This is a genomic window from Mucilaginibacter sp. P4_D1, from assembly GCF_056401935.1.
The window spans coordinates 115,343-173,013 of the sequence record NZ_JBFUIJ010000009.1; the positions used below are offsets into that span (position 1 = coordinate 115,343).

The 57,671-nt window shown below is 43.7% G+C and carries 48 protein-coding genes (1 of these 48 cut by a window edge); 27 read left to right on the top strand and 21 right to left on the bottom strand.

Going from position 1 to position 57,671, the window contains the following annotated elements:
* The 3 genes from AC1DV1_RS10970 to AC1DV1_RS10980 form a co-directional block, all read right to left on the bottom strand.
* Positions 1–644 carry the 5' portion of a ligand-binding sensor domain-containing protein gene (locus AC1DV1_RS10970; protein ID WP_477358684.1) on the bottom strand. It extends 2,251 nt beyond the left edge of the window, so only the first 644 of its 2,895 coding nucleotides appear in the window; its start codon is at positions 642–644; its stop codon lies off the left edge, out of view.
* Positions 645–748: 104 nt separating this feature from the next.
* Positions 749–1,708 (bottom strand): oxygen-dependent tRNA uridine(34) hydroxylase TrhO, encoded by a 960-nt coding sequence (gene trhO, locus AC1DV1_RS10975; RefSeq protein ID WP_477358686.1) that lies wholly within the window; start codon positions 1,706–1,708, stop codon positions 749–751.
* A gap of 163 nt (positions 1,709–1,871) precedes the next feature.
* Positions 1,872–4,352 (bottom strand): DUF5686 family protein, encoded by a 2,481-nt coding sequence (locus AC1DV1_RS10980; protein ID WP_477358688.1) that lies wholly within the window; start codon positions 4,350–4,352, stop codon positions 1,872–1,874.
* Positions 4,353–4,485: 133 nt separating this feature from the next.
* Between AC1DV1_RS10980 and kbl the strand changes: the two genes are divergently transcribed.
* Genes kbl through AC1DV1_RS11010 form a run of 6 tightly spaced genes read left to right on the top strand, consistent with a single transcriptional unit; the run spans position 4,486 to position 8,438 of the window.
* Complete coding sequence (gene kbl, locus AC1DV1_RS10985) at positions 4,486–5,676, top strand: glycine C-acetyltransferase (protein ID WP_477358690.1); 1,191 nt, start codon at positions 4,486–4,488, stop codon at positions 5,674–5,676.
* A gap of 42 nt (positions 5,677–5,718) precedes the next feature.
* Positions 5,719–6,003: a DUF6364 family protein gene (locus AC1DV1_RS10990; protein ID WP_477358692.1), complete on the top strand. Its 285-nt coding sequence runs from the start codon at positions 5,719–5,721 to the stop codon at positions 6,001–6,003.
* A complete protein-coding gene (locus AC1DV1_RS10995; RefSeq protein ID WP_477358694.1) occupies positions 5,993–6,409 on the top strand; it encodes a type II toxin-antitoxin system VapC family toxin in 417 nt (138 codons plus the stop codon). Before AC1DV1_RS10990 ends, AC1DV1_RS10995 begins: the two co-directional genes overlap by 11 nt.
* Positions 6,409–7,443, top strand: a complete 1,035-nt coding sequence (gene pheS / locus AC1DV1_RS11000; protein ID WP_477358696.1) for a phenylalanine--tRNA ligase subunit alpha — start codon at positions 6,409–6,411, stop codon at positions 7,441–7,443. Before AC1DV1_RS10995 ends, pheS begins: the two co-directional genes overlap by 1 nt.
* Positions 7,440–7,853, top strand: coding sequence for a Rieske (2Fe-2S) protein (locus tag AC1DV1_RS11005; protein ID WP_477358699.1), 414 nt, complete (start codon positions 7,440–7,442; stop codon positions 7,851–7,853). Before pheS ends, AC1DV1_RS11005 begins: the two co-directional genes overlap by 4 nt.
* Positions 7,854–7,856: 3 nt before the next feature.
* Entirely contained in the window at positions 7,857–8,438 is a 582-nt protein-coding gene (locus AC1DV1_RS11010; RefSeq protein ID WP_090652075.1) for a TetR/AcrR family transcriptional regulator, read from the top strand.
* A gap of 6 nt (positions 8,439–8,444) precedes the next feature.
* On the opposite strand, the gene AC1DV1_RS11015 is transcribed toward AC1DV1_RS11010, so the two are convergent.
* Positions 8,445–8,831: a hypothetical protein gene (locus tag AC1DV1_RS11015; RefSeq protein ID WP_477358701.1), complete on the bottom strand. Its 387-nt coding sequence runs from the start codon at positions 8,829–8,831 to the stop codon at positions 8,445–8,447.
* 160 nt (positions 8,832–8,991) lie between these two features.
* Between AC1DV1_RS11015 and creD the strand changes: the two genes are divergently transcribed.
* The 7 genes from creD to AC1DV1_RS11050 all read left to right on the top strand — a co-directional run bounded on the left by creD (position 8,992) and on the right by AC1DV1_RS11050 (position 16,895).
* On the top strand, positions 8,992–10,374 hold the full coding sequence (gene creD / locus AC1DV1_RS11020; protein ID WP_477358703.1) for a cell envelope integrity protein CreD: 1,383 nt from the start codon (positions 8,992–8,994) through the stop codon (positions 10,372–10,374).
* A 254-nt stretch (positions 10,375–10,628) separates the two neighbouring features.
* Positions 10,629–12,104 (top strand): DUF5687 family protein, encoded by a 1,476-nt coding sequence (locus tag AC1DV1_RS11025; RefSeq protein ID WP_477358705.1) that lies wholly within the window; start codon positions 10,629–10,631, stop codon positions 12,102–12,104.
* Positions 12,105–12,106: 2 nt separating this feature from the next.
* Positions 12,107–12,835, top strand: a complete 729-nt coding sequence (locus AC1DV1_RS11030; protein WP_477358707.1) for an ABC transporter ATP-binding protein — start codon at positions 12,107–12,109, stop codon at positions 12,833–12,835.
* Between the two features lie 23 nt (positions 12,836–12,858).
* The gene (locus AC1DV1_RS11035) at positions 12,859–13,443 is read left to right on the top strand and encodes a Crp/Fnr family transcriptional regulator (protein WP_477358709.1); all 585 of its coding nucleotides are present in this window, start codon (positions 12,859–12,861) and stop codon (positions 13,441–13,443) included.
* Between the two features lie 151 nt (positions 13,444–13,594).
* The gene (locus AC1DV1_RS11040; protein WP_477358712.1) at positions 13,595–14,311 is read left to right on the top strand and encodes a pirin family protein; all 717 of its coding nucleotides are present in this window, start codon (positions 13,595–13,597) and stop codon (positions 14,309–14,311) included.
* Between the two features lie 141 nt (positions 14,312–14,452).
* Positions 14,453–14,752: a hypothetical protein gene (locus AC1DV1_RS11045; protein ID WP_477358715.1), complete on the top strand. Its 300-nt coding sequence runs from the start codon at positions 14,453–14,455 to the stop codon at positions 14,750–14,752.
* A 292-nt stretch (positions 14,753–15,044) separates the two neighbouring features.
* The gene (locus tag AC1DV1_RS11050; RefSeq protein WP_477358718.1) at positions 15,045–16,895 is read left to right on the top strand and encodes a DNA topoisomerase 3; all 1,851 of its coding nucleotides are present in this window, start codon (positions 15,045–15,047) and stop codon (positions 16,893–16,895) included.
* A 519-nt stretch (positions 16,896–17,414) separates the two neighbouring features.
* Here AC1DV1_RS11050 and AC1DV1_RS11055 read toward each other — a convergent pair.
* Positions 17,415–18,284: a LysR family transcriptional regulator gene (locus AC1DV1_RS11055; RefSeq protein ID WP_477358722.1), complete on the bottom strand. Its 870-nt coding sequence runs from the start codon at positions 18,282–18,284 to the stop codon at positions 17,415–17,417.
* 134 nt (positions 18,285–18,418) lie between these two features.
* Here AC1DV1_RS11055 and AC1DV1_RS11060 point away from each other — a divergent pair, with 134 nt between their 5' ends.
* Both AC1DV1_RS11060 and AC1DV1_RS11065 read left to right on the top strand, forming a co-directional pair.
* Complete coding sequence (locus AC1DV1_RS11060; RefSeq protein WP_477358725.1) at positions 18,419–19,786, top strand: MATE family efflux transporter; 1,368 nt, start codon at positions 18,419–18,421, stop codon at positions 19,784–19,786.
* Positions 19,787–19,796: 10 nt separating this feature from the next.
* Positions 19,797–20,342 carry a GNAT family N-acetyltransferase gene (locus AC1DV1_RS11065; protein ID WP_477358730.1) on the top strand — a complete coding sequence of 182 codons (546 nt, stop codon included), beginning with the start codon at positions 19,797–19,799 and terminating at the stop codon, positions 20,340–20,342.
* Positions 20,343–20,644: 302 nt separating this feature from the next.
* Here AC1DV1_RS11065 and AC1DV1_RS11070 read toward each other — a convergent pair whose 3' ends face one another.
* Genes AC1DV1_RS11070 through AC1DV1_RS11090 form a run of 5 tightly spaced genes read right to left on the bottom strand, consistent with a single transcriptional unit; the run spans position 20,645 to position 25,564 of the window.
* The gene (locus AC1DV1_RS11070) at positions 20,645–21,667 is read right to left on the bottom strand and encodes an asparaginase (protein ID WP_477358733.1); all 1,023 of its coding nucleotides are present in this window, start codon (positions 21,665–21,667) and stop codon (positions 20,645–20,647) included.
* Positions 21,668–21,703: 36 nt separating this feature from the next.
* Positions 21,704–22,471, bottom strand: a complete 768-nt coding sequence (locus AC1DV1_RS11075; protein WP_477358736.1) for a TatD family hydrolase — start codon at positions 22,469–22,471, stop codon at positions 21,704–21,706.
* Positions 22,472–22,519: 48 nt separating this feature from the next.
* Complete coding sequence (locus tag AC1DV1_RS11080; RefSeq protein WP_477358739.1) at positions 22,520–23,500, bottom strand: FKBP-type peptidyl-prolyl cis-trans isomerase; 981 nt, start codon at positions 23,498–23,500, stop codon at positions 22,520–22,522.
* A gap of 56 nt (positions 23,501–23,556) precedes the next feature.
* Positions 23,557–24,552, bottom strand: a complete 996-nt coding sequence (locus AC1DV1_RS11085; protein ID WP_477358743.1) for an FKBP-type peptidyl-prolyl cis-trans isomerase — start codon at positions 24,550–24,552, stop codon at positions 23,557–23,559.
* Position 24,553: 1 nt separating this feature from the next.
* Complete coding sequence (locus AC1DV1_RS11090; RefSeq protein ID WP_477358746.1) at positions 24,554–25,564, bottom strand: DHH family phosphoesterase; 1,011 nt, start codon at positions 25,562–25,564, stop codon at positions 24,554–24,556.
* Between the two features lie 202 nt (positions 25,565–25,766).
* Here AC1DV1_RS11090 and AC1DV1_RS11095 point away from each other — a divergent pair, with 202 nt between their 5' ends.
* Positions 25,767–26,186 (top strand): nucleoside-diphosphate kinase, encoded by a 420-nt coding sequence (locus AC1DV1_RS11095; RefSeq protein ID WP_477358749.1) that lies wholly within the window; start codon positions 25,767–25,769, stop codon positions 26,184–26,186.
* A gap of 453 nt (positions 26,187–26,639) precedes the next feature.
* Here AC1DV1_RS11095 and AC1DV1_RS11100 read toward each other — a convergent pair whose 3' ends face one another.
* Complete coding sequence (locus tag AC1DV1_RS11100) at positions 26,640–26,930, bottom strand: DciA family protein (RefSeq protein WP_477358752.1); 291 nt, start codon at positions 26,928–26,930, stop codon at positions 26,640–26,642.
* Positions 26,923–28,023, bottom strand: a complete 1,101-nt coding sequence (recF, locus tag AC1DV1_RS11105) for a DNA replication/repair protein RecF (RefSeq protein ID WP_477358756.1) — start codon at positions 28,021–28,023, stop codon at positions 26,923–26,925. Before recF ends, AC1DV1_RS11100 begins: the two co-directional genes overlap by 8 nt.
* A 238-nt stretch (positions 28,024–28,261) precedes the next feature.
* Between recF and AC1DV1_RS11110 the strand changes: the two genes are divergently transcribed.
* Together AC1DV1_RS11110 and AC1DV1_RS11115 are read left to right on the top strand one after the other, a co-directional pair.
* Positions 28,262–29,074, top strand: coding sequence for a DUF3108 domain-containing protein (locus AC1DV1_RS11110; RefSeq protein ID WP_477358759.1), 813 nt, complete (start codon positions 28,262–28,264; stop codon positions 29,072–29,074).
* Positions 29,075–29,178: 104 nt separating this feature from the next.
* A complete protein-coding gene (locus tag AC1DV1_RS11115; protein WP_477358761.1) occupies positions 29,179–29,709 on the top strand; it encodes a hypothetical protein in 531 nt (176 codons plus the stop codon).
* Between the two features lie 16 nt (positions 29,710–29,725).
* Here AC1DV1_RS11115 and AC1DV1_RS11120 read toward each other — a convergent pair whose 3' ends face one another.
* Both AC1DV1_RS11120 and AC1DV1_RS11125 read right to left on the bottom strand, forming a co-directional pair.
* Positions 29,726–30,193, bottom strand: a complete 468-nt coding sequence (locus AC1DV1_RS11120) for an SMI1/KNR4 family protein (RefSeq protein WP_477358764.1) — start codon at positions 30,191–30,193, stop codon at positions 29,726–29,728.
* A 75-nt stretch (positions 30,194–30,268) separates the two neighbouring features.
* Positions 30,269–31,753 carry an aldehyde dehydrogenase (NADP(+)) gene (locus tag AC1DV1_RS11125; RefSeq protein WP_477358767.1) on the bottom strand — a complete coding sequence of 495 codons (1,485 nt, stop codon included), beginning with the start codon at positions 31,751–31,753 and terminating at the stop codon, positions 30,269–30,271.
* 438 nt (positions 31,754–32,191) lie between these two features.
* Between AC1DV1_RS11125 and AC1DV1_RS11130 the strand changes: the two genes are divergently transcribed.
* From AC1DV1_RS11130 to AC1DV1_RS11145, 4 genes are all read left to right on the top strand, one after another.
* A complete protein-coding gene (locus AC1DV1_RS11130; protein WP_477358771.1) occupies positions 32,192–32,524 on the top strand; it encodes a hypothetical protein in 333 nt (110 codons plus the stop codon).
* 360 nt (positions 32,525–32,884) lie between these two features.
* Positions 32,885–33,226: a winged helix-turn-helix domain-containing protein gene (locus AC1DV1_RS11135; RefSeq protein WP_477358774.1), complete on the top strand. Its 342-nt coding sequence runs from the start codon at positions 32,885–32,887 to the stop codon at positions 33,224–33,226.
* 90 nt (positions 33,227–33,316) lie between these two features.
* Positions 33,317–35,905 (top strand): TonB-dependent receptor, encoded by a 2,589-nt coding sequence (locus tag AC1DV1_RS11140; protein ID WP_477358777.1) that lies wholly within the window; start codon positions 33,317–33,319, stop codon positions 35,903–35,905.
* A 140-nt stretch (positions 35,906–36,045) separates the two neighbouring features.
* Positions 36,046–37,287 carry a YdcF family protein gene (locus AC1DV1_RS11145; RefSeq protein ID WP_477358780.1) on the top strand — a complete coding sequence of 414 codons (1,242 nt, stop codon included), beginning with the start codon at positions 36,046–36,048 and terminating at the stop codon, positions 37,285–37,287.
* A 70-nt stretch (positions 37,288–37,357) separates the two neighbouring features.
* On the opposite strand, the gene AC1DV1_RS11150 is transcribed toward AC1DV1_RS11145, so the two are convergent.
* Both AC1DV1_RS11150 and AC1DV1_RS11155 read right to left on the bottom strand, forming a co-directional pair.
* Positions 37,358–38,590 carry a DEAD/DEAH box helicase gene (locus tag AC1DV1_RS11150; RefSeq protein ID WP_477358784.1) on the bottom strand — a complete coding sequence of 411 codons (1,233 nt, stop codon included), beginning with the start codon at positions 38,588–38,590 and terminating at the stop codon, positions 37,358–37,360.
* Between the two features lie 116 nt (positions 38,591–38,706).
* Positions 38,707–40,926 (bottom strand): hypothetical protein, encoded by a 2,220-nt coding sequence (locus tag AC1DV1_RS11155; RefSeq protein ID WP_477358788.1) that lies wholly within the window; start codon positions 40,924–40,926, stop codon positions 38,707–38,709.
* A 142-nt stretch (positions 40,927–41,068) separates the two neighbouring features.
* Between AC1DV1_RS11155 and AC1DV1_RS11160 the strand changes: the two genes are divergently transcribed.
* A complete protein-coding gene (locus AC1DV1_RS11160; protein WP_477358791.1) occupies positions 41,069–42,136 on the top strand; it encodes a glycoside hydrolase family 130 protein in 1,068 nt (355 codons plus the stop codon).
* 84 nt (positions 42,137–42,220) lie between these two features.
* Here the strand turns inward: AC1DV1_RS11160 and AC1DV1_RS11165 are convergent, their stop codons facing one another.
* The gene (locus AC1DV1_RS11165) at positions 42,221–42,649 is read right to left on the bottom strand and encodes a CBS domain-containing protein (RefSeq protein ID WP_090640676.1); all 429 of its coding nucleotides are present in this window, start codon (positions 42,647–42,649) and stop codon (positions 42,221–42,223) included.
* Between the two features lie 481 nt (positions 42,650–43,130).
* Between AC1DV1_RS11165 and AC1DV1_RS11170 the strand changes: the two genes are divergently transcribed.
* From AC1DV1_RS11170 to AC1DV1_RS11185, 4 genes are all read left to right on the top strand, one after another.
* Positions 43,131–44,183, top strand: a complete 1,053-nt coding sequence (locus AC1DV1_RS11170; protein ID WP_477358794.1) for a hypothetical protein — start codon at positions 43,131–43,133, stop codon at positions 44,181–44,183.
* A 225-nt stretch (positions 44,184–44,408) separates the two neighbouring features.
* A complete protein-coding gene (locus AC1DV1_RS11175) occupies positions 44,409–45,071 on the top strand; it encodes a 3-keto-disaccharide hydrolase (RefSeq protein ID WP_477358797.1) in 663 nt (220 codons plus the stop codon).
* A gap of 125 nt (positions 45,072–45,196) precedes the next feature.
* Positions 45,197–46,933 carry a GMC oxidoreductase gene (locus AC1DV1_RS11180; protein ID WP_477358800.1) on the top strand — a complete coding sequence of 579 codons (1,737 nt, stop codon included), beginning with the start codon at positions 45,197–45,199 and terminating at the stop codon, positions 46,931–46,933.
* Positions 46,934–46,955: 22 nt separating this feature from the next.
* Positions 46,956–47,594 carry a gluconate 2-dehydrogenase subunit 3 family protein gene (locus tag AC1DV1_RS11185; protein WP_147055444.1) on the top strand — a complete coding sequence of 213 codons (639 nt, stop codon included), beginning with the start codon at positions 46,956–46,958 and terminating at the stop codon, positions 47,592–47,594.
* Between the two features lie 125 nt (positions 47,595–47,719).
* Here the strand turns inward: AC1DV1_RS11185 and AC1DV1_RS11190 are convergent, their stop codons facing one another.
* The 4 genes from AC1DV1_RS11190 to AC1DV1_RS11205 form a co-directional block, all read right to left on the bottom strand.
* Positions 47,720–50,107: an ABC transporter permease gene (locus AC1DV1_RS11190; protein WP_477358803.1), complete on the bottom strand. Its 2,388-nt coding sequence runs from the start codon at positions 50,105–50,107 to the stop codon at positions 47,720–47,722.
* Between the two features lie 94 nt (positions 50,108–50,201).
* On the bottom strand, positions 50,202–52,595 hold the full coding sequence (locus tag AC1DV1_RS11195) for an ABC transporter permease (protein ID WP_477358806.1): 2,394 nt from the start codon (positions 52,593–52,595) through the stop codon (positions 50,202–50,204).
* 100 nt (positions 52,596–52,695) lie between these two features.
* On the bottom strand, positions 52,696–55,056 hold the full coding sequence (locus AC1DV1_RS11200; RefSeq protein WP_477358809.1) for an ABC transporter permease: 2,361 nt from the start codon (positions 55,054–55,056) through the stop codon (positions 52,696–52,698).
* Positions 55,057–55,166: 110 nt separating this feature from the next.
* On the bottom strand, positions 55,167–57,539 hold the full coding sequence (locus AC1DV1_RS11205; protein WP_477358813.1) for an ABC transporter permease: 2,373 nt from the start codon (positions 57,537–57,539) through the stop codon (positions 55,167–55,169).
* Positions 57,540–57,671: the final 132 nt, after the last annotated feature.

Below are 57,671 nucleotides of genomic sequence, written 5' to 3' on the forward strand. Positions count from 1 at the left end.
GGCAGCATGGATAACACTCCGCTTGGCCCCAGTATATTGCTGCCGGGAACAAAAACCAGCTTATTATCCTTAAGCTCAAATAACCCAACCGAAACCTGTTCGATAAAAAAGCGATTACCTGCTTTAAACATAAACAGGTAAGGGCTGGGCGTTTTTATGACATTGATTTTCCCTTTGGAATAAATGTATATCGACCCGAAAGACTGGAAAATGATTCGCTGGCCATCAACATATATCTTCCATATCTCTTCATTAATCGGCTTATACTTTGCGGGAACCAGGTTTATCAGTGAGTTGTATTTTAAAACCCCCTTGTTATCATCGGCCCAGTAACCAAATTCGCCATAGGCCCCCACATAAATTTTGCCTTTGCCATCGGCTGATACCGAGCGAACGATTAAGCCGTTGGGCATGTGATGCTGCTGCCAGTATTTGCCATCAAAGGCAAGCAAACCCTGCGCATTGCCAAAATACATGATGCCATGCTCATCGCGTGTAATGCTCCAGTTTTGATTGCCCGACTGGTACATGGCCTTGGTGTAATTTTGCACATAAGGCACACCTACGCTTTTGATATCCACCGCGCGCGCATTTAGGGGAGGAGTACAAAACAACAGGAAAATAATCAGTAACGATTTACGCATGGGTTATGAAATGGCATCAGCCTGCAAAGCAAACCAATTTTACGAAATTAAGGTTTGAGTTGCAGAAATAAAAAAGCCTACCAGGTTGGGTAGGCTTTTTATTATTAATCTGCCAGTTGCAGGTTATTCCTTTTATTGGTATTTACCGGTTGCGGTACTTTTACATAGTAGCCGGTGCCATCATAAACCCTTTTGCGGGGGTGACTTTGACAGGCTTCACTACAGCAACCTTCCAGGTTGGTGCCACATTCATCGCATTGGGTAAAATGTTCATTGCACTCGGGGTTGGCACAGTTGATCATTTTAGGGGTGGTTATACCACAATTGCGGCAGGTTGATATCACTACCGGGTTCACGCTGTTTACATCAACAGAAAGGCGGTTGTCAAATACATAACATTTGCCTTCAAAATCCTGGCCGCCGGCTTCTTTACCGTATTTAATGATACCGCCATGTAGCTGGTAAACTTCGGGGAAGCCTTCGTGCAGCAACAGTGCCGACGCTTTTTCGCATTTAATGCCACCAGTGCAATAGGTCAGGATCTTTTTATCTTTGTATTTGGCCAGTTCGTTAATCATGGCCGGGAAATCCCTGAAGTTTTCGATATCAAGTGTTACCGCGTTTTTGAATTTGCCTAACGAATGTTCGTAGTTTGACCGTACATCCAAAACAACCACGTCATCGCGGTCTTTCATCGCCATAAATTCTTTGGGCTCCAGGTGCTTGCCTGTTTGTTGTTGAGGGTTAATAAGGTTGGGGTCGCGCAGGCCCGAGTAAACAATCTCGGCTTTGTAGCGGCAGTGCATTTTTACAAATGAGGGCTCGGTAACTTCATCAACCTTAAAATCGATATCGGCAAAGCGCTTATCGGCATGTACAGTATCCATATAGGTTTTACAAGCTTCGGCAGTGCCTGATACGGTGCCGTTAAGCCCTTCCTCTGCTACAATAATGCGGCCGGTTAAACCTAAGCTTTTGCAAAATTTTAAATGATCGGCAGCAAATTGCTCCGCATCGGCTATTGTTGAATAACAATAGTACAGTAGTGTATTATATATTGCCATAATCCATTGATACTGCTGTAAACAGTGTTAAATGAGGTGCAAAGATAAGGTTTTAAGGCGAAAGGTAAAAGGATAAAGGCGAAAGGTTTGCAGTCCCACTAGCCATCGTTCTGGTTTTTCAAAACCTTTTACCTTTCGCCTTTGCCCTTTTACCTCAACAAACCTACCTTATCCCATAAAAGATCCTGAAGCCCTGGATGTATTTTTGGTTGCCCATGTAGGATACGCCATAGTCAACCCTGAAAATCAGGCGCTGTACGCCAACGTAAAATTCTGTGTAATCGCGGTTGGCTTTTGTGGTAAGGTAATTTGCGCCAATAACTTCTTCAAGCTTTGCCTTACGCAATAGCGGAATTTTGTTGAAGATCGAACCGGCAAAATTATGTTGAAAATGAGCTTCGAGAAAAGCGCCATTGGTACTGTAAGTATAAAAAGGCAAAAAGTGGAAACTACCCACATAGGTAGGATCGAAGGTGGTACCCTGGTTACCTAAAAAATGATTGTAATCCATATAGTACAGGTTTTTATCGTTAAAGAAACCGCCGGCAGTTAATTTAAACGATGAAAAACCGGTTAAGCCAATCCTGATTTTGTTTTGTGATACATCAACAGATGTAAAATCGTAATTTACATCAGAGCCTAACAGGCTATTAATCCCTTTCCTGTAGTTTAGGGTTAAGGTTGGATATTTTGACGGCAGGTTAAATTTGCCGGTAGGCCGGGTTACGTATTCCTGGTCGAAGGTAAAGGTAGCTGATGTTGTAAATGTTAATGCCTGATTTTCGGGGAATAAAAGGGAATGGTCATCTGCAGGGGTACCCGGTGGTGCCAATGGGTTGTTTGATGTAAACTCCCGGTTTTTAACATCTTTGATATGTGAGTAGGAAGTATTGTAAAGCTGACTTCTGCTTGCATACGACAAGCTGCCCGATAGTAATACGCCATTGGTTACTTCGCGCTGGTACCCAAATAAACCATAATGGGTGCGGTAATATTTTACATAGTTATTCTCGCTCAGTAGGGTACTTAAGGTATTAAAATATAATGATCGGGTACCTACGTTATTCAAATCCAGCACGTCGCTGCCAAAACCCGTAAAAAACTTGGCATTGTGGAAAGGATCATTTTTATAGTCGGAATAAATATTGGCGCTAAATATCTTATTTGAAAAGCCGTAGCGTAAAGCAGGCGTAATGCTGAAGGCGTGAAAATCATCAATTTTTTTGCTGTACCTTATTTTAGCATTGATGCCAAAACCGTCAACAGTGTTGTAGTAAAACGTTTGTATAAACGGCGATACCCACAATGAATCCTTATTGTCGCGACTGGAGGCGTAATAGCCAAATATCAAATAACCGGGGTAGTTAATGTGGTTTTTGGTGTGTTGTAATGTATCCAGGTAGGCTTTAGTTTGTTTATAGGCGGCTATGCTATCTTTTTTCTGGTAATCGCGGGCTTCTTTTGGCGTTAGCGGCACAGGGCGTACCGACGTCCAGTAATCTGCATTTTTAGCGTTTGAAACGGTATCAACTTTTAGCACTTCGCCGGTAAAAAAACGCTCAGGAAAGCTGGGATTAATTTTATAGTTATTATAAATAGCTTCGTAATAGCCCCCAAACTTAAAACCAAGTACCTTGCCTTTAAAATTGTATTGAACCGCCGCTGGCATCCAAACACTATCGGTTATGGCTACGTATTGTTGGGTGATATTTAATGTATCTATCAGGTTAAGGCTATTCAAGCCTTTTTCCAAGTATAAATCGGCGCTGTACAATCGCCATTCGCCATCAACTATATAAATATCCCCCTGAAAATACTGGCCATGGGCACGGCGTGGGATAACCTGTATCTTATCTATTATCCGGCCATTTTCGTTGGATACACCGAGGAGCTTATACCTATAAAAAGTTAGTGCATTGGATGCCAGTGGCGATACAAAACCACGGGTGCTTAAGCCATTGATGTTGAATACGTTTTTATAAAAATTCACCTGAAGATCGGATGCCTTGTTGTAGCTAAAAGCAGTGTTGATACCTGATATCCGGTTGGCAATGGTAACTTCCCTGATTTTATCAGGCGATTGAAAATTATAATCAGATAGTGATTCCTGCTGGTAAAGAATCCCCCGACCCATCGAGTCAAGGTCGAGCGCGCGGATTACCTCTTTTGATAATAGCGCCTTTGGTGCGCTTAATAATTTTTGTACGCCTTTTATATAAACTGCGCAGGAATATGACGTAGCTTCATCCAAATAATACTTTCGTTTTTTGATCACCTGTTTCATGATGGTATCGGCAGCATCGTGGTTTTTGCGATACATGGCTGCAACCCTTTCGGTACCAAATATTTCGTCGTCAAGTTGTACGTTAAGGGTTTGGTCGGCGTTTGATATGGTAACCTTTACAACCTTTTCGTCATAACCCACAAAGCGGTAAGTTAAATTGTAGTCGCCCGGTGCAAGCTTAAATTGGTACAGTCCGTTTTCATTGGCGGTAGTGCCGTAAGTAGAATTTCGGATGTATACGGATGTAAATGGAATTGCTTCGTTTTTCTGGTTGGTTATTTTTCCTGATAACAGGTATTGTTGCGCCGAGGCGTTAACGGTACATAATACCGTAAAAATAAATAGTAAGTGTTTTTTCATCGTTATTCAACATGTAAATACAGCCAACCGATGAAATGTTTTGTTTTGCCCTTAATAATTAATAAAAAGCATGTTTGAGCCCTGCCAAATGCCCGGTATTGCTTAATTTTGCTGCCTTTAACCATCAACTACTATGTATAATACATTACAGCCGGTTTTGCAGCAGGAACTGGAAGCCATTGAAAATGCAGGTTTATTTAAAAAAGAGCGCATCATTACATCGGCGCAAGGTGCGGATATTACCGTACAGGGCGGGCAGGAAGTAATAAACTTTTGTGCTAATAATTATCTTGGTTTATCTGGCAACGCTAAAGTTATCCAGGCGGCTAAAGATGCAATGGATACACATGGTTATGGTTTATCGTCTGTCCGTTTTATTTGCGGCACGCAGGATATTCATAAAGAACTTGAAAAAAAAATAGCAGAATTTTTAGGCACCGAAGACACCATACTTTATGCCGCCGCTTTTGATGCTAACGGTGGCGTGTTTGAGCCATTGTTTGATGCACAGGATGCCATTATATCCGATGAGCTGAACCACGCTTCCATCATTGATGGTGTGCGTTTGTGCAAAGCCCAGCGCCAGCGTTACAAACATGATGACATGGCCGACCTTGAAGAAAAGCTGAAAGCCACCGAAAGCTGCCGTCACCGTATTATTGTTACTGATGGTGCTTTTAGCATGGATGGTACAATTGCACAGCTGGACAAAATTTGCGCCCTGGCCGAACAATATAATGCTTTGGTAATGATTGACGAGAGCCATTGCAGTGGCTTTATGGGGAAAACAGGCCGTGGTACGCATGAGCACCACAATGTAATGGGCAAAATTGATATTATTACCGGCACCTTAGGTAAAGCTTTGGGTGGGGCATCCGGCGGTTTTACATCGGGCCGTAAAGAGATTATTGATATGTTGCGCCAGCGTTCGCGCCCATACCTGTTTTCAAATACATTGGCACCTGCTATTACCGGCGCTTCAATAGCGGTTTTGGATATGTTGAGCGAAACTACCCAACTGCGCGACAAGCTTGAGAACAATACCCAGTACTTTCGCCAAAAAATGACCGAAGCTGGTTTCGACATTAAACCCGGTGTACACCCAATTGTACCAGTTATGCTTTATGAAGCTAAGTTGGCGCAGGAGTTTGCCGCCAAAATGCTGGAAGAGGGCATTTATGTAATAGGTTTTTATTACCCCGTGGTTCCGCAAGGCAAGGCTCGTATCAGGGTGCAAATCTCGGCCGCTCATGATATGCACCATTTGGATAAGGCTATCGCGGCGTTTACCAAGGTGGGTAAGGAATTGGGAGTGATTAAATAATACGTGCGGATTTTTTATATTTGTACGTATAAATGACTTGTTATGGAAAGTACAAAGCTAACCTTGAGTGTTAAATCAGATTCTGTGCCCCGCATGAAAGAATATGCGAAACGCAAGCATACAAGTGTTTCTAAGTTGGTGCAGGAGTATTTTGATAAAATAGAGGAACAGGAAAAAAAGGAAGACCCTCTAATAGAAAAATACAAAAACACAGAAATCCCTGAATGGATTCAAAGTTTAACGGGTATTTTAAAAGGGAAATATCCCGAGAACATGGATTACAAGGATATGAAGTACGAATATTTTAAAGAAAAATATGATCTATAAACGCCTATTCTTAGATAGTGATGTTTTATTGGATATGTTTTTAAAAAGGGAGTCGTTTTTCTTTTACACTCAAATTTTGTTAATTGAGAGTGAAAAAAGAAAACTCGAATTAAAAACCTCGTCGTTGATAATTGCAAACATAAGTTATATATTAAGAAAGCAGATAGGCATATCTACAACTAAAGAAAACATAAAGAAATTAGCCGAATCAATCGATATATTGCCATTTGAAAAAGATGCTATAGATTTTGCTTTAGCAAGTAACATTGTCGATTTCGAAGACACGATTCAATGTTTTATTGCTAAGAAGAGTAACTGTGATTTAATTATCACCCGTAATATAAAAGACTATAAGAACGCCTTGATCCCTGTGTTAACAGCAGAACAATTTTTAAGAACACTATAATGCAAAATAAAATAGACCAATACGCCGCCGAAATAAAGGCCTTTGCTTCTGCCAAGGCTGATGAACTGGAAGCGTTCCGCATAAAATTTTTAGGTACCAAGGGAATTATCAAAGATCTTTTTGAAGAATTTAAAACCGTTGGCCCCGAAGAAAAACGCACTTTTGGTAAAGTACTTAACGAGTTTAAACAGTTAGCCGAGGCAAAATATAACGAGTTAAAAGAAACTCACAACTCACAACTCACAACTCACAACTCAGATATCGATTTAACGTTGCCTGGCGACGGCTTTACTGTTGGGTCACGTCATCCGCTATCCTTGGTGCGAAACGAGATCATTGATATTTTTAAACGCCTTGGATTCGTAGTTGCCGAGGGCCCGGAGATTGAAGACGACTGGCATAACTTTTCGGCATTAAATTTTCCCGAAGAACACCCGGCCCGTGACATGCAGGACACGTTTTTTATTAAAAAGAACAGTGGTAAGGATGATATCGCATTGCGTACGCATACCTCATCGGTACAGGTGAGGATGATGGAGCACGGCAAGCCGCCGTTCCGCGCTATAATGCCGGGCCGCGTTTACCGTAACGAAGCAATATCTGCGCGTGCCCATTGCTTTTTTCACCAGGTAGAGGGGTTATATGTTGATGAAAACGTATCATTTGCCGATTTAAAGCAAACACTTTATCACTTTGTGCAAGAGCTTTATGGCGAGGGTACCCAGGTAAGGTTCAGGCCATCGTACTTCCCGTTTACCGAACCATCTGCCGAAATGGATATATCCTGTACCATTTGTAAAGGTTCAGGCTGTAATATGTGTAAATACAGTGGCTGGGTCGAGATTTTGGGCTGCGGTATGGTTGACCCTAACGTTTTGGAAAATTGCGGTATCGATAGTAAGAAATTTACCGGTTTTGCGTTTGGTATGGGTATGGAACGAATTGCCAACCTCAAATATGTTATCCGCGATCTACGTTTATTTTCTGAAAATGACGCGCGCTTTCTAAAACAGTTCACTACAGAGATGCTATGAGGAAATTGCTGGCGATAGTGCTTATTGGCTTGTGCTGTTTTTCATGTGGCAAAGCAACAGACAATATACCCAGTGTACCCGTGAACTTTTCGGCACCCATAAATGATCCGCGCCTGGCGCCGCTTACCAGTGGCGGCGGCGTAGTTTTTATAAGCGGCTATGGCGTTGCCGGTTTAATTATTTACCGTACCGGATCTGGCCAATATGTAGCTTATGACCGGTGCAGCAGCTATCAGCCCGAAAAAAAATGCGCGGTTACTTTGGATGCTTCGGGCTTTTCGGTAACCGATCCCTGCAGTGGTTCCAAGTTTTCTTTAGCCGATGGTACGCCTGTAAAAGCGCCGGCCACCAAATCATTAAGGGCATATAGTGTGAGTGTCTATAATTTTCAGATATTTGTATCCAATTGATACATGGAAGCCGATAAAATTAAAGACAGTATAAAGCGGGCAGCGCAAGATTTATTCCGCAAATTCGGTTACCATAAAACCAGCGTTAACGAAATAGCCAAAAAAGCAAGAATCGCAAAAGCCACTATCTACAAGTATTTTGATAGTAAAGAGGCGGTATTGCATATTTTGCTGATGGACTATATTAAAGCCAGCGTTGATGACCTGGTGCAGAGCAACACACCCGATATGGACGAAGAGGCCCACCTCAACAACCTTATCATGAAAACCTGCCGCCTGTCATACACCGTTTGCAACGAATTTATAGGCTGGGATTTTATCCGCGAATCAACCAACTCCCAGGACTTTTTAAAAAATCTGAGTAACGAGCTGGAAGAAATGCTAATGGCATCATTTATTCAACTGCCCGGAATCCGCAAACACGAAACCTATCACCAACGTTTACGCTTCCTGATCAAATGCAGCAAAAGCATCGTGTTCAGTTTTGCGTTTACCTCGGTAAGCGATTCGGATGTGCGCAAAAACTTTGTTTCTTTTCAAAAGGAGATATTGCCTTATTTGGTAAAGGCAGCGATTACGGTGTAGGTTAAGCTATTTAAAATTTAACTTTATCGGTCCGCTTTCTTCAACTTCCCAGATGGTTGAGTCATCAATGTTGATCGAATTTAAATTTAAAAAGCTATCTGCTTGCTGTAAGTAATCTTCGTCGTTGTCGCCAAGGCGGGGTATCGATATGATCTGTGGATCAATGTTAATTCTGCGGATCCGATCTGTCAGCAATATCAACGTAGCTTCCGAATAGGATGATGATGCATCCTTAGCCAATTCGCCATTTCCCTCAAATAGGAGATAGTCTGTCAGTAATATCGAAAAAAACTGCTTATCATGTTTATCATAATAAAATACTTCCGAGAATTTTACCGGTGATTGCTGCAGACCGGTTATGAGCCAATTATATATTTGTTCCTGGGTGGTCATCGCTTAAAGATACGGACTTAAAAATAAGTGAAGGATTTTAATAATAAACTTTGAAATGCAAAGTTCTTTTGTTTTATTTGTTGTGGGAAAAGCGGGCTGTGGAAACGGCCTCTATTTTTAATCGAAAACTTTGAAATGCAAAGTACTTTATCGAAATAACATGATACAACAAGAACCAAAAACACGCGGAATAATGGACTGGCTCAAGGAGTCGGTTACAGTTAAATTACTTTTTATCGGGGTGCTGATTATTGTATTGCTCATCCCCTCATCGCTGATTAATAACCTGATTAGTGAGCGCGCACAACGACAGGACGAAATGATAAATGATGTATCAGACAAATGGTCGGGCGAGCAGCTGGTAACGGGGCCGGTGTTGGTTATTCCCTACAGAAAACATATCCAAAAAACGGATACAGCTAACAAGGTAACCACGCAGGACGCTATGGAAAATCTTTATATCCTACCCGATAATTTGAATATTAAAGCAGGCCTTAATACACAGATATTGCACAGGGGCATTTTTGATGTAGCGGTTTATAATTCACTTGTTAAAGTATCCGGAAACTTTTCAAAGGCCAGCTTGGCCGGAGTTTCTTTAACCGCCGATCAGCTTGTGTTGGATAAAGCACGCTTGGTTTTTAGCATCACCGATTTAAAAGGGTTAAAAAACAACCCCATTGTTAAAGCTGGCGGCCAAACCCTGGCTGCCGAGCCTGTATTTAACAACGCCGTGTTGCCAGGCGAGGGCTTGCAGGCAGCCATAAATCTATCTGGAATAAAAGATGGTGAATTTACCTTTGATTATAGTCTTGATATGAAGGGAAGCCAGGAATTGAGCTTTTTGCACCTGGGCAAAACTACCGACGTACAAGCCAGCGGCAGTTGGGCCAGCCCAAGTTTTGATGGCCGCTACCTTCCCGACGAACGTACAGTGGATACCGGAGGTTTTAAATCGCATTGGAAAATGTTGTATTATAACCGACCCTTCCCGCAGCAATGGGTTGATGATACCAGGCTGCTAAGCAATGAGAAAAAACAAGCCGACGCTACATTCGGAATTAAACTTCGTTTACCCATTGATCAGTATCAAAAAACAACCCGCACCAGCAAGTATGCCATTTTAATTGTGCTGCTCACTTTTATCTCCCTGTTTTTAACAGAGGTTATCCGCAAGCAAAGCATTCATATTTTCAATTACGTTTTGATAGCCGCGGCCATGATCATTTACTACCTGCTACTGCTGTCCTTCTCTGAGCAAGTTGGTTTTAACTTTGCGTACCTTGTGGCCTCTGTTGCCATCATTGGCCTCGTAGCAACATTCATAGCCTCCATATTAAAAAACAGGATGGCGGCAGCGTTATTTGCTTTTATCCTATCGGTGTTTTACACCTTTATTTTCGTGATCATCCAGCTGGAAGACCTGGCGTTAATGGTAGGCAGTATAGCTTTGTTCATTATTGTAGGTGTGCTGATGTATTTTTCGCGGAAGATTAACTGGGATAAGCAGGAATCAATAAAAGTTGATGCGGCCAATAGCTAAATATTCTATTTTATAAAAACCTAAACTTTATTTTTATATACCATATACCGTTTTGGTATATGGTATAATATTATTATGTTTGCATAGTAAATTTAAATGTTATGAGCCGTGAACTAACAGATTTTTCAAAACAGGTAGAAGAGCAGTTCGATATTGAGTTTAATCCATTAACAGATATTATAAGCTATTTAATGGGTTTATTTCTTTAATGTTGCTACTTTTAAGTCTTGATTCTAAATCTTGACTCTATTTCTATGGTTACATCCTTTATCGGTCATGAATTAAAAGCCTTCTGGCGATCAAAAAATACAGGAAAAAGTATTGCCATCCGGGTGGTAATGGGCTTACTAATCCTTTACCTGTTTTTGAATGTGCTTGTGGTAGGCATATTTTTAGATAAAATGCTGGAGGGCATGTTCCCGGATGAGGATCTTGTGAAAGCCTTTTGCGGCATTATTCTTATTTACTTCCTGTTTGATTTGCTCATGCGGCTACAGTTGCAGGAGTTACCTACCTTGCGGGTGCAGCCCTATTTGCACCTGCCGGTAAAAAGGAACGCGCTGGTGCGCTACCTGGCCTTAACCGCGGCGTTGTCAATTTTTAATTTATGGCCTTTTGTACTGTTTTTGCCCTTTATATTCAAAGTGGTAGGTCCTGATTCGGGTGCATTGGTAAGCTTTGCCTTTGTTGTTGCTATTGCAGGGCTTACTGTATTTAACAATTACCTGGCGCTTTATATCAAGCGGAAATCAAACCTTAACGGCTGGGTGTTTTTGATTGCCGCTACCGTGTTAATATTGATTATTACCTGCGATTTCAGGTGGCATCTGTTCTCTACCAGGGATATCTCTTACGCCTTCTTCGGTCACCTGATTACCATGCCGGTACTGGCTTTGCTGCCATTTGTGCTGGCTGTGGTTATGTATTATTTAAACTTCTACTATCTTAAACAAAACCTTTACCTGGAAGAGCTTACCGCTCATAAAAAGGTATCATACAAAAGCAGCACCGATATACCGCTCCTTTCGCGCTTTGGGCAGGTTGGCGATTTGGTTGCCAACGAAATTAAGCTCATCCTGCGTAACAAACGGCCGCGGTCGGCCCTCATCATGGGGTTGTTTTTTATGTTTTACGGTTTGATTTTTTACACCAACAAACATTATGGGGAAAGTTGGTACCTGTTTGTTGGTATGTTTATGACGGGTATTTTTATCATTAATTATGGCCAGTTTATGTTTAGCTGGCAGGCATCGCATTTTGATGGTATACTGGTGAGCAAAATTAGCTTTACCGATTTTTTAAAAGCCAAGTATTTGCTTTTTACCCTGGTGTCAACCGTAGCCTTTTTTCTCACTACGCCATACGTTTACTTCGGGTGGACTATACTGCTGGTGCATTTTGTGATGTATTTGTGGAACATTGGGGTTAACACAACTATCGTGTTGTTTTTTGCTAACCGTAATGCCAAACGCATTGATCTGTCAAAAGGGGCGTCGTTTAACTGGGAGGGGGTGGGGGCCACCCAGATGCTGCTATCATTCCCGCTTATTTTAACACCATATATTATTTACATGCCTTTCGCGCTGTTTAAGCATGCCAATGTTGGCCTGGTTGTATTAGGTACTACAGGAGCGATATTCATTTTGACCCGTAACTTCTGGATCAAAAAACTTGGAGAGGATTTTGAACAAAAAAGATATACCATAGCCGAAGGCTTCAGAAATAAATAACAATGATTGAAATAAAAAGTCTGAAAAAGATATATAATGGCGTAACGGTAGTTGATGTACCGCACTTAATAATTAACAAAGGCGAAAGCGTTGGCCTGGTGGGCAATAACGGCGCTGGCAAAACAACCCTGTTCCGGATGATACTTGATCTTATCCGGCCCGAAACAGGCGAAGTATCATCCAACGGTGAAGTTGTGGCCGGGCATGAAAACTGGAAAAACTACACCGCATCATACCTTGACGAAGGTTTCCTGATAGATTACCTTACCCCCGAAGAGTATCTGTACTTTATAGGCGGCTTGCACCAGCAAAGTAAAGCCACCGTTGATGAAACCCTGGTAAAGCTATCTGATTTTTTTAACGGCGAGATCCTGAAAAAAGGCAAATACATCCGCGATTTATCCAAAGGCAACCAATGCAAGGTAGGTGTTGCATCCTGTGTGCTGCAAAAACCAGAATTGCTGATGCTTGATGAGCCCTTTGCCAACATTGATCCCAGTACTCAGTTCAGGCTAAAAAACATGCTGAAGGAGTTGAATAAGAACAATAATGTAACCAACTTCGTATCCAGCCATGACCTTAACCACATCACCGATGTGTGCGACCGTATCCTGCTGATGGAAAAGGGCGTGATCATCAAAGACATCGCCACCAATTCATCAACCCTTAAAGAATTGGAAAATTATTTTGGTGTAGGCCAGGAAGCAGAGGAACAGACTAAGGATATTTAGAGGGCCTTTTTTTACCTTTGCGCATGTCATTTACCCTTATACTAAACAACATCGCTAAACATATTCATTTAACCACGGATGAGCAGACCATTTTTACCGGTATGCTGCGGCCGCAAACCATAAAGCGCAAGCAATTTTGGTTGAGCGATGGCGATATATGCAAACACTCGGCCTTTGTAACCAGCGGGTGCCTGCGTGGCTTTACAGTTGATAAAAATGGCATTGAGCATGTGCTGAGCTTTGCCCCGGTAGATTGGTGGATGGCCGATATGTATAGCCTGATAAGCCAGAAACCCGGGATGCTAAACGTAGAGGCGTTGGAAGATACCGAGGTGCTGTTGCTGAGTAAAACTAACCAGGAAGCATTATATAAACAGATACCCAAGTTTGAGCACTTTTTCCGGGTATTGGTCGAGAATTCGCTGGTTGCAAGTCAGCAGCGGCTTATAGACGGCTTAAGCCTAACGGCGGAAGATCGCTACAACAATTTTTGCAAACGATATCCCACACTGATCTATACCCTGCCCCAAAAGCAAATAGCCTCATACATCGGCGTTACGCCGGAGTTTTTTAGCAGGATGAGGAAAAAGGTTGTACGTCATACGTAATACGTTTTACGTATAAGGCTTTACAAGTTATACGTATCACTTAAAACGTACCACGTATAACCTAATCCAGATGCAAATTCTTGACCTACATCAACTTCCCCTTGCCAATCCCGCTGTACCTTTACATCAACAAAACAGAGGAAACAACATCATGGCACAAACCATTTTACATAAAGCCGAAACACGTGGGCACGCCAACCACGGCTGGCTGAATAGTTACCATTCTTTCAGCTTTGGCAGTTATTACAACCCCGAAAGAATGAACTTTGGCGCACTACGCGTTTTAAACGACGATACTGTTGATGCGGGTATGGGCTTTGGCAAACATCCGCATGATAACATGGAGATCATCAGCATACCATTGGAAGGCAACCTGGAGCACGAAGACAGCATGAATAACGTGGCCGTTATCAAAAATGGCGACATCCAGGCTATGAGCGCCGGAACCGGTATTTACCATAGCGAGTATAACCAGGATCCAAACAAACGGGTAAAATTCCTGCAGATCTGGATTTATCCTAACCAGCGTAACGTGGAGCCCCGGTATGACCAGCTTACCCTGAACCTTGATGATCGCCACAATAAACTGCAACAGGTACTATCACCCAACCCGGATGATGCCGGCGTATGGATTCACCAGGACGCATGGTTCAATTTGGGTAAATTTGATGCAGGCGTAAGTACTGATTATACTATCCACAAACCCGGCAACGGCGTATACGCATTTGTATTAAGCGGAGAAGTGCAGATTGACGGCCAGGCCGTTGGCTCCCGTGATGCATTGGGCATTTGGGATACCGAAGCTTTTACCATCAACGCAAGTACCGATGCGGAATTTTTACTGATGGAAGTGCCGATGAGCTTTTGATGTTTTGAGGATCGGGTTGCGAGGGGCGTGGTTCGGGTGAAAATAAATTTCAACTTCGAGCCTCGCATCCCAACACCCTAACCACGCAACACGAACCAAAATGGAAACGCCTGAACCAAGCAACACGCAACACGAACCAAAATGGAAACAATACAAATTTTAGTCATCGGCCGTCACCCCGAAATATTGGCAACTGTAGTACGGCTGGTAAACAATAATCCGGCCTGGAATGCCACCGGCTGCCAAACCGACGATGAGGCTATCCAGGCTTTTGATGCGCAGGGTTTTACCCTGGTGCTTCTTGGTGGCGGCATCCCACCCGAATCAGAAAACCGGCTTAGCCAATACTTTCGTAATTGTAACCCTGATATCCGCATAGTACAGCACTACGGCGGCGGCAGCGGCTTACTTGCTGCAGAGATATACGAGGCGCTTGGTTAGTTCACTGGTTCACTTGTTTATTAGTTCATTGGTCTGGCAGGGGCTGGTTCATTGGTCTTTTCCGGTGGAGGCTTGATTTATAACGGCTTAGGATTAGTTCGCCCCTTCGTTGGTAATTAGTTTGCTTCGGGGGGCGCTTTAGTTTATATATTTGTTCCCCGGTTCTAAATTTATTTGTTGGCCGCCTCGTTCATAGTACTATTTGCAAACAAAGCAAGCTGTGTTATATGGAAGCGATGAGTATCAAACTATTCACCAATAAACTAATGAACCAGTGAACTAATGAACCAACATGAAAGTTATTATAGCCGAAAAGCCATCCGTTGCCCGCGAAATTGCCAAAGTATTTGGCGCTACCACCAAAAAAGACGGCTATATGGAGGGTAAGGGTTATACTTTTACCTGGGCATTTGGCCATTTGTTACAACTGGCAGCGCCGCAGGAATATGGCTATTACGGCTGGAGCGTTCAAAACCTGCCCATGCTGCCGCCCAAGTTTAAGCTCTCTATCCGTAAGGTAAAATCAAAGGATGGGATGATTGACGACCCATCTGTTAAAAAGCAACTGGATATTATCAAAAGCCTGTTTGATGAAGCTACCGAAATTATTGTAGCTACGGATGCAGGGCGCGAGGGTGAGCTCATCTTTCGCTATATCTATTACTATCTTAAATGCAAAAAACCTTTTAAAAGGCTCTGGATCTCGTCGCAAACGGATGAGGCTATTAAAGAAGGCTTCCGTAACCTGAAGCCGGGCAGCGATTACGATACGCTGTTCAATTCGGCGCATTGCCGCTCGCAGTCGGATTGGTTGGTGGGGATGAATGCCACGCAGGCCTTAACCCTCTCGTCGGGCAATAGGGGGGTGCTGTCGTTAGGCAGGGTGCAAACGCCTACACTTGCCATGATTTGCTCGCGCTACCTGGATAATAAAAACTTTGTACCACAACTTTATTACCAGGTAAGTATACAGCCCGATAAGGACGGACAGGTGTTCAAAGCCATCTCGGTAAATAACTTTAAAACTAAAGAGGAAGCGCAGGTTATTTTCGATAAGGTTGAAGATGTGGCATCGGGCTTTCCGCAGGGCGCCCATATTATTAATGTAGAGGCCAAGCCCCGTAAAGAACCACCACCCTTACTGCACGACCTGAGCAGCCTGCAGCAGGAAGCCAACAAACGCAAGGGCTTCACTGCCGACCAAACCCTTACCATACTGCAAAACCTGTACGAGGGCAAGCTGGTAACCTATCCGCGTACCGGCAGCCGTTATATTGGCGATGATGTATTTGCAGGCGTACCGGATTTAATTGAAAAACTAAAGGAGCACCCCGACTTTGGTAAACAGGCCACCCTATTATCTGGGGCTAAGCTGAGCAAGCGTAGTGTAAACGCCAAAAAGGTAACCGATCACCATGCCATATTAACCACCGGCGAGCCTCCTTACCAGTTAACACCCGATAAACAGGCTGTTTACGATATGGTTGCCGGCCGCATGCTGGAAGCTTTTCACCAGGATTGTATTAAGGAGATCACCAGGATCACTATCGAATCGGGTTCGTTGTTTATGGCCAGCGGTACCGTTATACAGACCCCTGGCTGGCGCGCCGTGTTTAACGATACCGACGACGAAAAGAAGGACGAGGAAAACCCAACCCTGCCCAAAGTACAACAGGGCGAAACGCTGCCTATTACAGATAAGGCTTTGTTAGAGAAACAAACCAAACCCAAATCCCTGTATAATGAAGCCAGCCTGCTTAAAGCTCTGGAAACGGCCGGAAAAGAGATTGACGACGAAGAGTTGCGTTACGCCATGAAGGATAGTGGCCTGGGCACCCCGGCTACCCGTGCCTCCATTATCGAAACATTATTAAAACGTAATTACATCCTGCGCGAAAAAAAGAACCTGGTACCCACTCCAACCGGGCTGGCGGTATACCAGGTGGTAAAAAATCAGCAAATAGCCCAGGCCGAACTGACAGGTAACTGGGAAAAACGCCTGGAAGAAATCCGTACCGGTGCATCTGTTGCCGATTTTCAGGAAGAGATTAAAACCTATACCCGCGCCATTACCCAGGAGTTATTGCGGGAAGGTAAGGCATTGAAGATTGAGCAGGTGGCAGTGGCAGCCTCATTAAGTTAGAAGGCTGGGTTTGATTAAAAATCCGAATAATGATTTGCGAACTTTCTGTTGGGCCAAGGCAAACGCATCTAATTGGGTTAACATAACTTAACACATTTCAGATAAAAAATTTATAAATATTTGATAATCAATATTTTATATTTTATCATGGTTAACACCGAACTGATAGTTGTTGGCCATGAATTTCGGCGGGTATCCTTCGTACCTACCCATGACATGTTTTCTTTTCGARRTGCGCYGGCCTGTCACCCTGAGCCTGTCGAAGGGGCGCGCGGAGAGGACTTTGCCCGCTATGCTTCGACAGGCTCAGCATGACAACGCTCTTTAGTATGTCATTTCCCCCTTCAGAATTTCGCGAAATTTTATAACTCAGGACGATAGGGAAATTGGATATGTCATACTGAGTTGTAAAATCCGGAAACTATGAAGTGAAAAATGACAAAAGAAAATGTTGATAGTACATGCTAATGGCCGGCAACAGCATAATGTTTTTTTTTAATTTGAACCTCATTCTCCTTCCTAAGCTAACCCCTCAACCATTCTTAAAATATTTTTCAATATAGGGCTGTGGTCATCCGTTCGCCAGTGTACAAACAGGTTGCTTTCAAAAGGAAGTTCAATAAAACGGATGCCCTGGTAGCCTTGATTGGCATAAGAGTAAGGCATTATGCTGATGCCAAATTGCCTGGTGATAAGCGAAATGATGGTTGACCCAAAATCGGATGTATAGGAAGACTCGGGCGATATGCCGTAGTGTTCAAACACCTGGTTGGTAAGCTGGCTGTAGCTGCTGCTGCTGTTGGAACGGGGCATAATAAACTTTTGCGTTTGTAACGATTCGGCGGTAATATCGGCCAGTTCCCTGAACGCATGATCCTGGGGCAATACCAGGGCCAGGTGATCTGTTTGTACTTTCATCGTGCTGATATTATCCAGCCGGTTTATATCGCGGCTGAATTTGAGGTCGATTTTGTATTTGGTTAAAAATTCCTGTTCGTCTTCATAGGCCAGCTGTATCATTTCAATCTTCAGTTCGGGATAACGGATGGAGATATCAAGTATCAGCTGCGGCAGGGTAGAAAACGAAATAGAATCAGGGTGCGCTATCCTGATGGACCCGGTTTCGCCGAGTTCGATTTTTTTGGCAAACTGGTGGATAAAATTAAACTCATCTACAATACCGGCCCATTTGGTTTTCAGGAATTCGCCGGCGGGGGTTAGCTTAACACTGCGCTTGGTACGCTCAAATAACTGCACATTTAACTCATCCTCCAACGATTTAATTTGCCTGCTTAATGCCGATTGGGTAATGTTTTGTTTGGCCGATGTATTCCAAAAATGAAGCTCATAGGCAAGGGCCAAAAAGTTTTTTATCTGCTGTAAATCCATAATTATTAATGCGTAAAAATCATTAATTAATCTAAAATAAGCATTTTTTAGCATTTATACATCAGTTACTTTTACAGCAAATAAAAATCCGCTTGATCTTTTTTAAAAAATATAAAACCCATTACAGCGCTACTATGCGTTTGGCTTACCCAGTAATGATATCGCAGGTGGGGCATCCGTTGGTGGGCTTTTCGGCATCCATTATATTGGGCCACTTTGCCGGTACAGTACCGCTTGCAGCGCTGGCTATTGCCAATGGGTTTTTCAACCTGATGCTTATTATTGCAATCGGCATATCCTATGGTATAACCCCGCTGGTTGCACGCGAAAACGGGGCAGGTAACTACCGGGAATGTGGCCGGCTATTGTCGCACAGCGTTATAGTTAATATCCTGACGGGGCTAATGCTGTTAATTATCACCTGGCTTGGCGGGCAATACTTAATAGCGCATATTGGTTTAGATACGGCTGTGGTGGCGCAGGCCAAACCTTTGTTGGTGTTGTTAGGATTATCTATTATCCCTTTGATGTTGTTTTTATCATTTAAGCAGTTTGCCGAAGGTTTGGGTTTTACCAGGCTGGCTATGCAGGTAAGCATTTGGGGTAATGTTATCAATATTGTAGTTGGTGTTATATTGGTAAAAGGCTTGTTTGGGATGCCGGCCATGGGCGCCAAAAGCATAGGTTACAGCGCCATTATCGATAGGGGGCTGATGGCTGTTGTTATGGCTACATTTGTGCTTAAAAAACAGCGGTTCAACAAATTTCTGCAAGGCTGCCACCCTTTTCAGTTTAATGCAGGGCGGTTCAAAAAAATAATGGGTACCAGCGTTCCCATTGTGTTGCAAAACATTTTCGAGATAAGCGCATTCAGCGCGGCGGTTTTTATAGTAGGTATAATTGGGGCCAGGCAGCTGGCAGCATACCAGATAGCCATGAACTATCTATCGTTTATCTATTACGCGGTTAACGGTATTGGCACTGCGGCGGCCATTCAAACAGGTTACTTTTTGGGGCAGGCAAAGTTTCATTTACTGCGGGCATCGGCATTGGCAAGCTATCACCTCACCGTGGTATTCCACCTGGTTACCGGGGTGCTGTTGTTGGTGCTAAAGGGCGTTTTGCCTAAAGTTATCTCGGTTGATCCGCAGGTGGTGAGTATGGTGGGCAACCTGTTTGTTATAGCTGCCGGATTAGAGGTTTTCGACGGCCTGCAGGTGGTGAGCCTGGGCATATTACGGGGCCTGGGCGATTTAAAATACCCGGTATTAATTAACCTGGCTGCTTACTGGGGCGTTGCCCTGCCGATGGCTTTTTTACTGGGCCTGCATACCCCTATGGGCTTAACAGGCGTTTGGCTTGGGCTTTATAGTGGTCTGCTGGTAGCATCGGCACTGCTTTATCTGCGTTTCAGGTACCTGACTAACACGAAATGTGTTGCTAATAACTTACCGGCAGCGCAAGAGAATTTATTTAACAATGTAGTACAATTTGAATCTTAATAATATCATCATGACCGATACAATGACCATGAACAGTGCCGGCATCCGGTTTATTAAAGTGGATATGCAAAACATCCAGGCTTTAAAAGCAATTGGCATCGAAACCTTTAACGAGGCCTTCGCGCATTTGAATACGCCAGAAAATATGGAGGATTACCTAACCGCAGCCTTTGCCGATGAGAAACTGGCAGGTGAGGTTAATAACCCTCATTCGGAATTTTACATGGCACAGGTTGATGGTATTATAGTTGGTTACGTAAAAGTTAACCACGGGCCAGCACAAACCGACGTAAAGGATGATAATGCTTTAGAAGTAGAAAGGATTTATGTGCTGAAAGCTTTTCACGGCAAAAAGGTGGGCCAGTTACTTTTTGATAAGGCATTTGAGATTGCCGTGCAGATGAAGAAAACCTATATATGGCTTGGTGTTTGGGAGCATAACGCCAAAGCGCTGGCTTTTTATAAAAAGAATGGTTTTGAGGTGTTTGGTTCGCATCCTTTTTGGCTGGGCGATGATTTGCAAACTGATTTGATGATGAAACGGTATTTGGATTGATGTGCAGGCTGCAAAATAGATGTTTTTGAGTCGGTATGAGCCGATAAGAGCCGATTGTGAGCCGAAAGTCACAAGTCCAGATCAAAACTATTTTCATTTCGACGAATCAGGGGGGCACCGAGCGACTGCGTGAGGAGAAATCTTCGACGCGCGCAGTCCAACATGCTTATCTGAATGCGGGGCGTACAAGATTTCTCTTTCGCCCTCCCGCTCACGGCTCCCCAGCTCTATCGAAATGACATTTTTTTATAAAATAAGCCATCAAGCCGATACCCGCACAAGAAATTGCACATGGGTTGCAGTTACGATACCGTTATCTCGCCCCTTAAATCCGTTTCCATATAATGTTTTACCAGGGCCGGGTCGTCAAACTTGCCCAGCAGGTACATCATTTTGGTTACTGCCGATTCAAAGGTCATATCGTAACCGTTGGCTACACCCATGTCCTTAAGTTGCTTACTGGTTTCGTAACGGCCAAGTTCAACGGTGCCTACTTTACATTGCGAAATATCTACAATCACTTTGCCATCTTTAATGGCTTTTTCCAACAGGCTGATAAACCATGCGTCGGTTGTGGTATTGCCTGCCCCAAAAGTTTCCATTACAACGCCGCGTACATCAGCATTTAAAATGGCCTCAACCACTTTTGTACCTATGCCCGGGTAAAGTTTTAACACGCCTACGTCGCTTATAAGGTTGTTGTGGATGATGAGCTCCTCGTCATCCTGCGGGTGCCTGATATCGTTTACGCTGAATTTAAGGTGTACGCCACTCTCGGCCAGGATAGGGTAGTTTGGCGAGCGGAAGGCTTCGAACTTTGATGAATTATATTTAAACGCACGATTCCCCCGGAATAGTTTGTAATCAAAGTAGATACATACCTCGGGTACACGGGCGCGGTCGTTTTTCTTGGCCTTGGCAATTTCTATAGCCGTCATCAGGTTTTCCTTGGCATCAGTACGAATAGCGCTGATAGGCAATTGCGAGCCGGTAAAAATAACGGGTTTGCCCAAATTTTCGAGCATAAAACTTAATGCTGAGGCGGTATAAGCCATGGTATCTGAGCCGTGAAGGATCACAAAACCATCATTGTCATGATAATTGGATTCGATGAGGCCGGCCAGATCGCTCCAGATGGCCGGGTTCATGTTTGATGAATCGATGATCTCGTCAAAAGAGTGTACTTTGATCCGGCAGTTCAGTTTCTCCAACTCGGGCACATTATCCATTATTTGCTCAAAGTTGATAGGCTTGAGCACCTTAGTAACAGGATCGCTCATCATCCCTATGGTACCGCCGGTGTAAATGATCAGTATCTGGCTCATTAATTAGGTTTTATGCTGTATAAATCATTTCAATTACTATATACCAAATATTAGCCTGGAGTTTTCGGTTGTAACACGAGCAACCTCCTCCACACTGGTTTGGTGCAGGTCCGCCACTTTTTGGGCAATATAAATCAAGTACGAGCTTTCATTAGGTTTACCCCGGAACGGAACGGGCGTAAGGTACGGAGAATCTGTTTCTAAAACTATATGGTTTAAATCAATTTCGGCCACAACTTTGTCAAGTCCCGAATTTTTATAGGTAACCACGCCGCCTATACCCAGGTAAAAGCCCAGATCAATCACCTGTTGGGCCTGCTCTACTGTGCCACCAAAACAATGAAATATGCCGCGTAGCTTGTCGTCATTTTCCTGCTGTAATACCTCATAAACCTCGTTATAAGCATCGCGGCAATGAATTACGATGGGCAGATCAAGACTTTTTGCCCAGTTAATCTGCTGTTTGAAGGCTTTAACCTGTTCGGTTAAAAAAGTTTTGTCCCAATACAGGTCGATGCCAATTTCGCCTATAGCGTAAATTGGATGTTGCCCTTGCGCCGCTTTAATGCTTGTCAGTTCCTGCTCCCAATCTGCCTTTACCGAGCATGGGTGAAGGCCCAGCATAGGGTAACATAAGCTGGGATACGCCCGTACCAGGTCATAAACCAGGGGCACCGATGCTGCATCTACATTAGGCAAAAACAGGCGGCTGATATCATTGTCGATACAACGCTGCACAAGGGCAGCGCGTTTACCGGGAATGGTTTCGTAGTATAAATGGGTATGGGTGTCTGTTAATACCATGTTGCAAAAGTAAAAAGCCTCCCCGGTTTATCAGGAAGGCTTTCAAGCTTAATTTTTCTTTTTAGCTACAGTTGTTTTTTTCTTTACCGTGTGCTTAACGCCTGGCTTGGCAGCAACGGGTACATGTTTGCCTGGCTTTACCTTTACAATTTCAAGGTCGAACACCAGCGTTGCATAGGGCGGAATAGCGCCGTTACCCATACCCTGCTCGCCATAACCCAATTTTGATGGGATAATGAATTTGGCTTTTGATCCCTCGTGCAATAAAGCAAGGCCTTCTTCCCAGCCAGGTATTACGCCATGTGCGCCTAATACTACCGGGATAGGCTCATAGGGGCGGCCGGGCTGCTCAACACCCGCTGCTTTGGCGTTGGCCTGTACGCTGGTGTCAAACACCTGTCCGTTTAATAAATAGCCGGTATAGTTAACCATTACCGTATCGCCATCCAACGGCTTGCGCAGGGCAGATGCCTTGGTTATAATATACTTTAAGCCTGATGCTGTTGTAACAGGGCTTAGTTTATTTGCAGCGATGTAGGTATTAGTTTCAGTAGCTTCCTGTAGTTTCAACTTCTCAACGGCAGCGGTACGTTCGGCCATAGCTTCCTGTAACGATTGTACTTTGATTATTTTAAGGATAAAAACCAGCTTGCTGCCTTTAGGAAAAAACGGCGGACGCGCTTCTTCATGCCCCTTAAAAATAGAGTCGGTAGGTACCTTTACCATCGCACTGTCATTCAGGGTAAGCAGCGGGAAAATATCCATTAAATCGGCTACATTTTGCGATGGACGGATTTGCGCCGGCTGAGGCTTGCCTGTTTTAAATGAGCTGTATAAAACCGAATCCTTATCTGTCATCTGGATATAATTAAAATAAACGATGTCGTTCAGTTTGATTTTTTCACCGGTGTTATGCGTAAATATCTGGTATTGGGCGCCGGCTGGCGTGGTTTGCATACCGGTTTGTGCATGGGCAGTTAGCGTAGCTATGCCAAACAAAGCCGTTAGTAGATAAAAAATGTTTTTCATAAAAATAAAAAAAGCCTTCCTGACGCTTGTCGGGAAGGCTGTAAAAGCGTTATAAATTATCTTTGAGTAGGTTGTGACTGATCTGGCGCCTGTTGTTGCATTTGCATTTGCGGCATAACCGGTTTTGGCGCATTTGGATTAGGTTTCACAATTTCAACCATTTCCATTTCGAAAATAATTGGTGTGAATGGGCCGATAGGGCCAACGCCCTGATCTTTGTAGGCAATAGCCGAAGGGATAACCAAGGTGATTTTTGAACCTTTGTTCATCAATTGCAAACCTTCGTCCCAACCTGGTATAACTTTAGCCTGGCCAACCGGGATGCGTAGAGGTGCAAACGGACGCCCTGGTTCGATAGGTTGTTTTTCTTTTATGGCTACTTCTTTAACACTGGTTTCAAATATTTTACCATTTGGAAGTCTGCCTGTATAGTTAACAACAGCGGTATCGCCAACTGCCGGAGTTGGACCTGTACCTGGTGTAGTAATAACGTAGTTTAAGCCCGATGCGGTAGTTGTTACTTTAAGGTTATGATCGGCAATATATTTTTTGATTTTGCCTGGCTCCTGTGCTTTCATAGCTTCGGTAAGGGTTTTTAAGTAATCCTGAACCCTGCCACGGAAAACCTGCTCGGTAAGTGAACCTTTTGCCAATACTTTATTGATGTTAACCTGGAATATTAAAAATTTGCCTTTCAGGTTTGGCGGACGCTGCTGGCCACCTTTAAATATCGAATCGGTTGGTACTTTAAAAGTTGCGCTATCACCTTCGCCAAGCAATTCAAGGCCGGCATAAATATCACCTTTAGCCTGTGGTTTAGGCATTGGCATAATGATGATAGGGTGTCCCATGTCGTAAGTATTGCTCAATACCGAATCACCATCGGTTTTTACAATCATATTTACGCTCACAAAGTCGCCGTCTTTAATATGTGCACCGCCTTTAGATGTATGGATGTTATAAAGTAATCCAGCATCTCCTTTTTTAAAGCCTCCGTTGCAACTTGAAAATCCAATTGCAGCAATGGCCAGGAACATTAATTTTTGTTTCATTTTATTGATTTAATAGTTTTTTATATTCGGGTAATATGGTTTTGAATTGTTGTACAACCTGTTCAAGGGTATTACTTGAATGACCGCCGGCCGCATTGCGGTGACCGCCGCCATCAAAATATTTTTTGCAAATTTCGTTTGCCGGAAATTCGCCTTTTGACCGTAACGAAAGTTTTACCCTGTCGCTGCGTTCAACTATAAACGCGGCCAGTTTTATATCGGCCATTGATAATGCATAGTTTACAATGCCTTCGGTATCGCCGGTATCAACATCGTATTTATGCAAGTCGGTATTATTAACGGCAATAATTGCGGTATGGTATTCGGGCAGTACTTCAAGGCAATTGGCCAGGCAATGTCCTAAAAATCTTAACCGGTTTTCGGTTGCACTATTGTACACCAGTTCATGAATGCGCCAGTTAACGGCGCCCAGGTCAATTAAATCGGCAACAATGCGGTGTACAGTTGATGTGGTATTGGGCAGGCGGAACGATGCCGAATCGGTCATGATGCCAGTGTATAAACAGGTTGCCACATCGGCGTTAATCAATTCGCGATGGTGCAGCTCGTTAACAATAAAATCATAAATAAGCTGGGCCGTTGCACATGCATTAATGTTCCAGTGGCGGTAGTCGTCAAAATCCTGTGGTTCCAGGTGATGATCTATCATGATTTTATAAGCCTTGCTTTCGCCTACCAAAACACCCATTTCATTGATGCGGCTTAGGGCATTAAAATCAAGGCAAAATATAAGCTCGGCATCGGCAATTAACGCCGCCGACTTTTCGGCCTGGTCGGTATATATGATAACGTCGCCATTACGGGGCAGCCAACTTAAAAAAGCAGGGTAATCTGTAGGGGCAATAACCGTGGCATGATGGCCTTGCTGTATCAAATAATTGTACAAACCCAATGACGAGCCCATAGCATCACCATCAGGTTTATGATGGGTAGTGATCACTATTTTTCTGGGGCTTGCTAAAAGTTCTGTAAGCGCGGCTAAATCTAACATCAATTTTAAAAAAGAGTTGCAAAGCTAAATAAATAAATTAAATACAAACCATCTATTTTAACACAAAAAGCTTTATCTTACAGATGTAAAAAGCTACTTTTGCGGCAAAAATTAAATATTAAGCAACCATTTGGCCACCGGGACAACAATAGGCGGCCCCTTGATGCGATTTCAATTACAACCCAAAAAACAATTAAGTATAATGACCACAAACAGAACATTTACCATGATTAAGCCAGATGCCGTTGCAAACGGACATATTGGTGCTATAATAGACAAGATAACCAAAAGCGGCTTTAAAATAATCGCTCTTAAATACACAGCTTTAAGCGCCGAAAAAGCCGGCCAATTTTATGAAGTGCATAAAGAACGCCCTTTTTATAATGCCCTGGTAACATTCATGTCGTCGGGACCAATAGTGGCTGCTATTTTGGAGAAAGATAACGCTATTGAAGATTTTCGTAAACTAATTGGTGCTACCGACCCTGCAAAGGCAGACGAAGGAACTATCCGTAACCTGTTTGCTAAGTCAATTGATGCAAATGCAGTTCATGGATCCGATTCGGACGAGAATGCAGCGATTGAAGGCAGTTTCTTTTTCTCGGCTTTCGAGAGGTTTTAATAATCAGGTATTTAGGGGTGTAAATACAACCGTTACATCCCTAAATAATTTTGGTGCGGCTTTTGTCTTATTAAATATAAATCTGTAGCTTTACAAAACTAGGTTGAATTTTTATTAACCTAAACTGTGCTGTAAACCGGGGGCAAAATCCCAATAATTCATTTGAATATGAAACTATTTTTGAAGGTTGTTATATATGCGCTAATTGTTGTATGTTTATGTACATGCACAATATTGCTTTATAAGAGCCACCCCGAAGTTCAATTAGCCTTTGTTATCCCCGGTTTGTTTATTTTAATATACTCTATGATTACTGATGATCTTGGCATCAGGCAGCATATCCGCTCACGTCAGCTTCGCATATCAAGAGAAAGATAGTATTCAATTTGCGGTATTGGTTTGATGCATTTATTACCCGATTTTCCCAATCAGGGTATTTTTTTGCAGGATAGTTTATAGGAATACAATCTCTTCAACCAAAATTCCTCTTGCTTCGGCATTTATTTTATCTATAATCTGGCTACGCATCAGCATCAATTCGTGTTTTATTACCGACGATTCAATCCGCAGGAACAATTTTTTATCGCGGATAAATAGTTCTTTGGTACGGTTTGCCACAGATTTACCCACCAGCTCGGGCCAGGCAGCTACCACGCCGGTTTCATCATACCTGCGTTTTATTTTGTATACATTAAGCATTTGCTCAATGGCTTCCTTTAATGATTTGTCGTTTGTTTTACGCATCAATAGCTCCTTTGCTCACATTAAATAATTTAACCTCCACCGCAATTTTATCAAATATTTCACTTACCCGCTTTACGCTGGTATCAGTAATAAATACTTGTCCAAAATCATTGTTGCTCACCATTTTCATTAGTTTGGTAACGCGTTCATCATCCAGCTTATCAAAAATATCATCCAATAGCAATAAGGGCTTAAACCCTTTTTGCTGGTATAAAAAAGTATACTGCGCCAGTTTAAGTGCTATTAAAAATGATTTCTGCTGCCCCTGCGACCCAAACTTTTTCATGGCCATGCCGTGAATGCCAAATTGAAGGTCGTCTTTGTGGATACCGGCGGTAGTACGTTCAAGGGCCCTGTCGCGCTCCACCGTTTTTTTTAGCAAGCCGGCAAAATCATCCTGTAATAACTGCGATTCGTAAGCAAGTTCAACCAGTTCGGCATCGTTGCTTAAAAAACTGTAGTGTTTATTAAATATTTCGGTAAAGCCTTCCATAAAAGCCTTGCGGCGCTCAAATATGCGGTTGCCCGATTGCACCAGCTGCTCATCCATTACCTCCAGCAGGCTTGGATCATAACGGCCGGTATCAGCTATCAGCTTCAGCAGGGCGTTACGGTTGGCCAGTACCTTGTTGTAGGTTATCAGCTCGTCAAGGTAATGGTTGTCTGTTTGCGATATTACATTATCAATAAACTTGCGGCGTTCCTCGCTTCCTTCGGTTATAATGCTGGTATCATAGGGCGATATCATGACCAATGGCAGCAAGCCAATATGATCGGCCAGGCGCTGGTAATCTTTTTTATTACGCTTAAACTGTTTTTTTTGGTTCCGTTTTACCGAGCAGGCTACGGCCTCGGTTTGTTGGTTTTTGTTAAAAACACCGGTTATGATAAAAAAATCGGAGCCTTGTTTTATCTGCTGACTATCTATCGGGTTAAAGTAACTTTTACAAAGCGACAGGTAATGTATAGCATCAAGCAAATTGGTTTTGCCTGCGCCATTATTACCCGTAAAGGCATTTACCCCCTTGCTGAAAACAAGTTCGGCTTCCTCGTAATTTTTAAAGTTGATAACTGATAGTTGCTGCAGATACATGGAGTTGTAAAGGTAAGGTTTTGCTATTGATTTGAAGATTTGAAATTTTGAAAATGCTTGTTAATACTACACTACATTTTCCGGATGACACATACAGCCTAACCGTTCATTGAACAAAAAGGCGAACACGTTAAAAATAAACCTGCAACCGTTGAAATGATTTTTATTGCCGGAACCCGAAATGCAGCTTTGATTAAATAAATAGAATTAACCACCCTTGCCGGCACAATAAATTACCATGAAAACCGAACATATAGTTGAAAAAATAGTAGCCATTACCGTTACTTTACTGCTACTGGCCGCGCATTGCCCCAGGGTAATGGCGCAAACAGATACTATCCGTTTAAAGGACAAACGACTCATTATAGCAAACCTTAAACCGGGGTTGCGGCAATACCTGGTGTACTTTCAAAATCTTAAGGACGATAGGCGTTTGCGCATGTCTGTCTGGCTGCGCGATGTAGAAAGCGGCAACCGTAATGGCGAGGATATTGTTACCGTAACCCAGCATTGGTATTCAGCCGACAGCGCATCATACCGGTCGACATTCTCGGCAAACAGGGCGGCGGATTTTACGCCGGTTTATCATTCAGAAACCATAGGCACAAAAACCAAAGCATTTAATTGGGGTGCCACTACAATTGGCGGTGCCGATACCGTGAAAAATAACCTGGCGAAGGATTTTTTGCTAAACGTTAAAGAGCCCTATTTTAACTGGAACCTGGATATAGAAACTTTTGAAATGCTGCCCCTTGCAGCCGGCAAAATATTTGCCATCAATTTTTACGATGCGGTGAGCAACACCCCCGAATACGCAGTGTACAAAGTAACCGGCAGCGAAGAGCTGGCCACATTAGATAACGAAAAAGTTGATTGCTGGAAGCTGCTTACCGAAGCCGATTATAAGGGCCAGCACTATAGCCAAACCTTTTGGATAAGCAAAAACAGCCATGAGTTTTTACGGGAGGAAGATTTTTTTAACGGCGGCTACCGCTATAAAATTAAACTGCCAGGCGCCGCGCCCGATGTGGTAAAGCGGTTTGGGAAGTAAGTAGCCGATTGGCCAACAATATTGAAGCAGTAACTTGAGTTTTTGCAAGTGGGTTATTAAACCTTTTCGGGCCATAATAGTCAAACCCGGAAACCTGCTGCATCATGAAAAAACTTATCCTCATCCTGTTATCAATAGCTTTTACCGGAAATGTATCTGCCCAGCAGACAGCGATATTCAACACTACCGACCTTGCAGTTTATAATGCCGTAAAATCAAGTAAGGACAGCATGTATAATTTTACTTTTGTTTATCCGGACGGTAAGCTGGGTACCATAATTAAAAACGGTAAAATAGCTACTATAGTAAATCCCGATGGTACAAATACTGTAGTATCGCAAACCGGCAATACGGCTACTGTTGTAAACTCAAACGGAGCACATTCATTGTGGATAGATAACGGGGCGACGGTAACAATTGTCAATCCCAACAGCACGCATTCCATCCTGGTAAAAAACGGCCCGGTCTCAACTATTGTCAACCCCGATGGTACACATTCTTCCATAGTTGATAATGGACAAACCTCGGTTATTGTAAATCCCGATGGATCGCACTCAGTTGTTGTTAAAACGACCGTTAATACAACTATTATGGTGAACCCTGATGGTTCGCATACGGTGGTAACAACGCCTTGAACGGAAAATAGTTAGATTATCTTTTTAATTGAACTCTCCAATCATACAACCCATCCTTTTCGTATAATCCACCAATTAGGAATCTTCTGAGAAACTCGACAAAAGAATTTGTCAAAACGATGTTGTCGTTGGTGTTGTCTATTGTGGTTATTTTATAGTCATTATTGCTATCCGGGTTTACTATCAACTCCCATGCGTCACAATAAATCATAAACTCGGCTATATACAACTCTTTATAATTGCGTTGTTCCTTATTCCATATTACATCGTTTAGTGGAATGATGCTAAACATATCTTCATCAGATATAAAACCGTCTGTGAATTCATAAAACTGCCGGATGTCGTCAGGTAATTTTATGTTGTAGGCGTTTTCTACAGCTTCTATCTGATTTTTGCTTGCCCCCTTATTGAGGGTTATATCGGTATCATCTAAATTGGTTTTCAGATAATTGATAACATCGGTGATGGAGTTGAAAAGAAGCATGTGCGATGATCCAAAATAATCAAATAATATTAAGCCATAGCGATTTTTTGAATTAATTTCTATGGCTTAATTGAGCTATTTCTTCCACTCATTATCTACCAGCCTCCAAATCCCCAAAGGGTTGGCGTTTTGCAGCGCCAAAGGCAATAAGCCATCCGGGCAGTTTTGGTAGCATACCGGGCGAACCCAGCGCTTTACGGCGTTGGTGCCCACTGCTGTAAAGCGGCTATCCGTAGTGGCCGGGAAAGGCCCTCCATGAACCATACTATGGCAAACTTCAACACCGGTTGGTACGCCGTTAAACAATACACGACCGGCAATTGATGGGAGTAATTGTAATAAGGCTTTATGTCCGGCAAAATCCTCATCGGTACCCATTACAGTGGTGGTTAACTGGCCCGATACCGATTTTAATACTTTAAGCAGTTCCTGCTCGTCTTTGCAGTTTACCATCAGTGAGTATGGTCCAAAAACCTCTTCGTGCAGTAATGGGTTGGCTAAAAAAGTTTCGCCGCTTACCAGGGCAACAGTTGGTAATGCCTCAATATCGTGTGCTTCGGTAGCCGATTTTTGGATCACCTTAACACCATCCTGCGTTAACGCTTCATGGCTCTTTTTTTGGTAAGCCGTGTGGATACCCACATGCAGCATTTTGGCGGGCTTAATGGCTTCAATGCCTTTGCCAAGGCTATCCAGGAAACTGTAGAGCCCGTCGCCCTCAATAGCAAGCATCAGGCCGGGGTTGGTACAAAACTGGCCCATGCCCAGAGTTATTGAACCGGCATATTGTGCGGCCAGGTCGGCAGCGTTTTTGTTGAGGGTATCTGGCAAAAATACAACCGGGTTTATACTGCCCATTTCGGAAAATACCGGGATAGGCTTTTTGCGTTGCGACGAATATTGCAGCAATGCCAAACCGCCAACAGTTGATCCGGTAAAGCCAACAGCTGCTGTTTCATCGGCCTGCACCAGGGCTTTGCCGCTTTCAAATGAGGTGCCATGTACATGCTGAAAAATATGCTCGGGCATGTTGCTGCTTAAAATTGCTTTTTTTATAGCACTGTACACCATCTCCGAAGTTTCGGCATGGGCCGGGTGTGCTTTTACTACTACGGGACAGCCTGCAGCCAAAGCGCTCGCGGTATCGCCGCCTGCGGTTGAGTAAGCGAACGGGAAGTTACTTGCACCAAAAACAGCTACAGGGCCAAGCGGTATAAGCACTTTACGAGCATCGGGTTTTGGCAATGGCGCCCTGAGCGGGTTAGCGGTATCAATACTGGCTTCAACCCAGCTGCCTTCGCGCAGCATGGTAGCAAACATGCGCAGCTGGCCTGTGGTGCGGGCGCGCTCGCCGGTTAAGCGGGGAATAGGCAGGTTGGTTTCTTCGGATGCTTTTTGCAGTAAGGCATCGCCTAAAGCTTCAATTTCGGCAGCGATAGCCTCTAAAAACAGACTTTTTTGCTCGATGCTGGTTTGCTGGTAAGCTTCAAATGCGGTTTGCGCTTGTTGCATTACCTGGTTTATTTCGTCAACGCTTGCTTCTTTAAAATTATTTGCCATGGCAGATGTGAGTTTGAATGAACAACGGTTTGCACCGCACGTATGTTTAGGCAAATATATTTAAAGCGGTACAAAAGCGGTGGGTGTTTTCTAACAGGTACTAACAGTATTTTGTCGTTTTTTTGAATGATTACAAAGTTGCTTTTCGTAGCCGGCGGTGTTTTCGCGACACGCATTTATTTCATTTGTAATTCGCTGAAAGCATAAGCCCCGGCAGTGGAGATGCGTTTTTTGACCTGTTGGAGGGGATTTGGTATACCCGCCATTTAATTAATATTTAATAAATACGGTTTTGTGGTAAATTATAGGTATCTTTCAGCAATTCCTTCCTTAATATACTACTACAACTTAGGCGTTGCCATTTTCTGATACGGTGATAGTTAAGCTTTAACATAATACCAGCCTCTAAGAGGCTGCAATACCGTAAAAAATAATCATATGACAGTTGCTGCTGAAAGATCTATTGAAACCGAAACCCGCATGTACATGTACGACCTGCTGAACACCGCTAAAGAATTTGGCTTTAAAGCCGAAGATAGCTGGGAATTGAGCATGGTAACCAATACCGACAGGATAAGGATTCAAAAAGATTATTACCCAACCATCGCCGCCAAAGTTGGCCCCGAAATTTTGCTTCAAGTATTTCACACCGTAAAAACGCGTCTTAACCAAACGTTCAACAAAGAGTTGCAAAAAATTGACGAGCGCAACCCGCCTGTTGAGGACCTGAATTACCTGGTGGCCTTTAATCCAAAAAGGCCGAGAACATAAAGTTTGTTCAGTTTGCTGTAGGCCCGTGCCTTTTTCGATTAATAAAATATCCTGATGCGTTCCCGACAAAATGGCGAACGCATTTTTTTGTTTGAAATTTTGAAAATATATTTATAAGGTTGTAAGGATTTAATGGCTCGCGCGACTAATCTTTAAACAGAGCAGATAAGGTTGTTTTTTATGATTTATATATGTTGTTTTAATATTTATTTGATTGGTTAAAATGAAAAATATTAGTAAAGTCATATGTTTGGCATTAAATTGAAATATTCTTGTTAAAAACAGTAAAAAAGCACCTATAGATGGTTTTTTTGTGAAAATTGTTGTTTTCGAATGAAAGTGTCGATATTTTGTGGTTGAATGGATGTGAAATTGAATTTAAACGGGCGCATCTGGTTTGAAACCCCGGATGGAAAATTGCTTGGCCATGGCCGGGTGGAGTTACTGGAACGCATCCAGCAATCGGGATCATTACGGCAGGCGGCTTTACAAATGAAAATGTCGTACAGGCAGGCATGGGATATTATCAATTACATGAACGAGCATTTTGGCTCGCCGGTGGTTATTTCGCACCGGGGCGGTAAAGGTGGCGGCAGCGCACAGGTTACCGAGAAAGGGTTTAAAGCCATTGAGCAGTACAAACTTTTCCAGGCTAAGTTCAAAGAGTTTTTGAAGGAAAATAGTCCGCTTATAGAAGTATAAATTACAGCATATTAAGCCGGTTTGAATAGCCGGTTTATTTTTTGATCATCGTTATATAAATAAAAGCATATCGAATTTTAACCAAATAATATGAATAAATACTACGCCTTATTATCAATGATGTTACTTGCAGTGAGTACAATATTTGCCCAAAGCAGCAAAAAGGCAAAAGATACTATTGCCAAAAGAAACGATACCACGCAAATCAAAAAGCAGGAGCTTGGAGAAGTAGTAGTATCCGCATCGCGCATCAGCGAAAATATTTTACGGTCGCCGGTAAGTATCGAGAAAATAACCGCCGCCGATTTCAGAAGATCTGCCGCACCATCATTTTTTGACGCGCTGGAAAATGTAAAAGGCGTACAGCTGATAACCCCCAGCCTTGGCTTCAGGATCATCAATACCCGTGGTTTTGCCAATACCACCAACGTTCGCTTTACGCAACTGGTTGATGGGGTTGATAACCAGGCCCCTCACATTGGTGCCCCAATTGGTGACGCCATGGGTCCAAGCGACCTGGATATCGAAAGCGTAGAGATCATCCCCGGCACGGCATCTGCATTATATGGCTTGAATGCGATTAATGGGCTGGCCAATTTTATCACCAAAGATCCTTTTACCAGCCAGGGCATCAGCATTCAGCAAAAAACAGGTATCAACCATATTGGCGATTCGGAGACATCTGCAAAGCTGTTTTCTGAAACCAGTTTCAGGCTGGCCAAGGCTATTTCCAAAAAGTTCGCTTTTAAAATAAACGGCACTTATACCACCGGGTACGATTGGATTGCCGATAACCGCACCGATTTAAATGCTGCCGCCAACGCAAAATTAGGTATTGCGGGTGGCCCTGATAATCCCGGCTACGATCCGGTGAATGGCTATGGTAATGAATCATCCGACAGGAAAACCGTAACGCTTGGCGGTAAACAATATTCCATTGCCCGTACCGGTTATGCCGAAAAGGATGTAACCAGCTACAACCTGCATAATGTAAAGGTTGATGTTGGCCTGGCTTATAAGATTAACGATAATACCCGCTTAACCTACACCTACCGCTTTGCCGATCTGGATAATATTTACCAGCGGGCCAACCGTTTCAGGCTGTCGGGTTATGTTTTGCAGCAACACGCGCTTGAACTGAAGAATAATATTTACCAGGTACGGGCCTACTGGACCAGCGAAAACACCGGAAAATCATACAACCTGCGTTCGGCCGGCGAAAATATTGATCGCAACTACAAAGACGATAATACCTGGTATGCCGATTTTACCAAAGGTTTTAATACGGCCACATCTGCGGGCGCTACCGTGCCACAGGCTTTGCAACAGGCACGCCAGCTGGCCGATGCCGGCCGCTATCAGCCCGGAACCGCTGCATTTAAAGCTACGCTTGATAAATTGGCCGATATTAATAACTGGGATGTTGGCGCGGCATTGCGGGTTAAGGATGATATGTGGCATGCGGAAGGGCAGGTAGATATCTCGAACGCTATTTCATCAAACTTTAAAAAACAAACCGGGCTTGAATTGATGGCGGGCTTTGATCATCGTACCTATATCATTCACCCGGATGGTAACTACTTTATTAATTACGTGAAGGGGCAGGAATACAGCAATCTTGATTACAGCAAGACCGGTGGCTTTGTGCAGATAGCCAAATCGCTTTTTGATAATGAACTGAAGCTGTCGGCTACGCTACGTGCCGATAAAAACGATTACTTTAGCTTGAAACTGAACCCACGTTTTACTGCTGTATTTTCGCCGGTGCCTGAACAAAACTTCAGGGTATCGTTCCAGAGTGGCTATCGTTTCCCAAGTATTTTTGAAGCTTTTAGTAATGTGAACAGTGGCGGCGTAAAACGGGTTGGCGGTTTAAGGGTGGTATCAAACGGAGTGTTTGAAAACTCCTATGTGCGTACCTCTATAGATGCTTTCCAGGCAGCGGTTAAAAACGATTTTAACTCGGGCATGTCAACCAGCGCGGCTATCGAAAAAGAGAAAGGCCTGCTTAAGAAGAACACCTATACCTACCTGCAACCTGAGCACATCAAATCGTTCGAGGCGGGCTATAAGTCGTTGTTTTTTAATGGCGATTTGAGTGTTGACGCTGATTTTTATTACAACCGCTACAATAATTTTATAGGGCAGATTGAACTGAACGTACCGGGGACCACCAAACCCGATTCTATCCCTTACTACCTGAACGATAAAACCAAACAGGCCCGCTACCGGGTGTGGACGAATTCGCAAAGCGTGGTTTACAACATTGGCGGCAGCCTGGGGCTATCCTATCGCCTATGGCAAAAATATATTTTAACCGGCAATGTATCATACGCCAAACTGCAGCGCACCGCTAACGAGGATGCGTTGGAAGATGGTTTTAATACGCCGCAATGGATCACTAATTACTCTTTTGGCGGTAATCATGTTGTTGGCAATTTTGGCTTTAATGCCACCTATAAATGGCAAAGCGGTTTTTACTGGCAATCGTTTTTGGTTAATGGCAATGTAGCATCATACGGTACTATTGATGCCCAGGTTAACTACGATTTTGTAAAAACAGGCCTTAATGTGAAAGTTGGGGCCAGCAACCTTACCAATCAATATTACTATTCGTTTTTAGGCGGCCCGGCCATTGGGGGCTTTTATTATACCACGCTTACGCTGAATATAAAATAGGAGAGGGTTAAGTGAATAGAAATGCCTGCATAGTCAAATTGCAGGCATTTTTTATTTGAGTTAAAACAAAGCGTGTATTTTATTGATTAACACTTTGTTTATTTAATTTTAATCCGAAACCTTGTTTCGCTGAATCCTGTATGAAGAAATTTTTGCTAATCCTTTTTATAAGCGTTTACTCGCTGCATGTTAATGCCCAAAATGCCAGCCAGCAATACCGGTTGATTGGGAAAAACTATACCGAGATCAAAAATTATTACCTGCTAAACTTGCTCCAAAACTACGCGCCTGCCACTAAGCTTATTGGCAGCGATGCTGCTTTGGTACGCATGGTACAGGCTAAACTTAAAAATATACAGGATTCATTAAAGGACAACAGAGGTTTTCGCAGCATTATACAACCATTGAAATTTTCGGAACAGGAAATAAAAACAGTCGGCGACAGGTTTTCTGCTCTATACAAACCAAATAATGCGTTGGGCCTGCTGGTTAAAGATCATTTAATCCCTTCGGGCTGTTATATTAAATACGATTCGCTGGCGCCGGCCGCAATGCTGGTAAAGGCCTGGGAACAGGATGCCCTGGCTATAAATCATACCATCGAGGTGTATGCCGAAGGTAAAAATCCCAATTTTCCGGATGTGGATTCCATCAACTTTAATGTATACCGCAATACTTACCCCAGGTTAATTGCCGATGGGGCCACAGCTATTATAAAGAAATGTGGCGGAACAAAGCTGTTTTACTTACCATCATTAAATTATGCCCTGCATAGTTTGGATATAAACGGGCGCAACGATGCCGCCAACGACGAACCCCTGGAACAAAAGGCCAACAAAGCAGCTTACAAACGGCTAAAAACCATCAACTGGAAAAAATATCAATATACTTTGATGCTGGTGCCCGGAGAGGGGCCCGATAAGCCGGGGGTATCCATAAGTAAGGGGAGCATAGAGCGCTGTAAAATAGCAGCCTTAAAATTTGCACAAGGGTTAACACCGTTCATCATGGTTTCGGGTGGTAGGGTACACCCTTTTAAGACCAGGTTTGCCGAGGCAGAGGAAATGAAAAAATACCTGATTAATCAATTAAAAATTCCCGAAAACGGCATTTTTATTGAGCCCCAGGCGCGCCATACTACCACCAATCTGCGCAATTGCGCACGCCTGATATTCAGGTATGGGATGCCTTTTAACAAGCCTTTTATCACATCTACCAATAAAATACAGAGCTATTATATTTCGTATATGGATAAGCGCTGCATGGCCGACCTTGGCTATATACCCTATTCCCTTGGCCGGCGATTATCAAATACCGAGCAGGAGTTTTACCCCAATATCGCATCGCTACAAATAAACCCGCTTGAGCCGCTGGATCCATAGGCCGAAGTCTTAAGTCCCAAGTTCTAAGTCTTAACTTTCGACTTCAGACTTAGAACTTCAGACTTTCGACTTAACCGTTATTCTTAGGCTTCGGTTTGTTTTTGTTAAAACGCCTGTTTGGCCTTTTAGGGTTTCGTTTATCGTCAGACTGGGCCGATTGTGGCGCAGGTTGTATAGAAGCTAATTCATCGGGCAAGCCAACTACGCGGATAGCGCGGTCCATCAGTTGTTCAATGTTTTTAAGCTTACGCTCGTCGCGGTGGTTTACAAAAGTGATGGCGGTACCGGTTGTAGCGGCGCGTGCGGTACGGCCTATGCGGTGGATATAATCTTCAGGATCGCCCGGAACATCATAGTTAACCACCAGGTCGATACCCTCAACATCAATACCGCGCGAAAGGGCGTCGGTACCAATAATAACCGGCAACTGCCTGTTTTTAAATTTCAGCAGTATCTCCTCACGTTCCTTTTGCTCCAGGTCGGAGTGGAAGGCCATAGCGTTTATTTTGGCTGCCTTTAATTCTTTGTATAAAGATTTTACAATCTCCTTACGGGATGCAAAAATGATGGTGCTTGTATAAGCGGCATCGCGCAGGATCAGTTGCAGTAAAGGCGTTTTTTGCTGATCGTGCATCCGATAGATCTGCTGATCGATACCTACGGCAGGCTGCGAAATGGCAATATTAATCTGCTCGGGATCTTTCAAAATAGCCTTGGCCAATGAACGGATGCGCCCTGGCATGGTGGCCGAAAACAGCAGCGTTTGCCTTTCTTTAGGCAGGTAGCTGATGATCTTCATGATATCGTCGCTGAAGCCCATGTCGAGCATGCGGTCGGCCTCATCTAATATCAGGTGAGTTAAGTGGTTAAGCTTTAATACGCCCGATGTAAGGTGTGCGATTAAACGACCTGGCGTGGCAATAATAATGTTTACATTATTCTGGATGCCGCGGCGCTGTTGTTCGTAAGCCATACCATCACCGCCGCCAAATATAGCTATGGAGCTAACGCCGGTAAAATAGGCCAGGCCTTCTACCTGTTGGTCTATCTGTTGGGCAAGCTCGCGGGTTGGTGCTAAAATAAGCACGCTGGTTTGGTGTTTGGCCGTACCGGTAATATGATTGAGGGTTGGCAATAAGTAGGCGCCGGTTTTCCCGGTACCAGTTTGGGCGCAGGCAATAAGGTCTTTACCCTGCATAATTGCGGGGATTGCCATTTCCTGTATGGGAGTAGGGGTGGTAAAACCCATACTCTCTATGCCTTCAAATAATTGCTCGTTGAAATTAAAATCCTGAAAAGTCACTATATCTTATAAGTAAATTATGCAAGGTAGGAAAATTTAATTGGATATAGGGCTTCATTATAAGTTGAAAGCCATATACACCAAATCAGCGCCTTGAATAATAACCAGGACTATCGCTATTTGCTTTCACACCTAATGGTCACATAACAATTTCCCCTAACCACATATTCCAAATTCCCCTCCTTAGTCTGTTCACCCTTTATAACCTCCTCGTGCTCTTTTTGCTGCATAACCACTTTAAATTTAGGCAGGCTTTTACCATCCTTGCTCAATAGCATCATACGACAGGTTAGTTTTTCGTCGCCTCGTACCCAAAAGCTGAGTGGGCTACCTTTGCGGTATTTAAAGTCGGAAGTTGGGTAATCTACATAGATCATGAAAGATTCGTTGGGCAGTGCGCGGTAATGCCTTGGCACAATACCGAAGGCTACTCCTGCGCCGTACACTTCCTGGCCAACAGTGCCCGATTGTTCCCAGCCGTCATGAATATCCTCAATGGCTATCCAAAGGTTGGGGTCTACTTCCCCCATTTTTACCTCGTCGGATAGTACGTCTTTAGGCAAATTGGGCGGATAGTAATACACCGCGCGTTGAACTATATAGCGGATAAATTCGGCCAATAACAACGATACCGATGGCAGCACGTCCATACCTTCGGCGTAAATAAGGTAGTTGTGCATGGCCGAAAATACTTCCTGCTCCTCGTAAGCTGCTGTGTAAGGCGCATCGTTAAGCGGGAAGATGCCGAAAAATGTGGTGAAGTGTTGGGCATATCCATAATTGCACTCCCATAATTGGAAATTGCGCATCACGTTGGCCAGGCATAAGTAACTTAAATTCAAATAAACCGGTTCGTTGGTGATTTTGTGCAACCACAACATGGCATTGGCCGAGAACGCGGTATTATTGGCCTGGTAAAAAAGCTCAAAACCTTTGCCCTGTAATGTTTTGGCTGCCTTTTTTGCTTCTGATAAATACTTATCATCTTTGGTAAGTTCCCAGGCGTGCAGCATTACGTGGGCATATAAACCTGCCACATCTTTTTCGCCTCCCTTGCCGGGGGCGGTTTCGGCTTTTACAACCTCCAGCGTTTCCATGTTGTAAAACACGGGCCAGTTGTATTTAAAGTGCCGGGCTACTTTTATGGTAAAACCCAATGAACTCAAAAATAGCTTTTCTGATTTTTTATCTCCGCGCAGGGCCATCCTGCCCAAATTCAATAAAGGATGGTTTAGGTACCAGGAGTCCATCACATTAGGTTTCAGCTGTTCTTCCGATCCATCGAGGTCATCGGCCAGGGCGGGCAGCCATCTTACCACGGTACCCAACTTTTCGTCGTAAAAGGCCCCGATGCCGTCCTTAATCATTTTAACTGCGGGCATCTCTTTCTTACTCCAATACTCGTAATCCTGCAATGGCAATAATACAGCAAGCTGTACCATTAACTCGGGCGGGGTGGCATAGTCAGATACGTAGGCATTTAGGTAATCGTGCCCGTTGGCGTGCGACCAGCAGGCATGGCTGGTTTGCAGATCGTTCAATCCCTTGTCCAGTATCTGCGGCCAGTCGTGGTATTGGGTTTCAGGTTTGGGCAAGTGCAGGTAAACTGAAGCCAGCATATCCATAAACAGACGGGCCGATTGCATTTCGTCCTTAATATTTTCGGAGCTGAACGCCAAAAAAGCATCGGCTATAATAAATGCCTTACCGGCCGGCAATGGTTTATCTTTGGTAGGCGGCAAGGCAAATCCAAGTTCGGGCCACTGACCGCCTACTACACCTGATAACGAAGTTTCTGTCGCCTGGCAATAATCGTTGAGCGCGGTAAGGGTTTGGAGGTACAATAAGGTGCCCGATTTTGGCTTATCCAGGCTGATAAACTGCAGGCCTGTACGGGTACCCTCCTGGGTGATATGCACCCTGCCTTCTGTATAGCCGTTTTCACCGTCTTTACCGGTAATCACCATGTCCCTTGGCCAAAAAGGAATAACCAAGGGATCGGCAGGGGTAAGCGTTGTGGTGTACCTGATTAATGGTTTATCCGGTTCCGGGAAATGTAGGTTTACCTCGTAAAGGCCGATGCTGGTTTTTAACTTTACAGTAGCGCCACCGTCGTTAACGTCAAACCTGGTTGCCTTTAAATGATCCGTAGGTGCGTAAGCGGCCCGGATGACAACCCTGCAGCCTTTGGGGCAGGTAACTGTTATCCATAACGCGTTGTTAATGTGATGGATGTTTACCTTGTAGGCCCCGCTTGCGCGTTCGTAAAGTGATGGCAGGTCCTGGTCGTTAAAAATTTCATTTACCGCTGCCGCCCATGGTGATACTACATTCATTTGTAAAAATCAATCGGTTAAACAATTTTTTAATTACCCGCTGAACGCTATAAACAGCGGCTTGAAATGTAAGTACCATAACTATAATAGATTAGGCTTTGTTTGTAATTAAATAAATTATTTATAACGAAAACTTAAATTAATGGCGAATGGTTTATTGCAGATGAAAGATCTGGCAAGACGTTTCCCCGAAAATCCCATATTGCTGCCAAAAGATGTAACGCCCAGCCGGCAGCAACTACAGGTTATCAGCCTACTTAACCCCGGTGTGTTTACCTATCAAAATAAAACATGGTTACTGGTAAGAGTGGCGGAAAGTATAGCCCAAAAAGAAGGGGTTATATTTTTTACCATGATAAATGCTACCGGGAATACCGAGATCATAGAAGTACCGCTTAACGACCCCGACCTGGTAGCTGCCGATGCCCGGGTGATAAACTATAAAGGGTTGGATTATCTCACTACGCTATCACACCTGCGTTTGTTATCGAGCGACGACGGTATACATTTTAAAGAAGATGGACAGAGCGCGTCGCTGTTTGGCAGCGGTTACCTGGAGCGCTTCGGGATAGAGGACTGCCGGGTTACCCAGATTGAGGATACTTATTACCTTACCTACACAGCCGTGTCCGACAGCGGCGTTGGCGTTGGTTTACGTACCACTGAAGATTGGCTTACTTTTGAGCACAAAGGCATGATATTGGCACCGCACAATAAAGACTGTGCGTTATTTGAGGAAAAAATCAGCGGAAAATACTATGCCTTGCATCGCCCCAGCAGTAAAGAGATAGGCGGCAATTACATCTGGCTGGCCGAATCGCCGGATGGCTTACATTGGGGAAATCATCAGTGTATTATCAAAACAAGGGCCGGTCTGTGGGATAACACGCGCGTTGGCGCCGGCGCGTCGCCCATAAAAACAGAACAAGGCTGGCTTGAAATTTACCATGGTGCTAATGAGCAGCATCAATATTGCTTAGGCGCATTCCTTATGGATATCAATGAACCCTGGAAAGTGATTGCCCGCACAACAGAACCCATTATGGTCCCAACCGAAGCTTACGAACTAAGCGGCTTTTTTGGATTTGTGGTGTTTACCAACGGGCATGTTGTTAACGGCGATAAGCTAACCATATATTACGGCGCAGCAGATGAGTTTGTATGCGGTGCTCATTTTTCGATCCGGGAAATTCTGGCGGCACTCAATTAAGTACTTATCTGCTAAATGCATTACCCCCTCCCACTCCAAATTAATCCTTCTTAAAATCCGAAATCGAAAATCTCAATTCCCAAATCAGGAATGTATATACCCCCTCAACTGTTCAATAGTCTCTTGTTGACTTAAGATAGTTTCCTTTACCAAATCGTTAATAGAAATGATGCCGCAAAGTTTATCGGCCATAAAAACGGGCAGGTAGCGGATATTGCTTTCGCTCATAATATGCATGCAGGTTTCTATGGAGTTTTCGGGTACAATACGGGGCAGGCCGGTGCTCATGATTTCGCGAACCAGGGTTTCGTGGGATGATTTGCCTTTCAGGATCACTTTGCGGGCGTAATCACGCTCGGTGAGTAGGCCAAGATATTCGCCGTCTTCGGTTATCACTACCGAGCCGATGTTTTTGGCGGCCATCAGTTCCAATGCTTCCAAAACAGATGTACCTGCATCAATGCTGATAGCACCGCCACCCTTACGGGCCAGTATGTTAGAAACTTTTATCATGATACTCAGGTTAAAATTAGGGATTGGCTTATAACCAAATATAACAATTCCCGACTAAAAGCAAATGGATTTTAAATTATATCTATCAACAATTTAGCGGATTAGTGCAGTCGAGCAGCTGTTCAAAAGGTAGCCCTGGGTTAAAGCGATACTGATTTTACGATGAGATATACTCAATTGACGAAATATCGTAAGCTCTTTCAACGAAAATTAGATGTCTAAACGACTTTTTTGCCGATGTCATCATCCAGAAGCACCCCTCAACTGTAATACTACTGTAAAAACCGGAAACAGTAATGTGCCGTATTTAAGCTCAAAAGGGCATTTTGGCCAAGCTTTACCCTATCCTGACACAGGCCCGTTTACTCAAAAATGATTAATAATTAATATTGCGGCATGGTATTTAACTATTGGATGCATCACGTTAGTTAAGCGTCATTTAAGTTGTTTTTTATATCGATCTACACAAAGTACTACTCCATTGAACAATTTTACACTTATTAAGGCATCAGGCAGCAAAGCTGCTACAGCCTTTAATCATAAATTAAAACGGGCTTCTTCAAAAATAATTTTCTGCCTTGTATTCGTACTTTTTCAAAGTATAACAGCTAAGGCTGCTACATTAAGCAATGATACCAGTAAGTCAGATTCGGCGCGTTTATCGCACCATATTATTAACCACGCGTTTGATAATATTTTTGAAGAAAACATGAGGCTTTCGCTGGCAGGTAATGAGTATTTTCAGCCGGATAAAACCCAGCTGGTTGCCGATCTTTCGCCAAATTTTATCCTGTTTAGTACACCCAAGTCGCGTTTCTTTTTTGAGTTTACCTCCAGGGTTAAAATCCGATTGCTGAATACCCGCGATGCACCTGTAAAATCGCCCAGCTATATGCCAAACGCCAACGTGTTTTACAGGCTAAATGAAGATACTTACAGGCCAAAATTTTTATCGTTAGGTTACTCGCACCATTCCAACGGCGTTAGGGGGCCATCGCTAAATAAGGATGGTACCTTTAATGTTGACAGCGGTAAGTTTACTACTAACTTTTACACCCTTACCTATTATACAGGTAAGCGGGTTGATAAGCCAGGGCTCACTATTAACCGTTACGATAACGTAGCGTTGGAGGTACACGCCGGCTTGTTCAACCTGGGCCTTTCACAGGGCTTAAAAGATCATTATGGCTTTGTGCGTATTAACGGCAGCCGCATGTACAACTTTGTAAAGGCTTATGATGATCCGTTGGAGCAAGGGCGTAAAACCTACGAAAACTGGCAGCGCATTCAGTTTGATTTTACCTACATAGCTGACAAGTATGACAACTACTCGACTTTTGATGTAAAAAAACGCCTGAACGTGAGCCTTAAATACTACTACTCGTTTCCGTTTATGCAGGGAACAGCCTTTATGGTTGGCGCCGGCTACCGGGGCCAGGATGATTATAACCAAAGTTTTCAGGATAGCTACGGCTATGGCATGATAGGCATTGCCGCCAACTTATCATTTGGCTTTCACAAACACGCTGAATAAGTTGTGAGTAGTGAGTTTAGAGTTGGAAGTTTAGTTATTCTGTCTTTCAACTCTAAACTCACTACTCACCACTGGCAACTCCCCAACCTATCCACATTTTTACACACCTGTTTACAGCTGTTTGTAATTTATTTTTCCGATAATCGTTTTAGCATTAACAAAAAGCAGATATATTTAGCCATCCAAACGGTACTATATCTCCAGTTAAATTATAAAACACTATCGATGAAAAAGATCCTATTGAGCCTGATGGCTGTATCTGCCATGCATTTTGCTGCATCGGCCCAAACTAAATCGTTATTTGACGGTAAAACAACAGCCGGCTGGCACACCTACTTAAAAACCGACACCAAAGCGTGGAAAGTTGTTGATGGCGCCTTACAACTGGACCCCAAAGCCGAAGATCAGGGCGACCTGGTTACCAACGACGAGTACGAAAATTACGAGTTAACACTGGAGTGGAATATTGAAAAAGGCGGCAACAGCGGAATTATTTTTGGTGTACATGAAGACCCTAAATTTGGCGCTACCTACCAAACGGGTATCGAAATGCAGGTTTTAGATAATAAAGATGCCGAAGACAATAAAAAAGCCAACCACCTTGCAGGATCATTATATGATATGAAAGCACCATCAGCTGATGTTGCAAAACCTGCCGGCGAATGGAACAAAGTAAAATTGCGCAAAAAAGACGGGCACCTTACCTTTTCGCTTAACGGTACCAAAATAGTTGATGTACAAATGGGCAGCGAGGAATGGAAAACATTACTTGCCAACAGCAAATTTAAAACCTGGGCCGATTTTGCCGCATATCCAAAAGGCCACATCGCCTTGCAGGATCATGGGCACGTGGTATCTTTTCGTAAAATATCAATTAAGCAACTATAATTATTTACAAAGTATATTTTACGCACTGCGTTCAATATATTTATACCGATAATCCAATTTAAACTAATGCATGCCTAAAGCGTGCATTTTTCCTGTTTTAAAACAAAGGATATTTTTGAGATAATATGAGCGATCTACAAATTAAAAAATCATCTGAAACTTATGATGTAGTAATTGTTGGTTCGGGTGCAGGCGGTGGTATGGCTGGTTACGTACTGGCCAATGCGGGCATTAAAGTACTGATGCTGGAAGCCGGTGCTTACTTCGATCCGCAAAAAGACTCGGCCCAGTTAAAATGGCCGTGGGAGTCGCCGCGCCGTGGTGCAGGTACAACACGCCCTTTTGGCGATTTTGATGCCGCTTTTGGTGGCTGGGAAATTGATGGCGAACCTTACACAACTAAAGACAAAACTGAATTTTTCTGGTTCCGCTCGCGTATGCTGGGCGGCCGTACCAATCACTGGGGCCGTATCTCGTTGCGTATGGGGCCAAAGGATTTCCAGGCTAAAGATGGCCTTACGGATGACTGGCCAATAACTTACGATGATGTAAAACCTTACTATGATAAGGTTGACCGTATGATAGGTATCTACGGTACCAAAGAAGGGCTGGAAAACGAACCCGATGGTATTTACCTGCCCCCGCCAAAGCCAAGGCTTAACGAACTGTACATTGTAAAAGGCGCCAAAAAAGCCGGTGTTACCATTATCCCTGGCCGTGGTTCGGTGTTAACCGAAGCTTTGCCCGGTAATAAAGATCGTGGCGCTTGTTTCTTCTGCGGTCAGTGTGGCCGGAGCTGTAAAGTTTATGGCGATTTCTCTGCATCATCATGCCTGGTTATCCCGGCTGTTAAAACCGGCAACTTAAAAGTAATTACCAACGCCATGGTGCGCGAAGTGATAACCAATAGCGAAGGATTGGCCACAGGCGTATCATACGTAAACCGCGAAGATTTGCAGGAGTACCAGGTAAACGCCAAAACGGTTATCCTTGGAGCCAGCGCAGGCGAATCGGCCCGTATCCTGCTCAATTCCAAATCGGCCCAGCATCCGGGTGGTTTGGCAAACAGCAGTGGTGTTGTTGGCCATTACCTGCATGATTCAACCGGCTCAAGTGCCGGCGGTTTCCTGCCCGAATTGATGGACCGTAAACGCTACAATGAAGATGGTGTGGGTAGCGTACACATCTACTCGCCGTGGTGGCTTGATAATAAGAAACTTGATTTTCCACGCGGTTATCACATTGAATATGGTGGCGGTATGCACATGCCATCATACGGTTTTGGCGGCGGTATTCATAATATGAACGGCGCCGTACCCGGCCGTGATGGTAAAATGAAAGATGCTGGTGGCTACGGTGCATCATTGAAAGACGATTACCGCCGTTTTTATGGTACCCAGTTTGGCATGGCCGGCCGCGGTACTGCTATTGCCCGTTACGATAACTATTGCGAGATTGACCCTAACGTGGTTGATAAATACGGTATCCCGGTATTGCGGTTCCACTACAAATGGGCTGATGACGAAATTAAGCAAGCCAAGCACATGCAGGAAACCTTCCAGGAAATTATGCACAACATGGGCGGTGCCATTTATGGCGGTCCGCAAGGGCCCGAAACCAATTATGGTTTAGAAGCGCCGGGCAAAATTATTCACGAAGTTGGAACCATCCGCATGGGTAACGATCCTAAAAAGTCGGCCCTGAATAAATGGTGCCAGGCGCATGATTGCAAAAACCTGTTTGTGGTTGATGCCGCACCGTTTGTACAACAAGGTGATAAAAACGCAACCTGGACGATATTGGCCATGAGTATGCGTACTGCAGAATACATATTACAGCAACGAAAAGCACTAAACGTTTAACAAGTTAATCCAATAAAATATTATGAACAGACGTGATTCCCTTAAAGCATTAGGCTTTACCACACTTTCGGCAGGATTAATACTGGAAGCTTGTAAACCCGGTGCCCCAAAAACAGAAGAAACAGCCCCCGCAGCCACAGGAGCCGAGGCCGGCCGCCAGCCTTTTGAGGTTGAGCGCGATAAAAAGCTGAATGGCGATAAATTTTTTACAGCGGCAGAAATGGCTACCATTACTGTTTTGGGAGATATCATTATCCCTAAAGACGAAAAATCGGGCAGCGCATCTGACGCCAAGGTGCCTGATTTTATCGAGTTTATTGTGAAGGACATACCCGATCATCAAACCCCGATGCGTGGCGGTTTGCGCTGGCTGGATTTGCAATGCCTTAACCGTTTTGGCAAGGTATTTACCGATTGCAGCCATGCGCAGCAGATAGAGCTGGTAGATATGATAGCCTACCCCGCCAAAGCCAAACCGGAAATGGCCCAGGGCGTAGCTTTTTTTAACCGCATGCGCGATTTAACCGCATCGGGTTTTTACACTACCAAAATGGGTATTGATGATATTGGCTTTGCCGGCAACAACCCCAACAAATGGACCGGTGTACCTGATGATGTACTAAAGCATTACAATATGCAGGATGTAAAAGCCGGCGTATAACAAAAACATATGTACAACAAAAAAGGAGCTGCAAGGCTCCTTTTTTGTTGATATAATAGAGGGTAAGACTCTGAATTCACCGTCCTGACTAATGAACTAATGAACCGGTGAACCAATGAACAATCCTATTCTGACCGAAGGCTTTTCACCGGGTTTATCAACGCGGCTTTAATACTTTGATAGCTCACTGTGAGCACCGTTATCATGATAGACCCTAATGCCGTTGCGCCAAAAATCCACCAGGAAAGTTCGGCGTGGTACTTGTAATCCTTTATCCAGCCTTGCATAAAGTAATAAGCGGTTGGTATAGCTATGAGTAATGATATGGAAACCAGCACCACAAAATCGATCGACATTAAGCGCCACAGGCCAAATACTGAGGCACCCAATACCTTGCGTACGCCAATTTCCTTGGTGCGCTGCTCGGCCATAAATGATGCCATGCCAAACAGGCCCATACAACTAATGAAGATGGCCAACATAGTAAAGAAACCTGCCAGTTTACCTATCCGCTCCTCGTTGGCAAACTTTTGAGCATATTGATCATCTGTAAATTTATAATCAAAAGGGCTGGCCGGGTCATACTGTTTAAATACAGATTCAATTTTACGTAATGCTTCGCTGGCGCTTTTGCCGGTGTTCAGCCTGATATCAACTATCCCGGGAGCATACGAAACCATATAAAATATAGTTGGTTTTACAGGCTCATAGGGCGATGACATAACCATATCCTTCACTACGCCTATAACTTTAAAATCCTTGTACCATTTAATGGCTTCGCCAACCGGGTGTTTAAAGTTCATGAACTTTACAGCCGCTTCGTTCAATACTATCCCCGATGAATCTGTTAAAATATCCCTTGAAAAATCGCGTCCGTCGGTAAGTTTCCAACCGGCCGTTTTTCCAAATTCGGGGCTCACTGCAATAGTGCCAAAATCGTCCTGCAGACCGGGATCCTTATCTCGCCAGGTAAGGCCACTATTGTTAGAATATACCCCGGTTAACGGGCTATCAGACTCGGCCATTTCAACTATTGCTCCCGATTGCAGCAGGTCATTCCTTACTGCTGCAAAATGCTGATGAATGGCATCTGTTTTCATTTCTATCTGAATAAGGCCGGTGCGATCATAACCTATTGGTCTGTTCTTGGTGAATTGCACCTGTCTGAAAACAATAATAGTACCTATGATTAAAGTAACGGAAACCGTAAACTGTAAAACCACCAGTACTTTACGGGGTAATGCAGCCATTCGTCCGGCTTTAAATGTTCCTTTTAAAACTTTCACCGGCTTAAATGATGACAGGTAAAAGGCAGGGTAACTACCCGCTATGAGCCCTGTTATGAGGCTAAAACCAATCCCAAGTACCCAAAACATCGGGTTGGCCCATAATACCTGCATAGTTTTATTGGCTACCTGGTTAAACCAGGGCAAAATGAGTTGTACAAGAACTATGGAAAACAGGAAGGCAAATGCCGAGATCAGCACCGACTCTACCAAAAACTGGCCAATAAGCTGGCCTCGCAGCGATCCTACCGTTTTGCGTATACCTACTTCTTTGGCCCTTTTTTCTGACCGGGCCGTGCTTAGGTTCATGAAATTGATACAAGCCAGCAGCAATACAAATACGCCAATAATACCAAACATCCATACAAATTGTATAGCCCCGCCGGTATTAATACCATTTTTAAACTCCGAATATAAATGCCATTTGCTTATCGGGTGCAAAAACACAGTTGGCTTAAAAGATAAACCCAGCTTATTGCCCTCGGCGGTAAAAGCATTCAGTTTCAAATCTTTTATCCTGGCCGATACCTTGTTTATATCTGCATTGGGGCTTAGCTGTGCAAATAGTTGCCATGAATTATTGCCCCATTGTGTAATGTTTGTTTTTACATGAGTAGTCATGTACAAATCCCAGGGTGCAATAAATGCCACTTCGGCTAAGCTGTTATTATGCGGCAGATCTTCGTAAACGCCGGTAACCTTAACGTTCCATTTATTGTCAATCTTTAAAGCTTTAAACATGGGATCAGTGTCGCCAAAAAGGGCCTTAGCCAGCGATGCAGACAGAATGATAGACGATGGATCTTTTAGCCCCGATCTTGTGCCTTTGATCATTTTTAAGCTGAACAGGTCTGGTGCTTCGGCCTGCATATAGTTTCCCTGCTGGGTTAGTTTTTTATCACCGAATGCGACGATGTGTGCGTATGTCCAGGTTGATAGTACCACATACTTAAAATCATTCTGATAGTCATCCCGCAGTTTGTAACCCAACGGCATAGGTATATCAGATTGTGTACCTACATTACCATTAAAGGTTTGATGCTGCATAACCTGTACCAGCCGGTCGTAGTTTTTAAAATACTTGTCGTATGACAGCTCGTCCCAAATCCACAAACCAATAAGCATGGCCACAGCCATACCCACCGATAGGCCGGTTATATTAATAAAAGTATGCGCCCTGTTACGCGTAAGGTTTCGCCAGGCGATCTTGATATAATTCTTGAACATGTTGTACGTTTTAAGTTGTACGTGATACGTTTTTATTTTACTAATGACCAATGACAGCGCAGCGAAATGACCAATGACTAATTTCGTCTTGCCTCTATTCCGACCGAAGGCTTTTCACCGGGTTCATCAGCGCGGCCTTAATACTTTGATAGCTTACAGTAAGCAGGGTAATCATGATTGATCCTAATGCTGTTACGCCAAAGATCCACCAGGAAAGCTCGGCGCGGTATTTATAATCTTGCAACCAGCCGTGCATAAAGTAGTATGCCGTAGGGATAGATATCAGCAGGGATATTGAAACCAATACCACAAAATCTACCGACATTAAGCGCCACAGGCCAAACACCGATGCACCCAATACCTTGCGTACGCCAATTTCTTTAGTGCGCTGCTCGGCCATAAAGGATGCCATACCAAATAAGCCCATACAGCTGATAAAGATGGCCAAAAGGGTAAAGAAACCAGCCAGTTTACCTACGCGCTCTTCGTTGGCAAATTTTTGGGCGTACTGTTCGTCGGTAAATTTATATTCAAAGGGGCTGCCGGGCGCATATCGTTTCCAGGCAGTTTCTATTTTACCCAGTGTTTCATGCGGGCTTACTTTAGGGTTAATGCGGATGTTAATCATCCCGCCGCTGTTTTTTGTAAGATAGAAAACAGTAGGCTGTATTGGCTCGTAAGGCGATGACATCACCATATCCTTTACCACACCGATGATCTGGAATTTTTTATACCATTCCAGTGTTTCGCCTACCGGGTTTTTCAAATGCATAAATTTAACCGCTGCCTCGTTTACCACCATGGCCGATGAATCGGCTAAGTTGTTTTTGGCAAAGTCGCGGCCATCCACTACTTTCCATTGCGCGGTTTTACCAAATTCTGCGCTTACGGCTATCGTACCAAAATCATCCTGAAGGGCGGGGTCTTTATCGCGCCATTTAAAGCCGCTGTTATCAGAGTATATATCCGTTAGCGGACTGTCGGATTCAGACATATCAACAATAGCGCCCGATTGAATCAGGTCGTTCCGTACCGCATCAAAATGATTATGGATCTCTTCGGTACGCATATCAACCTGGATAAGCCCGGTACGGTCATATCCTACCGGACGGTTCTTGGTATACTGCACCTGCCTGAAAACAATAACGGTACCAATAATAAGGGTAACCGAAACCGTGAATTGTAATACCACCAATATTTTACGCGGCAGGGCAGCAAAGCGGCCCGCCTTAAAAGTACCCTTTAACACTTTTACAGGCTGAAACGACGAGAGGTAAAACGCCGGATAGCTACCCGCTATAATACCCGTAAAAATGCTAAAGCCAATGCCCATGATCCAGAACAAGGGATTAAACCATAGTATAGTAACGGTTTTATCGGCAACCTGGTTAAACCAGGGCAATATCAGCTGCACCAAAACCAACGACAGGAAGAACGCGAAAACGGTTATCAGCATCGATTCCATAAAAAACTGCCCAATGAGCTGGCTACGCAGCGAACCAACTGTTTTGCGGATGCCTACTTCTTTGGCCCGTTTCTCGCTACGGGCGGTGCTCAGGTTCATGAAATTGATACAAGCCAGCAGCAATACAAACACGCCGATAAGGCCAAACATCCAAACAAACTTAATATCGCCACCGGTATTGATGCCATTTTTGAACTCCGAGTACAGGTGCCATTTACTCATGGGATGTAAAAAGATAGACGCCTTGAAGGTTAAACCAATTTTGTCGTTATTAAGCTTCAAACCTTCCATTTTCAGGTTTTTTATCCTGGCAGATACCCGGTCCAAATTGGCATTAGGTTGTAGCTGCGCAAACAATTGCCAGGAGTTGTTGCCCCAGGTTACACGGGCCTGTTTAAGGTAAGGCTGATGGGTCATAAACTGATCCCAGGGCGCAATAAACCCCAGTTCTTTAAAACTGGTATTGTGAGGTAAATCCTCGTATACCCCAGTTACCTTCAGGTTCCATTGGTTATCTATTTTTATAGCCTTAAACATGGGGTCGGCATTGCCAAAAATGGCTTTGGCCAATGATGCCGAAAGGATGATAGACGATTGATCTTTTAATGCCGACCGCGTGCCCTTGAGCATTTTGAGGGTAAGCAGGTTAGGCGCATCGGCTTGCATGTATGAGCCGGCGTAGGATAGTTTTTTATCACCCGAGGCTATGATATGGTTAAAGTTCCAGGTAGATAACACCACATATTTAAAATCGCTTTTATACTCTTCGCCCAGTTTGTAGCCTAATGGCAGGGGGATTGAGTTTTGTGTGCCTACCTCGCCGTTAAAGGTTTGGTGCTGCATTACCCGCACAATTCGGTTGTAGTTATCATGATACTTATCGTATGATAACTCGTTCCAGATCCAAAGACCTATCAGCACAGCCACAGCCATACCAACCGATAAGCCGGTAACGTTGATAAAAGTGTGCGCCTTGTTTTTAATAAGGTTTCGCCACGCGATTTTGATATAGTTCTTTAACATGTGGTACGTTTTAAGTTGTACGTGATACGTTTTTAATTTTTGACTGTACTAGTGACCAATGACTAACTCTGTCTTGATTATTGACTCTTAATTCTTGGTTCTATTCTGAGCGCAGGCTTTTTACCGGGTTCATCAGTGCTGCTTTTATGGCCTGGAAACTTACTGTAATTAATGTAATGGTAATAGCCCCCGTGCCCGATAATGCAAATATCCACCAGGTTATCGGCGACCGGTACTGGTATTGATGAAGCCAGCCGTTCATAAAATAATAAGCCACAGGGATTGCAATAAGTAATGATATAGCTACCAGCACCACAAACTCGGTTGATAATAAACGCCACAGGTTTGCCACCGATGCGCCAAGCACTTTACGTACCCCTATCTCCTTTACGCGTTGTTCGGCAACAAATGATGCAAGGCCAAACAAGCCAAGGCAGCTGATAAAGATAGCCAGCGCAGCAAACACGGTAGCCAGGTTGCCTATGCGTTGTTCGTCGCTAAATTTGCGGGCGTATTCATCATCATTAAACTTAAACTGAAATGGGCTGCCGGGATTGTATTTTTTAAACACAGGTTCAATTTTGCCCAGGGCTTCGCGCATAGGCACTTTAGGGTTTACGCGCAAGGTGATGACGTTAACCCAAGTCGGGTTCATATGAAAAACGGTAGCGACGGTAGGTTTGTATGGTGATTCCATCACCATATCCTTCACCACGCCGGTTATAATATGGTTTTTACCTGCCCAATGCATGGTTTTACCAATAGGGTTTTTAATTCCGCTTAGTTTTACTGCCGATTCATTTAATATAAACGCCCCGGTATCTGTAGGAAAACTTCTTGAAAAATCGCGGCCTTCAATTATCTTCCAGCCAACGGTTTTACCATAATCATAAGTTACGGCTATTGTACCAAATGTTGGATCGAAGCCTGGGGCTTTACCAGCCCATTCAAAACCACCGTTGTTTGACCATACCTGGGTTGTTGAACTGTTTGATTCTGCCATGTCGGCCACCGCACCGGTTTGGATCAGGTCGTTCCGCATGGCTTCATAATGGCCATAAATTTCGGGCGTGTTCATATCAACCGTAATTAAGCCCTCGCGGGTATAGCCAACAGGCCTGTTGCGCGCAAACTGAATTTGCCTGAAAACGATAATGGTGCCGATAATGAGCACAATAGATACCGTAAACTGTACAATCACTAAAACCTTACGCGGCAGCGAAGCAAAACGCCCTACACGAAAAGTCCCTTTTAATACCTTAATTGGTTCAAAGGCCGAAAGGTAAAATGCCGGATAGCTTCCTGCTATAATTCCGGTAAAAAAAGTAAAGCTCAAAGCGGCTACCCAAAACCAGGGATTAATAAAAGGCATGGCAATTTGCTTATCGGCAATGTTATTAAAATAGGGCAAAGCAACTAAAACCAAAACAAGCGTAACCACCAAAGCCAAAAATGCAAACATCAGCGATTCGCTCAAAAACTGCTTAACCAGTTGCGAGCGGACAGAGCCTATCGCTTTGCGGATGCCAACTTCTTTCGCGCGTTTTTCACTGCGGGCGGTGCTCAGGTTCATAAAATTGATACATGCCAACAGCAATACAAACGTACCAATGATGCCAAACAGCCACACCAACTCAATGCGGCCGCCAACTGCTTTGCCGTTTTTAAAATCGCTGTACAGGTGCCATTTGGCCATGGGATGTATTTGCATTACCTCGTCGTTCATTTTAAAATGAGGCTTGGTAATGTTCCTGATCTTTGCCGATACTTTGGCAAAATCGGTATGCTCATTCATCAAAGCAAATAAATGGCAGCCATGGTTATCCCATGCAGAACTTTGCGTATTCCACCAGTTTGCGGGGCTGCTCCAGGGTAACATGAATTTAGTTGGATAAAAGGTGGTGTTATACGGCAAATCCTGGTAAACGCCAGCTACCTTCATGTCGGTTTTGTTATCAATGCGTACAACCTTATTTATAGGGTCGGCGCTGCCAAACAAGGCGATAGCCAAAGATTGTGATAATACAAAAGACGAAGGATCTTTAAAGCTGGCATAGCTTCCTTTTATCATTTTTAATGAAAGTATAGCGGGCAAATCGGGCTCGGCCCACATGCCGTTTTGCGATATTTTTTTATCGCCAACGGCTAATATATGTGTGCCCTCCCAGGTAAGCGCGGTTAGCTTAAAATCACCCGCGTATTTGGTACGCAGTTCGGCGCTAAGGGGCACCACGGTCGATCCGAATGTGACTGTCTCGCCGTTGGCCGTTTGGGTGGTCATCAGTTGGGCTATGTGGTTATAGTTTTGATGATACTTATCAAACGATAACTCATCCCATATCCAAAGGCCTATCAGCATAGCTACCGCCATGCCAACTGATAACCCGGCTACATTAATAAATGTATGCACCTTGTTTTTGGAGATGTTTCGCCATGCGATTTTGAGGTAATTCCTGAACATGTTGTACGTTTTAAGTTGTACGTGATACGTTTTTTAACTCAACCAATGACCAATGACAGGGCAGCGAAATGACTAATTCTGTCTTGATTCTTGGCTCTTAATTCTTGATTCTATTCCGATCTCAAGCTTTTTATCGGATTAATCAGCGCCGCTTTTATGGCCTGGAAACTTACTGTTACCATGGCTATTACAATGATAATACCGCCAGCCATGGCAAATATCCACCAGTGCATGGGCGTTCGGTAAGCAAAATCACGCAGCCAGGCGCTCATGGCATACCAGGATACCGGCAGGGCGATAAACAGTGAAATGATAACCAGCAGCAAAAACTCTGACGATAGCAGGGTAAATAACGAAGCTGCGCTGGCCCCCAATACCTTGCGGATGCCTATCTCTTTGATGCGTTGCTCGGCAGTAAACATGGCTAAGCCCAACAGGCCAAGGCACGATATAAATATGGCCAGAAATGCAAACGCGTTTGAAAGTTTGGTTACTATCTGTTCGTTTTGGTAAAGCTTTTGGTATTCGTCGTCGCTGAAGGTGTAGCTGAACGGGAAAGCCGGGTTAATTTGCTTAGCCAGGGTTGCCAAACTGGCCAATGCATCGCGGGTTTTGCCGGGCTGGGTTTTCACCAGGATATTACCATAACCCTCCTGTTCGCCATACCTAATGATCAGCGGCTGGATTTGCTCATGCAGTGATGCAAAATGGAAATCTTTTAATACGCCGATGATCTGCCCCTTTTTGCCCCAAAAGGTTAAAGGCTTACCTATTGGGTCGGCATATTTTAATCTTTTTAGTGTTGTTTCATTGATGAGGTATCCTACTGAATCGGCACCGTAAGCCTTCGAGAAATCGCGGCCGGCAGCCATTTTAAGTTTCATGGTTTTAACAAAATCGTACCCTATAGATACCTGCGTAAACTGAATTTGAACGTTATTATCTTTACCTACCCAATCAACATCGCTGGTTCCGTTATCAAGCCCTGTTGGCGTAGCAGTGATCCGGCTTATCGACTTGATGCCTGGCATTTGCAAAGCCTCATCTTTAAAGGCCTGGTATTTGTGGATCAGCTCGCCATTCATCGGGATGTAAATAAGATTTTCACGATCATAGCCCAGGTTTTTTGATTGCACGTAATCCATTTGCTTGGATATTACAATAGTAGCGGTAATCATGACCACCGACAGGAAAAACTGGAATACCACCAGCCCTTTACGGAACATAGTTGTACCGGTATCTAACTTCAATGTTCCTTTTAAAACATTTACCGGGTTAAAGGATGATAAAAACAAAGCCGGGTAGCTGCCTGATATAAAGCCGGTAATTAAAGTGATGGCTGCTAATTTTAACCAGAAATCGGGCTGATGAAATGGCAGCGCTATCTCTTTTTGGGTAATGTTGTTAAACACAGGCAACAGTAATACCAATAATAATAATGAAACCACTACGGCCAGCGTAGTTACCAGCATCGATTCGCCTATAAATTGTTTGATTAGCACCGAACGCACCGCGCCAACAACTTTGCGCACTCCAATTTCGCGGGCACGCTTAACCGAGCGGGCTGTTGTGAGGTTCATGAAGTTGATGCAGGCTATCAGCAAAATAAAAATAGCCACAAGGGTAAACAGGCGCACGTACTCAATACGGCCTCCTTTAAATTCGCCGTTTTCGAAATTGTTGTGCAGGTATCCATCTTTAAACAGCTGTACGCCTAACTCCTCGGTAAATGTGCCTTTCTTTTGGTTTTTATTCAGGTTGTCTAAAAAGTGGGTTAGTTTTTTTTCGACTACAGCCGGGTTGGCATCGGGGCGCAACATGATAACGGTTGWGGGGCCGTTGTTGCCCCATATTTTTGCCCAATCATTATCGGCTAAAAATGCATCCCAGTTCATAATAAAATCGTATTGTTGCGATGAGGTTTTGGGCAGGTCCTGGTAAACACCGGTTACTTTAAAATCCTTCCGGTTTTCATAACGGATGGTTTTGCCAATAGCCGCCTGCGCACTGCCAAAAAAGGCTTTTGCCATTTTATTGGAGATGGCCAAGCTTACCGGTGTATTTAAAGCCGTTTGTGCGTTGCCTTCCAGCAAAGGAATAGTAAACATTTTAAAAACATCGGCGCCACCGTTTACCCCGCCCATTTTCAGAATTTTATCGCCAACACGGAACGTGCTTTCGCCACCGTATGAAATACCTGTTGATGCCTCAATTTCGGGAATTTGCTTTTTAAGCTCATCGGGCAATAAGCCAGGGGTGTTGTATTGACCAACAACTTTATTATCATAATACTGGCGTTCATAAACAGAATATAAACGGCTGCTGTTTTTGTGATAAGCATCCATCTCCAGCTCGTTTTGAACCCATAGCAGGATCAGCAAACTACAAGCCAGCCCTACAGAAAGGCCCGCAATATTTATAAACGTATGTGCCTTATTCCTGATAAGGTTTCGCCAGGCGATTTTTAGATAATTCCTTAACATATTAGTTCATTGGTTTATTAGTTCACTGGTTCATTTGGAGTATCAAGTAGTAAGATTTTTGATTTTCGAATTAAGCTCATTGCAGTTGCCTGATTCTTGACTCTAACTCGCCCGCAGCGGTCTTGATACTTG

What these genes read in the sequence shown, in the direction of transcription:
- trhO (WP_477358686.1), bottom strand. Translation starts at nt 1,708, where the DNA reads ATGGCAATATATAATACACTACTGTACTATTGTTATTCAACAATAGCC.
- AC1DV1_RS10980 (WP_477358688.1), bottom strand. Translation starts at nt 4,352, where the DNA reads ATGAAAAAACACTTACTATTTATTTTTACGGTATTATGTACCGTTAAC.
- kbl (WP_477358690.1), top strand. Translation starts at nt 4,486, where the DNA reads ATGTATAATACATTACAGCCGGTTTTGCAGCAGGAACTGGAAGCCATT.
- AC1DV1_RS10990 (WP_477358692.1), top strand. Translation starts at nt 5,719, where the DNA reads ATGGAAAGTACAAAGCTAACCTTGAGTGTTAAATCAGATTCTGTGCCC.
- AC1DV1_RS10995 (WP_477358694.1), top strand. Translation starts at nt 5,993, where the DNA reads ATGATCTATAAACGCCTATTCTTAGATAGTGATGTTTTATTGGATATG.
- pheS (WP_477358696.1), top strand. Translation starts at nt 6,409, where the DNA reads ATGCAAAATAAAATAGACCAATACGCCGCCGAAATAAAGGCCTTTGCT.
- AC1DV1_RS11005 (WP_477358699.1), top strand. Translation starts at nt 7,440, where the DNA reads ATGAGGAAATTGCTGGCGATAGTGCTTATTGGCTTGTGCTGTTTTTCA.
- AC1DV1_RS11010 (WP_090652075.1), top strand. Translation starts at nt 7,857, where the DNA reads ATGGAAGCCGATAAAATTAAAGACAGTATAAAGCGGGCAGCGCAAGAT.
- AC1DV1_RS11015 (WP_477358701.1), bottom strand. Translation starts at nt 8,831, where the DNA reads ATGACCACCCAGGAACAAATATATAATTGGCTCATAACCGGTCTGCAG.
- creD (WP_477358703.1), top strand. Translation starts at nt 8,992, where the DNA reads ATGATACAACAAGAACCAAAAACACGCGGAATAATGGACTGGCTCAAG.
- AC1DV1_RS11025 (WP_477358705.1), top strand. Translation starts at nt 10,629, where the DNA reads ATGGTTACATCCTTTATCGGTCATGAATTAAAAGCCTTCTGGCGATCA.
- AC1DV1_RS11030 (WP_477358707.1), top strand. Translation starts at nt 12,107, where the DNA reads ATGATTGAAATAAAAAGTCTGAAAAAGATATATAATGGCGTAACGGTA.
- AC1DV1_RS11035 (WP_477358709.1), top strand. Translation starts at nt 12,859, where the DNA reads ATGTCATTTACCCTTATACTAAACAACATCGCTAAACATATTCATTTA.
- AC1DV1_RS11040 (WP_477358712.1), top strand. Translation starts at nt 13,595, where the DNA reads ATGGCACAAACCATTTTACATAAAGCCGAAACACGTGGGCACGCCAAC.
- AC1DV1_RS11045 (WP_477358715.1), top strand. Translation starts at nt 14,453, where the DNA reads ATGGAAACAATACAAATTTTAGTCATCGGCCGTCACCCCGAAATATTG.
- AC1DV1_RS11050 (WP_477358718.1), top strand. Translation starts at nt 15,045, where the DNA reads ATGAAAGTTATTATAGCCGAAAAGCCATCCGTTGCCCGCGAAATTGCC.
- AC1DV1_RS11055 (WP_477358722.1), bottom strand. Translation starts at nt 18,284, where the DNA reads ATGGATTTACAGCAGATAAAAAACTTTTTGGCCCTTGCCTATGAGCTT.
- AC1DV1_RS11060 (WP_477358725.1), top strand. Translation starts at nt 18,419, where the DNA reads ATGCGTTTGGCTTACCCAGTAATGATATCGCAGGTGGGGCATCCGTTG.
- AC1DV1_RS11065 (WP_477358730.1), top strand. Translation starts at nt 19,797, where the DNA reads ATGACCGATACAATGACCATGAACAGTGCCGGCATCCGGTTTATTAAA.
- AC1DV1_RS11070 (WP_477358733.1), bottom strand. Translation starts at nt 21,667, where the DNA reads ATGAGCCAGATACTGATCATTTACACCGGCGGTACCATAGGGATGATG.
- AC1DV1_RS11075 (WP_477358736.1), bottom strand. Translation starts at nt 22,471, where the DNA reads ATGGTATTAACAGACACCCATACCCATTTATACTACGAAACCATTCCC.
- AC1DV1_RS11080 (WP_477358739.1), bottom strand. Translation starts at nt 23,500, where the DNA reads ATGAAAAACATTTTTTATCTACTAACGGCTTTGTTTGGCATAGCTACG.
- AC1DV1_RS11085 (WP_477358743.1), bottom strand. Translation starts at nt 24,552, where the DNA reads ATGAAACAAAAATTAATGTTCCTGGCCATTGCTGCAATTGGATTTTCA.
- AC1DV1_RS11090 (WP_477358746.1), bottom strand. Translation starts at nt 25,564, where the DNA reads ATGTTAGATTTAGCCGCGCTTACAGAACTTTTAGCAAGCCCCAGAAAA.
- AC1DV1_RS11095 (WP_477358749.1), top strand. Translation starts at nt 25,767, where the DNA reads ATGACCACAAACAGAACATTTACCATGATTAAGCCAGATGCCGTTGCA.
- AC1DV1_RS11100 (WP_477358752.1), bottom strand. Translation starts at nt 26,930, where the DNA reads ATGCGTAAAACAAACGACAAATCATTAAAGGAAGCCATTGAGCAAATG.
- recF (WP_477358756.1), bottom strand. Translation starts at nt 28,023, where the DNA reads ATGTATCTGCAGCAACTATCAGTTATCAACTTTAAAAATTACGAGGAA.
- AC1DV1_RS11110 (WP_477358759.1), top strand. Translation starts at nt 28,262, where the DNA reads ATGAAAACCGAACATATAGTTGAAAAAATAGTAGCCATTACCGTTACT.
- AC1DV1_RS11115 (WP_477358761.1), top strand. Translation starts at nt 29,179, where the DNA reads ATGAAAAAACTTATCCTCATCCTGTTATCAATAGCTTTTACCGGAAAT.
- AC1DV1_RS11120 (WP_477358764.1), bottom strand. Translation starts at nt 30,193, where the DNA reads ATGCTTCTTTTCAACTCCATCACCGATGTTATCAATTATCTGAAAACC.
- AC1DV1_RS11125 (WP_477358767.1), bottom strand. Translation starts at nt 31,753, where the DNA reads ATGGCAAATAATTTTAAAGAAGCAAGCGTTGACGAAATAAACCAGGTA.
- AC1DV1_RS11130 (WP_477358771.1), top strand. Translation starts at nt 32,192, where the DNA reads ATGACAGTTGCTGCTGAAAGATCTATTGAAACCGAAACCCGCATGTAC.
- AC1DV1_RS11135 (WP_477358774.1), top strand. Translation starts at nt 32,885, where the DNA reads ATGGATGTGAAATTGAATTTAAACGGGCGCATCTGGTTTGAAACCCCG.
- AC1DV1_RS11140 (WP_477358777.1), top strand. Translation starts at nt 33,317, where the DNA reads ATGAATAAATACTACGCCTTATTATCAATGATGTTACTTGCAGTGAGT.
- AC1DV1_RS11145 (WP_477358780.1), top strand. Translation starts at nt 36,046, where the DNA reads ATGAAGAAATTTTTGCTAATCCTTTTTATAAGCGTTTACTCGCTGCAT.
- AC1DV1_RS11155 (WP_477358788.1), bottom strand. Translation starts at nt 40,926, where the DNA reads ATGAATGTAGTATCACCATGGGCGGCAGCGGTAAATGAAATTTTTAAC.
- AC1DV1_RS11160 (WP_477358791.1), top strand. Translation starts at nt 41,069, where the DNA reads ATGGCGAATGGTTTATTGCAGATGAAAGATCTGGCAAGACGTTTCCCC.
- AC1DV1_RS11165 (WP_090640676.1), bottom strand. Translation starts at nt 42,649, where the DNA reads ATGATAAAAGTTTCTAACATACTGGCCCGTAAGGGTGGCGGTGCTATC.
- AC1DV1_RS11175 (WP_477358797.1), top strand. Translation starts at nt 44,409, where the DNA reads ATGAAAAAGATCCTATTGAGCCTGATGGCTGTATCTGCCATGCATTTT.
- AC1DV1_RS11180 (WP_477358800.1), top strand. Translation starts at nt 45,197, where the DNA reads ATGAGCGATCTACAAATTAAAAAATCATCTGAAACTTATGATGTAGTA.
- AC1DV1_RS11185 (WP_147055444.1), top strand. Translation starts at nt 46,956, where the DNA reads ATGAACAGACGTGATTCCCTTAAAGCATTAGGCTTTACCACACTTTCG.
- AC1DV1_RS11190 (WP_477358803.1), bottom strand. Translation starts at nt 50,107, where the DNA reads ATGTTCAAGAATTATATCAAGATCGCCTGGCGAAACCTTACGCGTAAC.
- AC1DV1_RS11195 (WP_477358806.1), bottom strand. Translation starts at nt 52,595, where the DNA reads ATGTTAAAGAACTATATCAAAATCGCGTGGCGAAACCTTATTAAAAAC.
- AC1DV1_RS11200 (WP_477358809.1), bottom strand. Translation starts at nt 55,056, where the DNA reads ATGTTCAGGAATTACCTCAAAATCGCATGGCGAAACATCTCCAAAAAC.